General features: G+C 59.7%; 47 protein-coding genes (1 of these 47 running past the window's edge). 24 read left to right on the top strand and 23 right to left on the bottom strand.

Annotated elements, in window-relative coordinates:
- The 3 genes in view from J2T60_RS07560 to J2T60_RS07550 are tightly spaced (at most 4 nt apart) and all read left to right on the top strand, a layout consistent with a single transcriptional unit that may run on beyond the window.
- Positions 1–876, top strand: the 3' portion of a protein-coding gene (locus J2T60_RS07560; RefSeq protein WP_253447851.1) for an aminopeptidase P N-terminal domain-containing protein. It extends 441 nt beyond the left edge of the window; the window shows 876 of its 1,317 coding nt (coding positions 442–1,317); its start codon lies off the left edge, out of view; it ends in the stop codon at positions 874–876.
- Positions 873–2,114, top strand: a complete 1,242-nt coding sequence (locus tag J2T60_RS07555) for an FAD-dependent monooxygenase (RefSeq protein WP_253447847.1) — start codon at positions 873–875, stop codon at positions 2,112–2,114. The genes J2T60_RS07560 and J2T60_RS07555 overlap by 4 nt, the downstream gene beginning before the upstream one ends.
- A 4-nt stretch (positions 2,115–2,118) precedes the next feature.
- Positions 2,119–3,834: a potassium/proton antiporter gene (locus J2T60_RS07550; RefSeq protein ID WP_253447844.1), complete on the top strand. Its 1,716-nt coding sequence runs from the start codon at positions 2,119–2,121 to the stop codon at positions 3,832–3,834.
- 86 nt (positions 3,835–3,920) lie between these two features.
- Here J2T60_RS07550 and J2T60_RS07545 read toward each other — a convergent pair whose 3' ends face one another.
- The 4 genes from J2T60_RS07545 to pdhA form a co-directional block, all read right to left on the bottom strand.
- A complete protein-coding gene (locus tag J2T60_RS07545; RefSeq protein ID WP_253447841.1) occupies positions 3,921–8,756 on the bottom strand; it encodes an NAD-glutamate dehydrogenase in 4,836 nt (1,611 codons plus the stop codon).
- Positions 8,757–9,090: 334 nt separating this feature from the next.
- The gene (locus J2T60_RS07540) at positions 9,091–10,674 is read right to left on the bottom strand and encodes a dihydrolipoyl dehydrogenase family protein (protein ID WP_253447838.1); all 1,584 of its coding nucleotides are present in this window, start codon (positions 10,672–10,674) and stop codon (positions 9,091–9,093) included.
- A gap of 3 nt (positions 10,675–10,677) precedes the next feature.
- Positions 10,678–11,655 (bottom strand): alpha-ketoacid dehydrogenase subunit beta, encoded by a 978-nt coding sequence (locus tag J2T60_RS07535; RefSeq protein ID WP_253447835.1) that lies wholly within the window; start codon positions 11,653–11,655, stop codon positions 10,678–10,680.
- Positions 11,648–12,721, bottom strand: a complete 1,074-nt coding sequence (gene pdhA / locus J2T60_RS07530) for a pyruvate dehydrogenase (acetyl-transferring) E1 component subunit alpha (protein ID WP_253447833.1) — start codon at positions 12,719–12,721, stop codon at positions 11,648–11,650. The genes J2T60_RS07535 and pdhA overlap by 8 nt, the downstream gene beginning before the upstream one ends.
- Before the next feature lie 461 nt (positions 12,722–13,182).
- Between pdhA and kynA the strand changes: the two genes are divergently transcribed.
- The 7 genes from kynA (at position 13,183) to J2T60_RS07495 (ending at position 21,385) form a co-directional block, all read left to right on the top strand.
- Positions 13,183–14,022, top strand: coding sequence for a tryptophan 2,3-dioxygenase (gene kynA / locus J2T60_RS07525; RefSeq protein ID WP_253447830.1), 840 nt, complete (start codon positions 13,183–13,185; stop codon positions 14,020–14,022).
- Positions 14,023–14,233: 211 nt separating this feature from the next.
- On the top strand, positions 14,234–15,292 hold the full coding sequence (gene hppD, locus J2T60_RS07520; protein ID WP_253447827.1) for a 4-hydroxyphenylpyruvate dioxygenase: 1,059 nt from the start codon (positions 14,234–14,236) through the stop codon (positions 15,290–15,292).
- Between the two features lie 142 nt (positions 15,293–15,434).
- Positions 15,435–16,745 (top strand): homogentisate 1,2-dioxygenase, encoded by a 1,311-nt coding sequence (gene hmgA, locus J2T60_RS07515; protein WP_253447824.1) that lies wholly within the window; start codon positions 15,435–15,437, stop codon positions 16,743–16,745.
- 174 nt (positions 16,746–16,919) lie between these two features.
- Entirely contained in the window at positions 16,920–17,900 is a 981-nt protein-coding gene (locus tag J2T60_RS07510; protein ID WP_253447821.1) for a fumarylacetoacetate hydrolase family protein, read from the top strand.
- Complete coding sequence (gene maiA / locus J2T60_RS07505; protein ID WP_253447818.1) at positions 17,897–18,544, top strand: maleylacetoacetate isomerase; 648 nt, start codon at positions 17,897–17,899, stop codon at positions 18,542–18,544. The genes J2T60_RS07510 and maiA overlap by 4 nt, the downstream gene beginning before the upstream one ends.
- A 1-nt stretch (position 18,545) precedes the next feature.
- Positions 18,546–18,830, top strand: a complete 285-nt coding sequence (locus tag J2T60_RS07500; protein ID WP_253447815.1) for a hypothetical protein — start codon at positions 18,546–18,548, stop codon at positions 18,828–18,830.
- Between the two features lie 65 nt (positions 18,831–18,895).
- Positions 18,896–21,385: an acyl-CoA dehydrogenase gene (locus tag J2T60_RS07495; RefSeq protein WP_253447812.1), complete on the top strand. Its 2,490-nt coding sequence runs from the start codon at positions 18,896–18,898 to the stop codon at positions 21,383–21,385.
- Between the two features lie 46 nt (positions 21,386–21,431).
- Here J2T60_RS07495 and J2T60_RS07490 read toward each other — a convergent pair whose 3' ends face one another.
- From J2T60_RS07490 to J2T60_RS07465, 6 genes are all read right to left on the bottom strand, one after another.
- Positions 21,432–21,908: a DUF4826 family protein gene (locus J2T60_RS07490; protein ID WP_253447809.1), complete on the bottom strand. Its 477-nt coding sequence runs from the start codon at positions 21,906–21,908 to the stop codon at positions 21,432–21,434.
- Between the two features lie 18 nt (positions 21,909–21,926).
- On the bottom strand, positions 21,927–23,063 hold the full coding sequence (zapE, locus tag J2T60_RS07485) for a cell division protein ZapE (protein WP_366518294.1): 1,137 nt from the start codon (positions 23,061–23,063) through the stop codon (positions 21,927–21,929).
- Positions 23,056–25,014: an acetoacetate--CoA ligase gene (locus J2T60_RS07480; protein ID WP_253447806.1), complete on the bottom strand. Its 1,959-nt coding sequence runs from the start codon at positions 25,012–25,014 to the stop codon at positions 23,056–23,058. The genes zapE and J2T60_RS07480 overlap by 8 nt, the downstream gene beginning before the upstream one ends.
- Before the next feature lie 111 nt (positions 25,015–25,125).
- Positions 25,126–26,064, bottom strand: a complete 939-nt coding sequence (locus J2T60_RS07475) for an electron transfer flavoprotein subunit alpha/FixB family protein (protein ID WP_253447803.1) — start codon at positions 26,062–26,064, stop codon at positions 25,126–25,128.
- A complete protein-coding gene (locus J2T60_RS07470) occupies positions 26,064–26,810 on the bottom strand; it encodes an electron transfer flavoprotein subunit beta/FixA family protein (RefSeq protein ID WP_253447800.1) in 747 nt (248 codons plus the stop codon). The genes J2T60_RS07475 and J2T60_RS07470 overlap by 1 nt, the downstream gene beginning before the upstream one ends.
- A gap of 233 nt (positions 26,811–27,043) precedes the next feature.
- Entirely contained in the window at positions 27,044–28,645 is a 1,602-nt protein-coding gene (locus J2T60_RS07465; RefSeq protein ID WP_253447797.1) for an electron transfer flavoprotein-ubiquinone oxidoreductase, read from the bottom strand.
- A 185-nt stretch (positions 28,646–28,830) separates the two neighbouring features.
- Between J2T60_RS07465 and J2T60_RS07460 the strand changes: the two genes are divergently transcribed.
- Genes J2T60_RS07460 through J2T60_RS07440 form a run of 5 tightly spaced genes read left to right on the top strand, consistent with a single transcriptional unit; the run spans position 28,831 to position 33,960 of the window.
- A complete protein-coding gene (locus J2T60_RS07460; protein WP_253447794.1) occupies positions 28,831–29,844 on the top strand; it encodes an agmatine deiminase family protein in 1,014 nt (337 codons plus the stop codon).
- A gap of 36 nt (positions 29,845–29,880) precedes the next feature.
- Positions 29,881–30,819 carry a hypothetical protein gene (locus J2T60_RS07455; protein WP_253447791.1) on the top strand — a complete coding sequence of 313 codons (939 nt, stop codon included), beginning with the start codon at positions 29,881–29,883 and terminating at the stop codon, positions 30,817–30,819.
- A complete protein-coding gene (locus tag J2T60_RS07450; protein ID WP_253447788.1) occupies positions 30,816–32,027 on the top strand; it encodes a glutathionylspermidine synthase family protein in 1,212 nt (403 codons plus the stop codon). Before J2T60_RS07455 ends, J2T60_RS07450 begins: the two co-directional genes overlap by 4 nt.
- Positions 31,999–32,988: a hypothetical protein gene (locus J2T60_RS07445; RefSeq protein ID WP_253447785.1), complete on the top strand. Its 990-nt coding sequence runs from the start codon at positions 31,999–32,001 to the stop codon at positions 32,986–32,988. Before J2T60_RS07450 ends, J2T60_RS07445 begins: the two co-directional genes overlap by 29 nt.
- Positions 32,989–32,991: 3 nt before the next feature.
- Positions 32,992–33,960, top strand: coding sequence for a deoxyhypusine synthase family protein (locus J2T60_RS07440; protein WP_253447782.1), 969 nt, complete (start codon positions 32,992–32,994; stop codon positions 33,958–33,960).
- Here J2T60_RS07440 and J2T60_RS07435 read toward each other — a convergent pair.
- The 12 genes from J2T60_RS07435 to J2T60_RS07380 all read right to left on the bottom strand — a co-directional run bounded on the left by J2T60_RS07435 (position 33,907) and on the right by J2T60_RS07380 (position 45,071).
- The gene (locus tag J2T60_RS07435) at positions 33,907–34,668 is read right to left on the bottom strand and encodes a sulfite exporter TauE/SafE family protein (RefSeq protein ID WP_253447779.1); all 762 of its coding nucleotides are present in this window, start codon (positions 34,666–34,668) and stop codon (positions 33,907–33,909) included. The two genes, J2T60_RS07440 and J2T60_RS07435, sit on opposite strands and share 54 nt — an antisense overlap.
- Positions 34,668–34,910, bottom strand: coding sequence for a cbb3-type cytochrome oxidase assembly protein CcoS (gene ccoS / locus J2T60_RS07430; RefSeq protein ID WP_253447776.1), 243 nt, complete (start codon positions 34,908–34,910; stop codon positions 34,668–34,670). The genes J2T60_RS07435 and ccoS overlap by 1 nt, the downstream gene beginning before the upstream one ends.
- Before the next feature lie 112 nt (positions 34,911–35,022).
- Positions 35,023–37,509 carry a heavy metal translocating P-type ATPase gene (locus J2T60_RS07425; protein WP_253447773.1) on the bottom strand — a complete coding sequence of 829 codons (2,487 nt, stop codon included), beginning with the start codon at positions 37,507–37,509 and terminating at the stop codon, positions 35,023–35,025.
- 8 nt (positions 37,510–37,517) lie between these two features.
- Positions 37,518–38,036: a FixH family protein gene (locus J2T60_RS07420; RefSeq protein ID WP_253447770.1), complete on the bottom strand. Its 519-nt coding sequence runs from the start codon at positions 38,034–38,036 to the stop codon at positions 37,518–37,520.
- Between the two features lie 15 nt (positions 38,037–38,051).
- Positions 38,052–39,440 carry a cytochrome c oxidase accessory protein CcoG gene (ccoG, locus tag J2T60_RS07415; RefSeq protein ID WP_253447768.1) on the bottom strand — a complete coding sequence of 463 codons (1,389 nt, stop codon included), beginning with the start codon at positions 39,438–39,440 and terminating at the stop codon, positions 38,052–38,054.
- A gap of 12 nt (positions 39,441–39,452) precedes the next feature.
- Positions 39,453–39,728: a hypothetical protein gene (locus J2T60_RS07410; protein WP_253447765.1), complete on the bottom strand. Its 276-nt coding sequence runs from the start codon at positions 39,726–39,728 to the stop codon at positions 39,453–39,455.
- Positions 39,703–40,638 (bottom strand): cytochrome-c oxidase, cbb3-type subunit III, encoded by a 936-nt coding sequence (gene ccoP, locus J2T60_RS07405; protein WP_253447762.1) that lies wholly within the window; start codon positions 40,636–40,638, stop codon positions 39,703–39,705. Before ccoP ends, J2T60_RS07410 begins: the two co-directional genes overlap by 26 nt.
- Positions 40,631–40,810 (bottom strand): cbb3-type cytochrome oxidase subunit 3, encoded by a 180-nt coding sequence (locus tag J2T60_RS07400; RefSeq protein WP_253447759.1) that lies wholly within the window; start codon positions 40,808–40,810, stop codon positions 40,631–40,633. The genes ccoP and J2T60_RS07400 overlap by 8 nt, the downstream gene beginning before the upstream one ends.
- 1 nt (position 40,811) lies before the next feature.
- Complete coding sequence (gene ccoO, locus J2T60_RS07395; protein ID WP_253447756.1) at positions 40,812–41,423, bottom strand: cytochrome-c oxidase, cbb3-type subunit II; 612 nt, start codon at positions 41,421–41,423, stop codon at positions 40,812–40,814.
- 3 nt (positions 41,424–41,426) lie between these two features.
- Complete coding sequence (ccoN, locus tag J2T60_RS07390) at positions 41,427–42,857, bottom strand: cytochrome-c oxidase, cbb3-type subunit I (protein ID WP_253447753.1); 1,431 nt, start codon at positions 42,855–42,857, stop codon at positions 41,427–41,429.
- 238 nt (positions 42,858–43,095) lie between these two features.
- Positions 43,096–43,377 (bottom strand): peptidylprolyl isomerase, encoded by a 282-nt coding sequence (locus tag J2T60_RS07385; protein WP_253447750.1) that lies wholly within the window; start codon positions 43,375–43,377, stop codon positions 43,096–43,098.
- A 74-nt stretch (positions 43,378–43,451) separates the two neighbouring features.
- Entirely contained in the window at positions 43,452–45,071 is a 1,620-nt protein-coding gene (locus J2T60_RS07380) for a two-component system sensor histidine kinase NtrB (RefSeq protein WP_253447747.1), read from the bottom strand.
- Positions 45,072–45,280: 209 nt separating this feature from the next.
- Here J2T60_RS07380 and sucC point away from each other — a divergent pair, with 209 nt between their 5' ends.
- The 3 genes from sucC (at position 45,281) to J2T60_RS07365 (ending at position 49,123) form a co-directional block, all read left to right on the top strand.
- Positions 45,281–46,444 (top strand): ADP-forming succinate--CoA ligase subunit beta, encoded by a 1,164-nt coding sequence (gene sucC / locus J2T60_RS07375; protein ID WP_253447744.1) that lies wholly within the window; start codon positions 45,281–45,283, stop codon positions 46,442–46,444.
- A gap of 72 nt (positions 46,445–46,516) precedes the next feature.
- Complete coding sequence (gene sucD, locus J2T60_RS07370; protein WP_253447741.1) at positions 46,517–47,386, top strand: succinate--CoA ligase subunit alpha; 870 nt, start codon at positions 46,517–46,519, stop codon at positions 47,384–47,386.
- Positions 47,387–47,503: 117 nt separating this feature from the next.
- Positions 47,504–49,123 (top strand): NAD+ synthase, encoded by a 1,620-nt coding sequence (locus J2T60_RS07365; RefSeq protein ID WP_253447738.1) that lies wholly within the window; start codon positions 47,504–47,506, stop codon positions 49,121–49,123.
- A 34-nt stretch (positions 49,124–49,157) separates the two neighbouring features.
- On the opposite strand, the gene J2T60_RS07360 is transcribed toward J2T60_RS07365, so the two are convergent.
- Positions 49,158–49,973, bottom strand: a complete 816-nt coding sequence (locus J2T60_RS07360; RefSeq protein ID WP_253447735.1) for an outer membrane protein assembly factor BamD — start codon at positions 49,971–49,973, stop codon at positions 49,158–49,160.
- 164 nt (positions 49,974–50,137) lie between these two features.
- Here J2T60_RS07360 and rluD point away from each other — a divergent pair, with 164 nt between their 5' ends.
- From rluD to J2T60_RS07330, 6 genes are all read left to right on the top strand, one after another.
- Positions 50,138–51,106, top strand: coding sequence for a 23S rRNA pseudouridine(1911/1915/1917) synthase RluD (rluD, locus tag J2T60_RS07355; RefSeq protein ID WP_253447732.1), 969 nt, complete (start codon positions 50,138–50,140; stop codon positions 51,104–51,106).
- Entirely contained in the window at positions 51,106–51,861 is a 756-nt protein-coding gene (gene pgeF / locus J2T60_RS07350; RefSeq protein WP_253447729.1) for a peptidoglycan editing factor PgeF, read from the top strand. Before rluD ends, pgeF begins: the two co-directional genes overlap by 1 nt.
- 101 nt (positions 51,862–51,962) lie before the next feature.
- Complete coding sequence (locus tag J2T60_RS07345; RefSeq protein WP_253447726.1) at positions 51,963–52,715, top strand: ZIP family metal transporter; 753 nt, start codon at positions 51,963–51,965, stop codon at positions 52,713–52,715.
- Between the two features lie 90 nt (positions 52,716–52,805).
- The gene (gene clpB / locus J2T60_RS07340) at positions 52,806–55,409 is read left to right on the top strand and encodes an ATP-dependent chaperone ClpB (RefSeq protein ID WP_253447723.1); all 2,604 of its coding nucleotides are present in this window, start codon (positions 52,806–52,808) and stop codon (positions 55,407–55,409) included.
- A gap of 50 nt (positions 55,410–55,459) precedes the next feature.
- Positions 55,460–55,906, top strand: a complete 447-nt coding sequence (mrtJ, locus tag J2T60_RS07335; protein WP_253447720.1) for a JDVT-CTERM system glutamic-type intramembrane protease MrtJ — start codon at positions 55,460–55,462, stop codon at positions 55,904–55,906.
- Between the two features lie 536 nt (positions 55,907–56,442).
- Positions 56,443–57,456: a hypothetical protein gene (locus J2T60_RS07330; RefSeq protein ID WP_253447715.1), complete on the top strand. Its 1,014-nt coding sequence runs from the start codon at positions 56,443–56,445 to the stop codon at positions 57,454–57,456.
- Positions 57,457–57,671: the final 215 nt, after the last annotated feature.

Raw genomic sequence — 57,671 nt, 5'->3', positions numbered from 1 at the left:
GATCATGGCGAGGGCGGCCATGATGCCCATGAAGTGGTGGCGCTGGATCACGTGCTCCAGGATCTGCGTTGCTACAAGTCGGCGGCGGAGCTGCGTTGCCTGAGGCGGGCGGCGGAGATTTCCGTCCAGGCCCATTTGCGGGCCATGCATTTTGCCCGACCCGGACGGATGGAATACGAAGTGGCGGCGGAGTTGTTGCATGAATTCCATCGCCACGGGCTGGAAGCGGCCTATCCCAGTATTGTCGGTGGGGGTGGCAATGCTTGCACATTGCACTATATCGACAATCAGAGCCGACTCCAGGATGGCACCCTGCTGCTGATTGATGCCGGCTGCGAATACAATCATTATGCGGCCGATATCAGCCGTACTTTCCCGGTGAATGGCCGTTTCAGCCGCGAGCAGCAGGCGCTGTACGAATGCGTGCTTGCCGCTCAGGAGGCGGCCATTGACACATTGCGCCCCGGCGCAGGCTGGAATGATGCCCATGCCATGGTGGTGCACACCCTGACCCAGGGTCTGTCGGATCTGGGTATTCTTAACGGCCCGGTGGATGAACTGGTGGCGAATCAGGCTTATCGGCCCTTTTTCCGCCATCGCACGGGACATTGGCTGGGAATGGATGTCCATGATGTGGGGGAATATCGAGTGGATGGACACTGGCGGGAGCTGGAAGCGGGCATGGTGCTGACCGTGGAGCCCGGTGTATATATTCCCGCCGGTCTGGCGGGGGTGGATGAACGCTGGTGGAATATCGGCATTCGGATCGAGGATGACCTCGCTATTACCGCTGACGGATATGACTGGTTGTCCCGGGGACTTCCGCGTACCCCGCGGGAAATCGAGAATGAGATGGCACGGAGCCGGGTGGCATGAGCAGTCAAGATCCCGCATACGATGTGGTGATTGCCGGGGGTGGCATGGTGGGGGCCAGCCTGGCTCTGGCCCTGGCGCCCACGGGCTGGCGGATTGCCCTGGTGGAGCCAGCCGGTCTGGCGGTAGAAGATAGTCCGAGTTTTGATGAGCGGGCCACTGCTCTGTCCTGGTCCTCCCGGCAGTTCTTCCAGGTCCTGGGGCTATGGCCGGATATCCTGCAGGCGGCCGGTGTCATTCGCCACATCCATGTCTCGGAGCAGGGACGGTTTGGGCGAGTTCGCCTGCATGCCGAGGATATGGGGCTGGATGCACTGGGCCATGTGGTGCCCAATCGGGTGATTGGCAACACCTTGGCCGTTCATTTGCAGGATTGTGCCAATGTGCAGGTCCACCAAACACGCAGTACGGGGAAACTGTATCAGGGTGTGGACAGGATAAGCCTGGAGACCGAACAGGGTTCCTTGCAGGGGCGATTGCTGGTAGTGGCGGACGGGGCTCGATCCCGACTGCGGGATGCCTTGGGTCTATCGGCCTCCACCCTGAGTTTTCCCCATCAAGCATTGGTGGCCAATGTCGCGGTGGAGCGGCCGCACCAGGATTGGGCTTATGAACGCTTCACCCGTAGCGGGCCGATGGCGTTTTTACCGCTGCCCCGGGGAGAGGGGGGCGAGCATCGCATGAATCTGGTGATGAGCTTGCCGACAGATCAGGCCGCCAAATACAGGAATATGGAGGAATTCACCCTGCGAACCCTGCTGCGAGAACGCTTTGGCGCACACCTCGGGGCTATCGAGCGCATCGGGCATTGCGGAGTGTACCCCCTGGTCCAGGTCCAGGCCCGGGGTTTGTTAAGTGATCGAGCGGTGTTGGCTGGAAATGCGGCCATGGCCCTGCATCCGGTCGCCGGCCAAGGCTTTAACCTGGCGCTGCGCGGCGTGGGGGACCTGGCCGAACGGTTGCTGGCGGTTGCCCGTGAGGGCGGTGATCCCGGTGCCCTGGGCCATCTGGAAGCCCATGCGGTGCGTCAACAGAAAGATATCGTCTGGACCGGCCGCTGGACCCGTTCACTGGTGGATGGTTTCGTGCTTGATTGGCCTCTGGCGGGGGCCTTGCGCAGCAAGGCCTTGTGGGCCATGGATCGCTTATCCCCTTTGCGCCGCTGGTTTGCACGCCAAGCCCTGGGGCGCTTGCCCGGGCTATCGGGCTTCTCCCGCGGTTACTGGCCTGGGAGCGGCTAAAGCAATGGACTTTACCAATCAGGTCATCCTTTTCATCGGCCTTATCTTTCTGGTCAGCATTCTGGCCAGTGTGGTTTCCGCCCGCCTGGGTGCACCCCTGCTGTTGGTCTTTCTTGTCCTTGGCATGCTGCTGGGGGAAGAGGGCCTGGGTATACGCTTTGACGATGTCCAGACAGCCCATCTCATCGGCAGCCTCGCGCTGGCGGTGATTCTTTTCGACGGGGGCTTGCGCACCTCTACCTCCAGTTTTCGAGTGGGCCTGAAACCGGCGGTGTCACTGGCCAGTGTGGGGGTGTTGATAACGGCGACCATTACCGGTCTGTTTGCCGCTTGGCTATTGGACCTGCACTGGATATACGGTCTTCTGATGGGGGCCATTGTCGGCTCCACCGATGCCGCCGCGGTATTTTCCCTGCTGCATACCTCCAAGCTGGAGCTGAAGCAACGGGTGGGCGCCACACTGGAGATCGAATCCGGCAGCAACGATCCCATGGCCATCTTCCTGACCTTGGTGATGGTGGAGTTGATCGTATCCGGGGAAAAACAGCTGACCTGGCTAGTCTCGGTGGAATTTGTTCAGCAGATGGGGCTGGGGGCGCTTATTGGCCTGGGCGGGGCCTGGCTGGCCTCACGAACCATCAATGCCCTGACATTGACGGTCGGCTTATATCCTTTGATGGCACTGGCCGCCGGCTTATTGATCTTTGGCCTGGCCGCCATGGTCGGGGGCAGTGGTTTTCTGGCGGTCTATCTGGCCGGTGTGCTGCTCGGTAACAGCCGGGTCCAGTCGGTGCAGAATATTCGTCGTTTTCATGATGGCATGGCCTGGATCAGCCAGATCGTGATGTTTCTGATGTTGGGCATCCTGGTTACTCCCAGTGAGTTGCTTCCGGTCGGGCCCGAGGCGCTGGTAGTTGCCCTGGTGCTGATGTTCATCGCCCGACCGGTGGCGGTTCTGGTGAGTCTGATCCCCTTCCGTTTTGATTTTCGCGAACAGCTATTCATCAGTTGGGTTGGCTTGCGAGGTGCGGTGCCGATCATCCTGGCCATTTTTCCCCTGTTGGCTGGTATTCCCGAGGCCCAGACCTTCTTTAATGTGGCCTTCTTTGTGGTGCTGATTTCACTGGTTGTGCAGGGCTGGAGCCTGGTTCCAGCAGCCCGTTTGATGGGGGTGCAGATCCCGGCCAATACCCATATGGTTCAAAGAATGGAACTGGACTTGCCGGGGCAGCCTGATTACGAAATGGTGGGTTATCAGGTGGATGCCGACAGTTCCGTTGAAGGTCGAAGCCCCGAACGGCTTGTCCTGCCCAATGGTGTGAAAACGATTCTGATTATCCGCGAGGGGGAGTTGCTCACGCCGCGGGAAGTGTCGAAATTGCAGACTGACGATGCAGTCTATCTGGTGGCACCTTTCAAGCATCTTGAAGTACTGGATCGACTCTTCGTGTCCCGGCGGGCACCACAGGTGCAGGCCGACAAGCGCTTCTTCGGGGAATTCACCCTCAATGGCAGTGCGCACATGGCTGACCTTGGCACCATGTACGGGTTTGAGTTGCCAGATGATTCAGCGGAGACCACGGCCGCTGAATTTCTCCAGGCCCGTTTCGGCAAGCCGGTGGTGGGCGACCGGGTTCGAATTGGTCCGGTGGAGCTGGTCATCCGGAAGATGGACGGGGATACTCCCGACAAGATTGGCCTCAAGCTGATTCAGGAATAGAAGGCGCCGGGGCAATTTGAACGAAGAACCAAAAAAAAGCCCCCGGCAAGGCGGGGGCTTTTGAGGAGGGATATTGGCCTTGTGGTCTAGTTTTCTTCCACCTGGGCCAGCTTCTTGATCTCCTGCAAGGCCACCGAGACCGTGGCGAAGTCCAGCCCACCCACATTCTGCATGTCGGCGATGATGCGCATGGCATGGCTGACTCTTTCATCATTCTCGGCACACCAGGCATCAGCCCGCTCATTGGGTGGCAGTTCCTCGCCATCCGTGGCATCGAGCACAATGGCCGCCAGGTCACGTCGGTAGCTGAACAGGTTTTCTCGTAGCGTCCCTCGTGCCACCGATTGCCAATGGCCTTCCACCGGCAGTGCCTCGATCTCTTCCCGAATCCAGTCCAGGTGCAGATGGGTGCCGATATCGAAGTAGACCTTGGCCACCGTGAGCATATCCAGATTGCGCTGACGGGCCACATCCACCAGGTCCAGCCCCGAGTAGAGATACTCGGTGGCCATGACATAGGCGGCCAGTTTTTCCGGTACCCCCATGTCGGTGAACTGCTGGATGCTTTGCCCCAGACGCCGGATTTCGCCTTCCGGCAGCAGCTTCATCAGGCTGTCCCGCAGTTCGGCAATGCCGGGGGCGAAGTAATCCACCCGTTCGGCAATATCCAGACGGCGTTCCGGCCGGTTCAGCAGCCAACGAGTGGCGTTACGCAGCAGCCGGCCGATCTGGACCATCATGGAGATTTGGACACTGGCCGGTATCTGATTGTCCAGGGCTTCGATGCCGGCCCAGAGATCGCGAACCCCGTAGGCCTCCCGGGCGATGGTATAGGCCCGGGCCACCGATGGGTGGTCGGCGCCGGTATCGTCCCGCATCCGCTGGGAGAAGCTTGGCCCCATGCGGTTGATCATGCTGTTGGTGATGCTGGTGGCGATGATCTCCCGGCGCAGGCGGTGCTGCTTCATGTAGTCCTGGTACTTGTCCCGCAGCGGGGTGGGAAAGTAGTCGATCAGCTCTCTGGCCAAATGGGCGTCTTCCGGCACGTCAGAGGCCAGCAGCGCGGAGTACACATCATTCTTGGCGTAGGCCAGGATGATGGACAGTTCCGGCCGTGTGAGGCCCTTGCCGGCCTTGCGACGCTCCTTGATGACTTCCTCGTCCGGCAGGTATTCCAGATCCCGGTTGAGGTCGCCTCGCCGTTCAAGCACACGGACTAGATGGGCGTGCTCATTCAGTCGGGCTGCGGATTGGGCCTCAGTGAATGACAAGGCCTGGGTTTGCAGGTAGTTGTCCCGCAGTACCTGGGTGGAGACTTCATCGGTCATGTCCATGAACAGCTTGTCCCGCTTCTTGGAGGTCAGGCCTTTTTCGGCCATGACCATGCTCAGCAGGATTTTGATGTTCACTTCCCGGTCGGAGCAGTCCACCCCACCGGAGTTGTCGATGAAGTCGGTATTGATCCGGCCACCCTTGCCGGCGTACTCGATTCGACCCAGCTGGGTGAGGCCCAGATTGCCACCCTCGCCGACGACCCGGCAGCGCAGTGCTGAGCCGTTGATTCGCACGCCGTCATTGGCCCGGTCACCCACATCGGCGTGGTTTTCATCCACGGATTTCACATAGGTGCCGATACCCCCGTTCCAGAGCAGATCCACCGGTGCTTTGAGAATGGCGCGAATCAGCTCCTGGGGGGAGAGGCGAGTGTCATCCACATCCAGCATGGTCCGGACTTCCGGCGACAGGGGGATGCTCTTGGCGCTGCGCGAGAAAATACCGCCCCCCTTGGAAATCAGCTTCTTGTCGTAGTCCTCCCAGGTGGATCGGGGCAGGCGGAACAGCCGTTCCCGTTCCTGGAAGCTCTTCTCGGCATCGGGTTCCGGGTCCAGGAAGATATGCATATGGTTGAAGGCGGCCTTGAGCTTGATGTGACGGGAAAGCAGCATGCCGTTGCCAAACACATCGCCGCCCATGTCACCGACGCCCACCACCGAAAATTCCTGGTTCTGGCAGTCGATGCCCATTTCCCGGAAATGGCGCTTAACCGATTCCCAGGCGCCCTTGGCGGTAATGCCCATCTTCTTGTGGTCATAGCCCACCGAGCCACCGGAGGCGAAAGCATCCCCCAACCAGAAGTCATACTCGGCGGCCACGGCATTGGCCAGGTCGGAGAAGGTGGCCGTGCCCTTGTCGGCTGCCACCACCAGATAGGGGTCATCATCATCATGGCGGACGCAGGATGTCGGCGGGACCACGCTGCCATCCTGCAGGTTGTCGGTGATGTCCAGCAGCCCGCGAATGAAGGATTTATAGCAGGCCTCCACTTCGGCCATCATGGCTTCCCGGCCGCCGCTGGCGGGCGGCTGCTTGACCACGAAACCGCCCTTGGCCCCCATGGGCACAATCAGGGTGTTTTTCACCTGCTGGGCTTTCATCAGGCCCAGAACCTCGGTGCGGAAGTCTTCCCGGCGGTCCGACCAGCGCAGCCCGCCCCGGGCCACCTTGCCGCCCCGAAGGTGAACCCCTTCCACCCGCGGTGAATAAAGGAAGATTTCATAGGCCGGCTTGGGCAGGGGCAATTCCGGTACCTTGGCCGGATCGAACTTGAAGGAGATGTAGTCCTTCCACTCCTGGTCTGCGCCCGGCTGGTAGTAATTGGTTCTCAGGGTGGCGCGAATGACACCCAGATAAGCGCGAAGGATACGATCGGCGTCCAGGCTGGCTACATTGTCCAGAGCCTGGGTAATGGCTTCTGACTGTTCCCGGCAACTGCCGCTACGATCTCCCCCACGGGTGGGATCAAAGGCCGTCTGGAAGAGCTGCACCAGCTGGCGGCTGATGCCGCTGTTCTCCACCAGGGTGTCTTCCATGTAGCTCTGGCTGAATGGCAGGCCGGTCTGGCTCAGATACTTGCAGTAGGCCCGCAGAATCGCCACTTCCCGCCATTGCAACTGGGCCGCCAGAACCAGACGGTTGAAACCATCGTTCTCGGTGGCCCCGGTCCAGACGCTTTCGAAGGCTTGCTGGAAAATATCCCGGACATCTTCCAACTCGAATTCGCTGCCCCCAGCATGGATCATTTCCACATCCTGGATCCAGACAATGGACAGATCCCCCATTTCCACCTCATAGGGGCGTTCGGCGATCACCTTCATGCCCATGTTTTCCAGCATGGGCAGAATATCGGAAATGGGAATGGGTTGCTCGCGACGGAAAATCTTGAAACGGAGCAGATTCTTGAGATGGCTGGCAGGCCGGTAAAGGCTCATCCGAATGCTCTGGTCATCGGTGAGCTTGTCCATCTTCACCACATCAAAAGCAGCGGCGGAGGGCTTCACATCCTCCCGGTAAGCCGCGGGGAAGCAATTGGCATAGCGGTGATGCAGCTTGATGCCATCTTCTTCTCCGGCCCGTTTGATCAATATGTCGCGTAGATGGTCCTGCCAGGACCGGACCACATCCTCGATTCGGCGCTCAATTTCATTAATGCTGAATTCCGGCGCCGTCCAGGGCTGGGTGCGAACGATGATGTGAGCCCGGGCCAGGATGGATTCATCGATCTCCACCGTGGATTCCGTGCTCAGGCCATTGAGCTCGTCTTTGAGAATCGCCTGGATGTTCTCCCGGACCTGGGTGTTGTAGCGTTCCCGGGGCACATAAACCAAGCAGGAATAGAAACGACCAAATGCGTCCCGTCGGATGAAGAGCTTGACCCGTTGGCGCTCCTGAAGTTGGACGATCCCGGTGGAGATATCCAGCAATTCATCCACGGTGCTCTGGAACAGTTCATCCCGGGGATAGGTTTCCAGAATGTGTAATAGGGCCTTGCCGGCATGGCTGGAGGCCGGCAATTTGGCGCGCTTGATGACCGAGTCAACCTTCTTTCTCAGAATGGGGATGTCCCGGGGGCTACGGCTGTAGGCGGATGAGGTGAACAGGCCCAAAAAGCGTTTCTCACCGATGACATTGCCTTCTTTGTCGAAGGTCTTGATCCCCACATAATCCAGGTAACTGGGGCGATGGACTGTAGCGAAGGAATTGGCCTTGGTGATCACCAACAGTTCCGAGTCACGGGCCTTTTCACCCACAGCGTCCGGGAGCAGACGGGTGCGGTTTTCCCGGGAGGGTTCGCGCAGAATGCCCAGGCCGGTCTTGTCCTGGGAAACCAGTGCCGCCTGGCCGTTCTTGTCCGTGAGCTTGTATTCCCGGTACCCCAGGAAGGTGAAATGGTTGGATTCCATCCATTCCAGAAAGCTGATGATTTCGCGAATATCGCTGCTGGTCTGGGGGGGGCGGGTTTCCAGCTCAACCCGGATCTCGTTGGCCTTCTGCCGCATGTGAGACCAGTCTTCCACGGACAGGCGAACATCCCGCAAGACACTGAGCAGCTCGTCCTTCAGGTCCTCCAGTCGACCTTCATCGGTCTCCCGGTCGATCTCGATCTGCTGCCAGGATTCGATGGAGGTCTTGTCCCCCACCTCGGTTGAGGGTTCATCTGCCTGTCGCAAGCGGCCCTTGGGCGTGCGGTCCACCTGCAGCAGTGGATGCATGGTCAGGTGAATAGTGAAGCCCTTGCGGTTAAGCGCCATGGACAGGGAGTCCACCAGAAAGGGCATATCATCGGTAATCAGTTCCACCACGGTATGCGAGGAATCCCAGCCGTCCCGTGAGGGGGTGGGATTGTAGACCCGTAGCTGGGGTTCACCGGGCTTGCGGTTGCGTCCGGCCCGCCAGTGGGCCAATGCCGCCCCCGCCAGATTGGCGGGTTTGCGATCGGCCAGATCTTCCCGGGCAACGGCGCTGAAATAATGCCGGATAAAACGCTCGTGTTGCTCCGAGTAACGCTCACCCAGCTGTTTCTCGGCTTCGGTGAGAATCTGATTGATGCGAGTGCGTTTGGTCGTAGTCTTCTTTGCCGCCATGGACGGTTCCTTGCAAGGACAATTTGGTGAGCTTGAGGGGCGAACTATCGGCCTGTGCAGCAAGCCATCGGGCGAGCTGCCGACGCTGAAATGGGGGTAAGCCGATAATTCCCGATTCTAACGGGTTTGGCGCGCTTAATGTATGGGCAGAAACGGGTTTTTTGCGGAATTTAAACAAATATCAATCCGCAGGTCTGAGGGGCGGCTGCTTATCGGAGCTGGGCGTGGTCAGGGACCTATATAATCTGTCTTGAATGCCGCTGCGGAAAAGAAAACGGCGGTCCCGGAATACCGGGACCGCCGCTGTTTTCACCATCGGAACCAGGCTGGATCGTCAGAAGGGTTTCTGAAGATCGTCAATTACCGCCTTGAGGAAGCGGCAGGCCTCGCCGCCGGTCAGGCAACGGTGGTCGAAGGTGACCGACAGGGGAATGCGCTTGTGGCATTCCATGCCGCCCATGACCGCCACCACATCGTGACGGATGCCGCCGGTGCCGAGAATGGCCACCTGGGGCGGTACCACCACCGGCGTGGCGTAGCGGCCGGCCATCATCCCGAAGTTGGACAGGGTAATGGTCGGATCCTTCATGTCTTCCGGGGCCACGCTGCGGTCCCGGGTGGCCTGCTTGACGGCATTGAGCTTGTCGCGCAGCCCGGCCGCATCGGCCTGATCCACCTGGCGCAGTACCGGCACGATCAGTCCGTCCGGGGTGTCCACCGCCATGGCCACATCCACGTGTTCATGCAGGATGCGCTCACGCTTTTCACCGTCATACCAGGCATTCATGCCGGGTTCGGCACGCACGCCGGCCACCAGGGCCCGGATGATACGGCCGGTGATGTCCTGCCCGGGCTGCCAGTAGTGGATGTCGGCATCGTCAAACAGGGTGCAGGCTGCCACCTGGTCCCGGGAGGCGGACATGCTTTGATGCATGGCGCGACGCGGCCCGCGCAGGGGTTGGGGTACGCCATAGTCCACATCGTCCCGGGGCGGGGCCATGGGAGTTTCCATGCCGCCGGCGAAACCCATGCCGGCGGAACCGGCCGAGGCGGCCTGGGGCCGGCTGGGGCCGGAGGCCGCCGCCTTTTCCACATCGCTGGCGGTGACCTGGCCCTTGTTGCCGGTGGGGGTGACCCGGGCCAAGTCCACATCCAGCTCCTTGGCCAGTCGGCGCACTGCCGGCAGGGCCTTTACCTTGCCGGTGCCGCCCCCTTTCTTGCGCTTCTTGCGCACGATGGCGGTTTCGGTGAGCTCTTCGTCGGAGGTGGTCATCTTGCCTACCACGCTGCCGGCATCTTCCCGCTCTGCTTCCGGCTCATCCGCCGGCTCTTCTTTGGCGCCGCCGCCTTCCGCGCTGCCGAAGGTGACCAGCGGCTTGCCCACTTCCACCACATCGCCATTGTTGGCGTGCAGCTTGCCGATGGTGCCGTTCTCGGGGGAGGGGACATCCACCACGGCTTTGGCGGTTTCCACCGCCACCAAGGGATCATCCACCTTCACTTCATCGCCTTCGGCCACCTTCCATTCGACGATCTCGGCGTCCTGCAGGCCTTCACCCAGATCGGGCAGATTGAAGACCACGCCGCTACCGGCCGGGGCGGCCTTGGCTTTCTTTTCACTCTTTTCAGCCGGCTTGTCGGCTTGATCAGCGCTATCGTCCGGCTGCTCCTTGTCACCGGCCGGCTCACCATCGAAGTCCACCAGCGGCTTGCCGACTTCCACCACATCGCCGTTTTTGGCGTGCAGGCGGGTAATGGTGCCGCTCTCGGGGGAGGGCACATCCACCACCGCCTTGGCGGTTTCCACCGCCACAAGCGGATCATCCACGGCAACCGTATCGCCTTCGGCGACCTTCCATTCGACGATCTCGGCGTCCTGCAGGCCTTCGCCCAGGTCGGGGAGATTGAAAGTCTTCATGCCTTATTCCTCCAGAGTCCGCTGAACGGCGTCCTTGATACGGGCGACCGACGGCAGGTACTGCTTTTCCAGCTTGAACAGCGGCATGGTCACGTCGTAACCCGTTACCCGCTCAACCGGGGCCTTGAGATCGTAGATGCCTTTCTCGGCCAGATTGGCCGCGATCTCGGCACCCACGCCCACATTGCGCGCTGCCTCATGGACGATCACCGCGCGGCCGGTCTTTTCCACCGACTCCAGGATGGTTTCCATATCCAGTGGGCTGATGGTGGCCACATCGATCACTTCGCAGCTGATGCCTTCTTCTTCCAGCTGCTTGGCGGCTTGCAGGGTCTCGTGCATGGCCGGTGCCCAGGAGATCAGAGTCACGTCCGTGCCTTCCTTGAGCACAAAGCAAACGTCCAAGGGCAGTGCTTCGCCGTTGTCTTCCACTTCCTGCTTGACCATCCGGTACAGACGGTTGGGCTCGAAGAACATCACCGGGTCCGGACAGCGGATGGCCGCCAGCAACAGACCATAGGCCCGCTGGGGCGAGGAGGGGATGACCGTGCGCAGGCCGGGAATATGCGCAAACAGGGCTTCGGTGCTCTCCGAGTGGTGCTCGGGGGCATGGATGCCGCCACCGAAGGGCGCGCGGATCACCAGTGGGCAGGTCAGACGGCCCCGGGTCCGGTTACGCAGGCGGGCAGCGTGGGAGATGATCTGGTCAAAGGCCGGGTAGATGAAACCGGAGAACTGGATCTCGCCCACCGGTTTCAGGCCTTGGGCCGCCATGCCCACGCCCATGCCTGCGATCATGGATTCGGCCAGGGGCGTGTCCATGACCCTGTTCTCGCCGAATTTCTCCTGAAGCCCGGCCGTGGCCCTAAAGACCCCGCCGTTGACGCCCACGTCCTCGCCATAGACCAGCACGCTGTCGTCATGCTCCAGCTCGTGGGCCATGGCCATGTTCACGGCATCGATGAGTGTGACCTTAGGCATTGCGACGGGCCTCCTTGATGGCGACTTCCCGCTGTTCGGCCAGCGGGTCGGTAATCTCTTCGTAGTGATAATCGAACATGTCTTCCACGCCGGGCGGCTCGATGGACTGATATTCCTCCACCGCGGCATCCACCTCGGCCTTGAGTTCTTCCACCAGGGCCTTCTCCTGGTCTTCGTCCCACCAGCCCTGATCGTTGATGTACTGGCGCAGGCGGATCAGCGGTTCTTTCTCCCGCTCGGCTTCCACTTCTTCATCCGGGCGGTAGCGACGGGCATCGTCCGCGGTGGTGTGGTCGTGCAGGCGATAGGTCAGCATTTCCACAAAGGTGGGGCCTTCACCGTTACGGGCCTTTTTCAGGGCCTGTTCCATTACTTCGCGCACGGCGATGATGTCATTGCCGTCCACCTGAACCACGTCCATGCCGCCGGCGATCCCTTTCTGGGCCAGGGTTTCGCAGGCGGTCTGCTTGGACAGGGGCACGGATATGGCCCACTTGTTGTTCACGGTCACGCCCACGAAGGGCAGTTTCCAGGCGCCGGCGGCGTTGAGGGCTTCGTAGAAGTCGCCCTCGGAGGTCCCGCCATCACCGATCACGGTAACCGCAGCTCGCTTCTCGCCCCGATACTTGAATGCCATGGCCGAGCCGGCCGCATGCAGGTACTGGGTGGCAATGGGCACACACCAGGGGAAATCATGCTTGGGGCCGGAGAAGTTGGAACCGCGCTCGTCACCGCCCCAGTAGAGCAGGACTTCGGACATTTTCACGCCCCGCACGAACTGGGCCCCGTACTCCCGGTACATGGGGCAGAAGGCGTCTTCCTCGATCATGGCGGTGCCAATCCCCACGTGAGCGGCTTCATGGCCCAGGCTGGAGGCGTAGGTGCCCAGCTTGCCGGTCCGCTGCAGGGCAATGGCCTTGGTGTCGAAGATCCGGACCTTGCTCATCATCTTGTAGAGCTTGAGCAACTCATCCTTGCTCGCGCTCTTGGGCAGGTCCTGGGTCGGTTTGCCTTTCGGATCCAGGTATTGAACAAATGGAATCTCGAACTTGGCTGCGGTTTTCACAGGCTTCTCCTCCCGTGTTGAGAGATGGGTCCCCGCGAGGGCGCCCGTCTCGTAACGGTTTTGTCCGCGGCTTTCGGCTATCCGTGAAAAGAACACGGAGCGGGCCGTCTGCCACGGAATCCCGCCCGTTTCTGCCATTCGCAGGGAACTGGTCTGGGAAACGGGAACGATGGTCGCACCGGGGTCGAGCTTTCCGGCTCCGGTACACATATTAATATGTCCACGCTCACGGCGTCCCGGCGGGCCGCAATTCCAGTCCCGCCGGGGCCCACCTCAGGTCGCGGCCGCGCGAAGTTTAGCAAAACCCGGCCGCTACCGCATTCGAACGGGTGTTTGAGTTTCGGTTTTCCCGGTTTGGGCGGCATGGTGTGGGCCTTTTTCGCGCTCGCAGGCTGAGTGGCCGGCGGAGTCCGTGTATAGTCTCGGAGCAGGAATTCGGGCCTGTCTGCTGGAGGAATGTCATGTCGAACCGTCGGGAATTGGAAGCCGGGATCTCCACCGATCTCAAGGATCGCCTGACATATTCAGGCTATCTTGTCCTGGATCGCCTGCTCGACGCCCAGCACCCCCTGTCCGATCCACCTCACCACGACGAGATGCTGTTCATTATTCAGCACCAGACCTCTGAGCTCTGGATCAAGCTGATGCTGCATGAACTGAGTGCGGCCCTTCATCATGTGGCCCAGGACAATCTGGCGCCCTGTTTCAAGATTCTCGCCCGGGTCAAACAGATTCAGCGCCAATTATTTGAGCAATGGGGGGTGCTGGAAACCCTCACCCCCTCAGAATATGCCGAATTCCGCGGTGTGCTGGGCGGGGCCTCCGGTTTTCAGTCGCCCCAGTATCGGGCTCTGGAATTCCTGCTAGGCAACAAGAATGCCGACATGCTCAAGGTTTTCGAGCATGAACCCGAGACCCATGCCTGGCTGGAGATGTTGCTGAGACAGCCAAGTCTCTATGACGAGTTCCTCCGCTATCTGGCCCGTCGAGGCCATCCCGTCCCGGCCGAGAAGGTAGAGCGGGACTGGGCCGAGCCTTATGAGGCCCATGACGGCGTAACCGAGGTGTTCCGAGGTATTTATGCCGACACCGAGACCAACTGGGACGCCTATGAAATGTGCGAGAAACTGCTGGATATCGAGGAAAGCTTCCAGCTCTGGCGCTTCCGCCACATGAAGACCGTGGAGCGCATTATCGGCCACAAGACCGGCACCGGGGGCTCCTCCGGGGTGAGCTTTCTCAAGCGAGCTCTGGACCTGCAGTTCTTCCCGGAGCTGATCGACGTGCGTACTGAACTGTAAGCAAAACCTGCATATTGCCACCGAATGGCAAGGTCGGCAGAAAATCGGAGGTGAAAAGCGCCTTTATATCAGTGGGTTGCCATTCTATGACGGCTGCCTTCGGCTTCGGTATAATCATCGTTAGCATTTCCACTGATTCACCCGTTCGGGCCCCAGCGTCGCTGAGGGCCCGTGTGGCCGTTCGACAAAGAACAGTTTTAAGGAGATTGACATGGCTGAACAGTATGACAACCCCATGGGGACCGATGGTTTCGATTTCGTGGAATATGCAGCGCCGGATCCCAAGCTGCTGCATGATCTGTTCAAGGCCATGGGCTTTACCGCCGTGGCCAAGCACAAAAAGCGCAATGTCACTTTGTATCGCCAGAATGACAGCAACTTCCTGGTGAACGAGGAGCCCGGTAGCTTCGCCGAAGACTTCGCCAAGGCGCACGGTCCCTGCGCCACCGGCTTCGCCATCCGCGTCAAGGATGCCGATCACGCCATGAAACTGGCGCTTGAAAAGGGAGCCACGAAATTCGACACGAAGCCCGAAACGCTGGCAGTGGACGCCCCGGCCATCCAAGGCATTGGTGGCAGCGCCCTGTACATGGTGGACAAATACGGTGATCAGGGCGACCTCTACGAAGATGAATTCGACTTCTTCGAAGGCGTGGACAAGCGGCCCAAGGGCTTCGGTCTGGATTATGTGGATCACCTGACCCACAACGTTCATTTTGGAAACATGGACGAGTGGTGCAGGTTCTACGAGGATCTTTTCAACTTCCGCCAGATCCGCTATTTCGACATCAAGGGCAAGAAGACCGGCCTGAACTCCCGGGCCATGACCAGCCCCGACGGGATGGTGCGGATTCCCATTAACGAGTCTTCCGATGAAAAGTCCCAGATTGTCGAGTACCTGAACGAGTACAACGGCGAGGGCATCCAGCATATCGCTCTGTTCACCGATAACATCTACGACACGGTGGAAAATCTGCGCAGCAAGGGCATTGATTTTCTGGATACCCCGGATGCCTATTACGAGCTCATCGACGAGCGCATTCCCAACCACGGCCAGCCCGTGGACAAGATGAAGGAACTGCGCCTGCTGATCGATGCCGACCAGGAAGACAAGGATCGCTTGTTGCTCCAGATCTTTACCAAGAATGTGATCGGCCCGATCTTTTTCGAGATCATCCAGCGCAAGGGCAATGAAGGCTTTGGCGAAGGTAATTTCACAGCCTTGTTTGAAGCCATTGAGCGCGATCAGGAAGAGCGGGGCGTTCTTTAAAGGAAGCTGCAAGCCACAAGCGGCAAGCTGCAAGCAGACCGTGTCGAAACAATTCCAGAGCCGTTTTCGCAATCTGCTTGTGGCTTGAAGCTTGGAGCGTGGAGCTGGTGAATCGAAGCCGCCTTGAATTGGGAGATCTGCAATGGCTTTGAAAGGCTCAAAGGGCTACATGACTGGTTTCGGCAGTGAATTCGCCACCGAAGCGGTGGCGGAGGCCTTGCCGGTGGGGCAGAACTCGCCGCAGCGCCCGCCCCATGGATTGTATGCCGAACAACTGTCTGGAACGGCCTTTACGGCACCCCGGCACCGCAATCAGCGGAGCTGGCTGTATCGTATCCGGCCGGCGGTGATTCACGGTGAATTCCGCCCGATCAAGGAAGGCAGTTTTCATAACCGTTTTGACGAGATGCCGCCAACGCCCAATCAGCTGCGCTGGGGGCCACTGCCCGAACCCAAGGGTACACGGGATTTCGTCGATGGCCTGTTCACCATGGCAGGTAACGGCTCGGCCGCCGCCCAGGCCGGTATTGCGGTCTACCAGTACTTGGCCAATCGCTCCATGGAAGGCCGGTTCTTCTACAGTGCCGACGGCGAATTCCTGATCGTGCCCCAGCAGGGGCGGCTACGTTTGGACACCGAGCTGGGTGTGGTGGAAATCGAGCCCCAGGAAATTGCCGTGGTCCCGCGCGGGGTTCGTTTCCGCGTGATGTTGCTGGATGACACGGCCCGGGGCTATGTGGCCGAGAACTTCGGTTCGGCGCTACAGCTGCCGGATCTGGGGCCCATTGGTGCCAATGGGCTGGCCAATCCGCGGGATTTTCTCTACCCGGAAGCCGCCTGGGAAGACGAAGAGGGTGACTTCGAGTTGGTGGGTAAATTCCAGGGGCATCTCTGGTCCGCCGCCATTGATCATTCTCCTCTGGACGTGGTGGCCTGGCATGGCAATTACGCGCCCTACAAATATGATCTGCGTCGCTTTAACGCCATCGGCTCCATCAGCTATGACCATCCGGACCCGTCGATTTTCACGGTGTTGACCTCGCCTTCCGGCAAGCCGGGCGTGGCCAATATGGATTTCGTTATCTTTGGTCCGCGCTGGCTGGTTATGGAGGAGAGCTTCCGTCCGCCTTGGTATCACCGCAACGTGATGAGCGAATTCATGGGGCTGATACATGGCGAGTACGACGCCAAAGCGGCGGACGAGGAGGGTGGTTTTGTGCCGGGCGGCGCCAGCCTGCATAACTGCATGTCCGGCCACGGGCCGGATGCGGATTCCTTCGAAAAGGCTACTGCCGCCGATACCTCAAAGCCCCAGAAGATCGAAGACACCATGGCCTTCATGTTCGAGACCTGTCTCACGTACAGGCCCACGAAACAGGCCATGGAAACAAGCGCCCTGCACCAGAACTATCAGGACTGCTGGCAAGGGTTAAAGAAGCACTTCAAGGCCTGAGGCCTTGAAGTGCAGCTGCAAGCCACAAGCTACAAGCTGCAAGCCGGGGAGTGCCAGCTTACGGCAAGTCGTCCAGACCCGGGCCATGCAAGTCGCGAGCTATCGCAAAGATGCCCGCGGCTGTAGGAGCCAGCTTGTAGCTTGAAGCTATGAACGACTGAAAGGAGTTATTTGATGAAACTGGGATCTCTGAAGAAAGGTCGTGATGGTGAGTTGATCATCGTCAGCCGTGATCTCAAGCAGGCTGTTCGGGCCGGGGATATCGCCCCCACATTGCAGCTTGCCCTGGAGAATTGGGCCAGCGTTGAACCCAAGCTGCGCGCCCTGTCTGAAAAGCTGGAAGCCGGCGAGGCAGAAGGCAGTTTTGCCTTCAAGCAGGATGAGGTGGATGCGGTTCTGCCGCGCAACTTCCAGTTCCTGGATGGCAGTGCCTATCTGCCCCACGTGGAACGGGTCCGCAAGGCCCGTGGTGCTGAATTGCCGCCGCAACTTCTGGATGACCCCCTGATGTATCAGGCGGTCTGTGACGGCTATGACAGCCCCCGGGATCCCATTCGGATGGCCAGTGAAGAGTACGGCATCGATTTTGAATCCGAAGTGGGCGTGATCACCGATGATGTGCCCATGGGTGTGAGCGAAGAGGAAGCGGGCAAACACATCAAACTGTTGCTGATTCTTAATGATGTGTCCCTGCGCAAGCTTATTCCCTCCGAACTGGGCAAAGGTTTTGGCTTTATTCACGGCAAGCCCCGTTCGGCCCTCTCCCCGGTGGCGGTGACCCCGGACGAGCTGGGTTCGGCTTGGCAGGATTACAAGATCCAATTGCCGTTGGTCACGCATTACAAGGGTGAGTTGTTCGGCCGCCCCAATTGCGGTGTGGACATGCAGTTCAGCTTTGCCCGCCTGGTTTCCCATGCGGCCAAAACCCGCCCCCTGTCCGCTGGCACTCTGGTGGGCTCCGGCACCATCGCCAATCGGGACGAGTCCCTGGGCTCTTCCTGCCTGGCCGAGAAGAATGTGCTGGAAGTCATCAACGGAGGGGAAGCGAAGACCGGCTTCATGAAGTTCGGCGACACCGTCAAGATTGAGATGCTGGATGATCAGGACAACAGTATTTTCGGGTCCATCGAACAGACGGTTGAGCAGTACAAATGAAGTTGTATACCTACTGGCGGAGCACGGCGGCCTATCGGGTACGGATTGCCCTGCACCTAAAGGGGATTCCTTACGAGCAGGCGCCGGTACATCTGGTCAAGGACGGTGGGGAACAGCACCAGGATAGTTATCGTGGCCTCAATCCCCAGGGGCTTGTGCCCACCTTGATGGATGGTGGGGTGGTGATTACCCAGTCTCTGGCCATACTGGAATACTTGGAGGAGCGTCACCCGGAGCCTGCACTGCTGCCCTCGGGGGCGGCGGACAAGGCCCGGGTGCGCGGTCTGGCGCAGCTGATTGCCTGCGAGGTGCACCCCCTCAACAATCTTCGCGTCTTGCAGTATCTGAGTAATGAGTTGAGGGTATCCGATCGCCAGAAGACCGCCTGGTATCACCACTGGTTGGCAGAAGGTCTGGGTGCCCTGGAAACCCGGCTGGCTAATGAAAAGGATACCGGGGATTTCTGTCATGGGGATCAACCCGGACTGGTGGATCTCTGTCTGGTGCCCCAGCTGTATAACGCCCGCCGTTTTGAGTTTCCGCTGGAAGACTATCCCACCCTGGTGGCCATTGATGCGCGTTGCCGGGCCCTGAATGCCTTCCGGGCCGCTGCTCCGGAAGCCCAACCGGATGCGGTGAACTGATATGGATAAGCTTGGTCTGGTGGTGACTGCTGTGGGTGCTTTGATGGCGGCTTTTGCGGCCATCCTGCTCCTGTATACGGCTACCCTGGTTTTCAGTGATTCCCTTTATCCTGCGCTTCAGGCAGAGCAGGTATCACTGGCACAGGCTTCAGTGCTGGGTTTTGATTTCTCCGGCTGGGGCGTGTTGGTGCCCATGCTGGCCTATCTTCTGATGGGCTTTGTTGCCTTGGCGCTGACCCGGCGACAGAGTCAACGCTTTCTTGCCATTTGGCGCGAGCGCCAGTAAGGCGCTCTGTCACTTTCTGACCGTTGTCCCGGCCGCCTGCCGGGGGCACGTCGCGGAGGATTATCATGCTCGAGTGGTTGGATACCCAGGCCTTTTGGTGGGTGGCGATTGCTGCTTTCTTGCTCGCTGCTGCTTTCTTTTCCCTCTCCCGCTGGATCTGGGCTCCGCTGGTGGCAGTTGCTGTGGCCGGGTTGGTGGTCCTGTCACCGGCCGGCCCCGTGAGCCTGTCCCTGGCGGCTGTGCTGGCCGGTCTGCCGGTCTTGTTGGCGGTGGTGGGTCCTTTGCGGCGTCTGGTGCTTACCCGCCCCATGATGGCTTTCTATCGTCGCGCCATGCCCGAGATTTCCGAGACCGAGCGTGCCGCCCTGGAAGCCGGTTCCACCTGGTGGGATGCGGAGCTCTTTACCGGCCGGCCCGACTGGGCACGGCTGCTTTCCTTTCCGGCTGCCACCTTGAGTGAGGAAGAACAGGCCTTTCTGGAGGGGCCCACCGAACGCCTCTGCGCCATGCTGGATGATTACCGTATCGACAATATCGAGCGGGATCTGCCCCAGGCAGCCTGGGATCTGATCAAGAACGAGCGTTTCTTCGGCATGGTTATCCCCAAGGAATACGGGGGGCTGGGCTTCTCCCAGTATGGCCATGCGGCGGTGGTGATGAAGATTGCCAGTCGCAGTATCAGTGCGGCCCTGACGGTGATGATCCCCAATTCCGTGGGCCCGGCCAAGCTGCTGCTCAAATACGGCAGCAAGGCCCAGAAGCAATATTATATACCCCGCCTGGCCCGCGCCGAGGAGATTCCCTGCTTTGCCTTGACCAGCGCCGATGCCGGCAGTGATGCCGGTTCCCTGCAGGATACCGGTGTCATCTGTCGTGGCAGCGTGGATGGAAAGGAAGACGTACTGGGTATACGCCTTAACTTTGACAAGCGCTATATCACCCTGGGCCCCGTGGCCACCTTGCTGGGCGTGGCTTTTCGCCTTCAGGATCCAGACGGCTTGTTGGGAGACAAGGCTGAACTGGGTATTACCCTGGCGCTGGTCCCTGCTTCAAGCCCGGGCGTGGAGACCGGCCGTCGTCATGATCCCAACCAGATGTCCTTTCTCAACGGCCCCGTTCGCGGCAAGGATGTCTTTGTGCCCCTGGATAACGTGATTGGCGGCCATGATTTTGTGGGTCATGGCTGGCGCATGCTGATGGAGAGTCTCACCGACGGCCGCGCCATTTCCCTGCCAGCTCTGAGTACCGCCACTGCCAAGACCAGCCTGCGCCTGGCCAGTGCCTATGCCCGGGTCCGCGAACAGTTCGGTGTGGCCATCGCCGATTTCGAGGGTATTCAGGAAAAGCTGGGGCGCCTGGCCGGCAATAATTACGCCATGGACGCGGCCCGTCTGGTCACACTGGCGGCCCTGGATGAAGGCCATAAACCGTCCGTGATCTCGGCCATCATGAAGTACAACATGACCGAGCGAGCGCGGGAAGCAGTGAATGATGCGGTGGAGATTCATGGCGGCGCCGGTGTCTGCCTGGGCCCGAAGAATCCCTTGGGCCAACTCCAGCGTTTCCCCAATATCGGAATCACCGTGGAAGGTCACAATATCCTCACCCGGACCCTGATTACCTTTGGGCAAGGGGCCATCCGTTGCCATCCCCATTTGCTGGATGAGCTGAACGCCGTGCAGGGACAGGTGGAAGGTGCCCCTGTGAAGGCCTTTGATAAGGCACTTATGGGGCATCTTGGTCATGCTCTAGGGAATGGCGTTAGATCCCTGGTGTTTGGTGTGAGCAATGGCCGGTTTAGTCGGCTTCCGTCCGGCGTGCCCCGTTCGTTGAAGCCTTACTACCGTCGTTTGAACCGGGCCTCTGCCAGCTTCGCCATCATCTCGGATTTGCTGCTGTTGAGCTATCGGGGCGGACTCAAGCGGAAGGAGCAATTGGCCGGGCGCATGGCGGATGCCGTCAGCCAGTTGTATCTGGCTTCCACTGCCCTCAAGCATGCCCATGATCGTGGCTATCCCGAGGAGACCAGCGAGGCACTGCGCTGGACTCTGGAAGATAGTCTATATCGTATCCATGACTCTTTTCTCAGCCTGTCCCATAACGTAGGTGGCATGACGGGGTGGTTGATCCGCCGTCTGGCTTTCCCCGTGGGTCGTCGCTGGCGTGCCGTACCCGATGCCCGGGTTCGGCGTCTTGCCTCGGCGGTGAGTATTCCTGGTGCCAGTCGGGACAGCCTGACCGAAGGCATGTATCGTCCCGAGGAAGGCAACGGTGAACGCATCGATGAGCTGGACCGCGCCATGGTCGCCATGGTGGAAAGCAGTCCGCTACGGCGCAAGCTCAGGAAGGCATTGCGCAAGGGGCAGATCAGTGCAGATCCCGGGAATTACAGTGGCCTTTTGAAGGCGGCTGTCGAGGCGGAAGTCTTGCAGGAGACCGATGCCCAGAGACTGGAGTCGGTGGAGGCCTTGAGGGCCCAGGCCATTGCGGTGGATGAGTTTGATCAGCTCGGCTATTTCGTGGAAGAAGGGGGCCGGACTTCCGGCATGGGATAATGCAGGCGGCGCGGGTGGATGGTGCGCCATTCACCCGCGCCCAGCATTATTTGGCCTTTTTCCCGGCCCCGGGTTCATCTCTGATGTCATCCCAGGCTTGATCATCCTCCGCGAGAAGGTGGAGTGCCTCCGCCTGTTTTTCCAGCCGTTTTTCTACAGCCTGCCAGTCAATCATGCCCTGTGCACCTTCTTCTTTCTCAGCGGTGGTGGCCATCCGCGCCCCGGAAAGCTGCCAGCGCATGCAGAAATGACGGGCTACATCCCGTGGATTGCGGGCCACAGAGATGTCGACGGCATCGGGCAAGACCGCATCACCACCAATGATCCACATTCGTTTACGGTCTGCTTGACGTTCTTCTGCCACACCGATAATAACCTTTCCTGGTAATACCCACCGGCTTTCCACCCGAACGGGCTGCTCCATGATGCCTCGACTCACCAGGCGCTTGGCCAGCTCCTCGCAGACCGTTTCTACCCAAGCCCGCAGTTGCTCCATGTCTTTCGGTTTGCCTTCTTCACTCATGCGATCTCTCCGCTCCACTCAGGGAAGATGGGGTAGGGCCAGGTATTCCCTTGTTTGTATTTCTTCCAGGCGACTGAGAGTGCGCTGGAATTCGAATTCAAGCTTGCGGCCCTGATACAGGGACTCCGCCGGTACTTGGGCGGAGATAATCAGTTTCACATTACGATCATAAAATTCATCCACCAAGGCGATAAATCGTCGGGCGGCATTTTCGCTCTCTCGCTTCAGTACCGGTATGCGGGACAGCAGTATTGTATGGTATTCGTGGGCCAGCTCAATGTAATCATTCTGGCTGCGTGGTCCTTCACAGAGTGTTTCGAAGTCAAACCAGGCCACCCCATCCCCTTCTCCCCGGGCGGGAATTTCACGCCCTTCCACGGTGATGCTGAGATTTCCCTGGTAACCATCCGGGGCCAGCCGCTGGAAGGTATCCGCCATGATGGTGTCTGCGGCCTCGTCCAGGGGGGCGTGATAGATCTCGGCCTTCTCCAGTACTCGGAGCCGATAGTCCACGCCGCCATCCACATTCATGACCCGCGTATGCCGTTCCAGTGCCTCGATGGCCGGCAGGAAGCGTTGTCGTTGCAAACCGCCACGATACAGGTCCTGGGGTGGGATATTGGAGGTAGCCACCAGGCAGACTCCGCGACGGAAAAGGGCGTCCAGTAGCGTGGCCAGTATCATGGCATCCGCAACGTCCGAGACGAAAAACTCATCGAAACAGAGTACCCGGGTTTCCCTGGCTACATCGTCTGCTACGGCCTCCAGGGGGTCCTGTCGGTCGCCGTGCCGTTTCAGGCCTCGATGGGCTTCCCGCATGAAGCGATGGAAGTGCTGGCGTCGTTTGTCGCGGAAGGGCAGGCTCTCGTAGAACAGATCCATTAGATGGGTTTTGCCGCGTCCGACCCCGCCCCAAAGGTAGAGGCCTTCCACCGGTTCACGCTGCCTGGGGGGCAAGCCCATACGGGCCCGGAATCGTTCCCACAAAGGGAGTTGATGATTCACCAGGGCCTGATACACCGCCTCCAGGGCATGAATGGCCTTTTCCTGAGCCTCGTCCCGGACAAAGCCGGCCGCAAGATCCGACTCCCAGCGGGCCAGGGGCCCGCCGGGAAGCTTTTGCTGATTGCTTTTAGCTTCGGCCGTTTCAGTCACGCTCGAGCTCGGGTCGATTCTGGAAATGCACCAGTGCATCCGGGTTGGCCAGGGCGGACTTGTTCTTCACCGTATCCCCGTGGATGACTTGCTGCACGGCCAGCTCAACGATCTTGCCGCTCACCGTTCGTGGGATTTCCGGTACCTGGAGTATCTTGGCCGGTACATGCCGCGGGGTCGCATTGGCCCGAATGGTCTTGCGAATGCGTTTTGCCAGCTCATCGTTGAGCTCAACTCGCTCCTTCAGGACCACGAAGAGAATAACCCGCTGGTCTTCCTTCCAGTTCTGGCCCACGGCGATGGATTCCACCACTTCATCCAGTTTCTCCACCTGGCGGTAGATCTCCGCCGTGCCGATGCGAACCCCGCCCGGGTTGAGAACGGCATCCGAGCGACCGTAGATCACCATGGTATCCCGGGCGGTCAGCTCGGCGTAGTCGCCGTGGCACCAGACATTGTCGAAGCGATCGAAATAGGCGTTGAAGTAGCGTCGGCCATCCTCGTCATTCCAGAAGTAGACCGGCATGGCAGGGAAGCTCTGGGTGCAGACCAGCTCGCCCTTCTGATTGCGCACCGGCTTGCCATCGTCATCGAAAACGGCGACCGCCATACCCAGGCCACGGCACTGAATCTCGCCCCGATAGACCGGCAAGGTGGGATTGCCCAACACAAAGCAGGATACGATATCCGTCCCCCCGGAGATGGAAGCCAGGCAAATATCACTGTTCATGCGCTGGTAGATATAGTCGTAGTTCTCCGGGAGCAGGGGGGAGCCGGTGGAAAGAATGGCCTTCAGACTGCTCATGTCGTGGTCGCGGGCTGGCTCCTTTCCGGCCTTTTCCAGGGCCGAGAAGTACTTGGCGGAGGCGCCGAAGACGGTAATGCCTTCCTCCTCGGTGAGTCTGAGCAAAGATGCCGGTCCGGGATGGAAGGGGGAGCCGTCATAAAGCACCACGGTACTGCCCACGGCCAGACCGCTGACCAGCCAGTTCCACATCATCCAGCCACAGGTGGTGAAATAGAAGAAGCGATCTTCCCGCTTGAGATCCGTATGCAGGACCAGCTCCTTGAGGTGCTGGATCAGCGTCCCCCCCGCACCGTGCACAATACATTTGGGCTTGCCGGTGGTCCCGGAAGAGAAAAGGATATAGATCGGGTGATTGAAGGGCAGTTGTTCAAACTCGATTTCACCTCCTGACTCGGCGGCAAAATCGCTCAGCAGGCTGGCATTTGTCAGACTCGAGATGTCGGGTTTGTCAGACAGATTCGGTACCACCACCACCTGTTCCACCGATGGCAGGGAAGCCATGGCTTCTTCGACTCGGGGCAGGGCATGGATTTCCTTGCCGTTGTACCAGTAGCCATCGGCAGTAATCAGTACCTTGGGCTCGATCTGGCCGAAGCGATCCAGCAGGCCACTGACTCCGAAGTCCTGAGAGCAGGAGGACCAGATGGCCCCAATGCTGGTGGCTGCCAACATACCGACGATGGTTTCCGGCAGATGGGGCATATAGCCGGCCACTCGATCCCCGACACCGACACCGGCGGCCTTCAGTCCCTTGGCCAGTCTAGAGACTTCCTCATGCAATTCCCGATAGCTCAGTGTCCGCTGATGACCCTGTTCATCCCGGAAGATGATGGCAGTGTGATCATCACGAAAACGCAGCAGATTCTCTGCAAAGTTCAAGCGGCTGCCTTTGAACCAGCGGGATTCCATCATGTGCTCGCCGGGCAGAAACACCTCATCCCAAGGCTGGGAGGCCTTGATGCCACAGAAGGCCCAGACCGCCGGCCAAAACTGTTCTGAATTCTCCACCGACCAACGATAAAGTCCAGCATAGTTTTCCACATCCGCATCATATTCCAACCGTACATGGTCCATGAAACGGGCCATATTGGTCTCGGCAATGCGGTCTTCGCTGGGTTGCCAGACGGGTTTCGGGTCTGTCATGGTCAAAATCCTTGATCTAATGAGCAATCAGCACGGCTCAAACAACGGAACGCGAAGGTCAGGGCCAAGTCCGTCACCTTGCAAAAAATTAAAGACCTGACCCACTGGACCTTAGTCCAGTGCTTTTTCCAGCTCCGGAATAATCTCAAACAGGTCGCCCACCAGGCCAATATCCGCAATCTCGAAGATCGGCGCATCCGGGTCCTTGTTTACCGCCACGATGGTGCCCGCATCCTTGATGCCGGTGACATGCTGGATCGCGCCGGAGATACCGAAGCACATATACAGTTCCGGGGCCACGATCTTACCGGTCTGACCCACCTGCATGTCATTGGGCACAAAGCCGGCATCCACTGCCGCCCTTGAGGCGCCCACACCGGCGCCCAGCTTATCGGCGATGCGGTAGATGATCTCGAAGTTCTCCTGGTTGCCCACGCCCCGGCCACCGGAGACTACCCGCTGAGCCGATTGCAGGTCCGGTCGATCGCTCTTGTGTACTTCCAGGTCCAAAAAGCGGGTGTGTTCCGGCAGGCTCACATCCAGGGTCTTGTCACTGACCTCGGCCTTGCCCTCCGCCTTGGCATCCTTGAAGGAGGCCGTGCGGATGGTGCCGGTCACCGTGGCCTGTTCAGGCGCGGTGACGGTGACAATCACATTGTTGGCGTAGATGGGCCGCTTGAACTGGTGGCTACCCAGCACTTCCATGATGTCACTCACCTGGGGCGAATTCAGCAGGGCCGCCGCCCGGGGCATCACATCCTTGCCGAAGGTGGTGGAGGGCATGAAAACATGACTATAGCCTTCTGCCAGGGCCTGGATTTGCGGGGCCAGCGTGGCGGCCAGCAGATGCTTGTTCTCCGGCCGCTCCACCTTGATGACGGTTTCCACGCCGGACAGCTTGGCGGCTTGTTCGGCAATGGCCGCCGCATCGTCGGCAAAGACGGCAATGTCCACCGGATGACCCACGGCCAGGGCACCGGTCACTGCCTTGGCGGTGGAGGGATTCAGGTTCTTGCCATCATGTTCGGCTATCAGCAGTGTGCGACTCATTACAACACCCCCCGTTCTTTCAGTTCACTCACCAGCTCATCCACGGATTCCACCTTGTGACCGCCCTTGCGCTCGGGGGGCGGCTCGTGGGTCTGAACCTCCAGCACCGGGGGCATGTCCAGGCCCATTTCATCCAGTGTCTTGCTGTCCAGCGGCTTGCGCTTGGCCTTCATGATGTCCGGCATCTTCACAAAACGCGGCTCATTCAGCCGCAGGTCGGTGGTGACCACGGCCGGCAGTTCCACCTCGATGGTCTCCAGCCCGGCATCCACTTCCCGGGTGGCCTTGAGCCAGCCATCCTTGAATTCCAGTTTGGAGGTGAAAGTGGCCTGGGGGCGCTCCCAGAGGGCGGCTAGCATCTGACCGGTCTGGTTGGCGTCGTCATCAATGGCCTGCTTGCCCATGATCACCAGATCCGTGCCTTCCTCTTCTCGGATCTTGAGCAGAATGCGGGCGGCCTGGGGTGGCTGAATCAGTTCATCGGTCTCCACATGCACCGCTCGGTCGGCGCCCATGGCCAGCGCAGTGCGCAGCTGCTGCTGGGCCCCGCTGACACCGATGGTCACGGCAATGACTTCTTCGGCCTCGCCCCGCTCCTTGATGCGGAGCGCTTCCTCCAGGGCAATTTCATCGAAGGGGTTGATACTCATCTTCACCCCATCGGTGACAACCCCCGAGCCATCGCGATTGACCTTGGCCTTGATGTTGTAGTCGATGGTTCGTTTTATGGGAACCAGGATTTTCATTAAGTCGGTCCTCGTTATGGTTCAGTTTTACGGTTTTTTTTCGAACGAGCTGCAAGCCACAAGCTTCAAGCTACAAGCAGTCTTTCCCGACGGAAAGTGCTTGGCTGTCGCTAGGTAAATCGCAAGTGCCATTTGTTTGGAACTTGGTCATTGTTGTGGCCCAACTGCTTGTAGCTTGTAGCTTGTAGCTTGTAGCTTGTAGCTTGTAGCTTGTAGCTTGTAGCTTGTAGCTTCTATAAATTCTGATAATTCGGCCCCGAGCCGCCTTCCGGCGTCACCCAGTCGATGATCTGATAGGGGTCCTTGATGTCACAGGCCTTGCAGTGCACGCAGTTGGCGGCGTTGATCTGCAAGCGCTTGTTGCCGTCTTCTTCGACCATTTCATAAACATTGGCCGGACAGAACTCGGTACAGGGGTTACCGAACTCCTCCGCGCAACGGGTCACGCAGATATCCGGGTCACGAACCTTGAGATGCACCGGTTGGCTTTCATCGTGGGCGGTGGCGGCATGGAAGACGGAAGCCAGGCGATCCCGGGGTGGCAGATCCCGTTCCACCCAGTGACGCTCCACCGTTTCCTGTTCGTCCAGGCGCTTGAGGACGGCGTGGTCGGCATGGTTGGGCAGGGTGCGGGGCAGCTTGCCCAGGGTGGCGGTCTCCACGGCGGCGGTGAACAGCCCCCGCCACAGCCCCTTGTTGAAGCCCGGACGGATATTGCGGACCTTCTTCAACTCCTGGCCACCGGACGAGGCACGGAAACGGGCGTCGAAGCCGCTGGTCTCGCCCTTCTCATGCCAATGCTCGGCCGCTTCCATGCCGGAACGGATGGCCTGGTGGATGCCCTTGATCTTGGGCACATTGAGGGTCCCGGCGGTATCCCCTACCAGCAGTGCGCCCGGCATTTCCATGGTGGGCAGGGACTGCCAGCCACCTTCCACCAGGGAGCGGGCACCGCCGGAAATGATCTCGCCGCCCTCCAACAGCTTGTGCATCTTCGGGTGATGCTTGAATTGTTGGAATGCCTCGAAGGGGGAGAAGTGGGGATCTTGGTAATCCAGCCCCACCACAAAACCGATATAGACCTGATCATTCTCCAGGTGATAGACGAAGGCACCGCCGTAGGTGTTGTTGTCCAGTGGCCAGCCCTGGGTGTGCTGAATCTTGCCGGGCTCCCCCCGGCCTTCCGGCAACTGCCAGAGTTCCTTCAGCCCCAGGCCATAGGTTTGCGGGGAGGCGTTCTTGTCCAGTTCGAACTTCTGAATTAGTGTCTTGGAAACACTGCCCCGGCAGCCTTCGGCCAGTACTGTCAGCTTGGCATGGATGTCCACGCCCGGGGCGTAATTGGGACCGGGACTGCCATCGGACTGGAGCCCCATGTCGCCACAGCGCACTCCCTTGACTCCGCCATTCTCGTGGAACAGTGCCTCGGCGGCGGGAAAGCCGGGGAAGACGTCGATTTCATTGGCTTCGGCCTGCTCGGCCAGACGGCGATTGAGTGCGCCCAGGGAGATGATGAAATTGCCGTGGTTCTTCATCTGGGGCGGGGTGGGCAGGCGGCGGGCCTTGTCCCGGCTGAGAAAGAGGAATTCATCCTTGCCGGCGGGGACACAAACCTCCGGTTTGTTGTCCCGCCAATCCGGCCAGAGGGCATCCAGGGGGCCGGGCTCCATCACGGCGCCCGAGAGGCTGTGGGTGCCGATTTCGCCGCCTTTCTCCAGGATGCAGATGCTGGCATCCGCATCGAGCTGGCGCAATCGAAGGGCGAAAGCCAGTCCCGAGGGCCCCGCGCCCACCACCACCACATCATATTCCATCACATCGCGTTCTTCGGACATGCGAACCCCTTGCTGGACTGGAAATCGAGCGTCCCGGACGGACCGGAGCCGGAGACAAGGCCCTGATTTTAACGGAGACCCGGACTTATTTCAGGTCCTGGGCATTTATAATCCTCGGCTTGGTGCCAATTACGAGTGTGAATGGGGTGTTGGGAGGTTTGCTGACAATGGGCAGAGGGACGCGGATGCCGGAGGTTGAGGGGGAATTCGAGTACCGGGTGCCGGCGGAATGGGAACCGCGAGCGGGGACCTTGTTGGCTTGGCCGCAGGTGGATCAGGCCTGGTCCGGGCTGTATCCGGCGGTGCAGGATACTTTTGTTCACCTGCAGCGTTTACTGCGGGAGGTGGAGCCGGTGACCATTTTGGTATCACCGGATGAACAGTCGACTATTGCTCGCCTCCTGGGAGGAGAGGACAGGGAAAGCCTGACATTATTGCCGTTGCCGACCAATGACATCTGGATGCGGGATGCCGGGCCCATCGGGGCTTGGCGGACAAGCGGTGATGCCCCCGAAGCCGTGCTGCTGGATGGCCACTTCAATGCCTGGGGCGAGAAGTATCCCCACGGCCTGGACAGCCTGATCCCTCTGATGCTGGCTAGGCGCTGGCATCGACGGCGGTTGCCTCTGCCGTTCCGCGTAGAGGGTGGGGCGGTGGATTGTGATGGCTGCGGGCATTTGCTGACCACCGAATCGGTACTGCTTGATCCTAATCGAGAGAATCCGGGGCGGTCTGAACTGGAGGCCGGCCTGGGGCACTACTTCGGAGCCCGCCACATTCACTGGCTGGGCTCGGGGCTCACAGGGGATGACACGGATGGTCATGTGGACAATCTGGCTCGTTTCGTGGCGCCCGGGCAGGTGGTGTGCCCGGGCCCGGACGTGCCGTCTGGTCACCCGGATGCGGATACTTTGGCTGAAGCCCATCGACGCCTGTCGGCGGCTGGCCTGGAGGTGATTGCTTTGCCGGTACCCGAGCCGGTACGGATCCAGGGGCGTCACCAACCAGCCAGCTATGCCAATTTTTATCTTGCCGCTGATCGGGTATTGCTGCCCGCATTTGGCCAGGCGAGTGATCAGCAGGCCATCGGCGTAATGCAGGACTTGTTCCCGGATCGGCAAGTGGTCGGGTTGGATGCTCGTGCCGTGTTGGCCCAGGGCGGGGCCATTCACTGCCTTGCTCAGCCTCTGCTATGGTAGCGGGAAAGCATTGCGATGGGAGTCTTTGGGGGAACCTTGATCACTACCAATTCTGCTGGTCTGCGGGCCGCTCGGATTATTTTCGCTTCGGCTGTGGTGGGTTTTTTTACCGCATTGTTTTTTTATGAAGCGGATGTTTTTTGGCAGGACACGGGGTTTGTTTTTGGTGTGGCGTTGGTGACCAGTTTCTACGGCCTGTCATGGAGCCGGGTCGGACGCTTGCATCACCTCTATTGGCACAAAAATTCTGCTATTGGTCTTGCTCGCTTGGGGGTCATCGCCAGCGTTCTTTGGTGCGCTTACGTACTCTCTCTGCACGCAGACCCCACCATTACCGGCATCTGGACGGTGCTTTATGCCCTGATGGCTTTTGCCGCCATCAAATTCTTTGGCCAGTTATGGGCCGAATTTTTCGGTCCCCGCCTGCGTATTGATGTCTACGAGCGCAAGAACCTGGCCGCCGCCATTTTTATTGCGGCCTTCACTCTAGCCACGGGGATGATTTTTGGTGGGGCCATGTGGGGATCCATGACGGCGGAATCCCTGGAGTACGGCAGTATCTTCGAGGTGCTACCGGGGTATGAAGATGGCTGGTGGATTACCCCCTGGTTCTTCCTCATGGGCTGGACCATCCTGGCCCTGACTCAGTGGTTGTGGATTCGCCGGGAAAAGGCCAACTTCGCTGATCGCATTGTCCGCGACCACAGAATCAATGATGCCAAGGCCGCAGCTGGATTCTGTCTGTCCAACGCAGTGATTATCACCTATGCGGTTCATGGGGATTATCATGGTTTTGGCGACAGCCTTTTCGGATTTTCCCTGATTGCTCTGCCGGTGCTGGCACATGAACTCATGCGTCCGCGTACCCCCGATGAAGTGTCCCGGGATGGTGAATGGTGGGTCTATATTGTGGTCGCCTTGGGGAGCGTGCTCTTGATGCCTTGGCTGTCCACTTGGCTTGGGCTGCGATTATGAGAACCGAACCCTGGCCGCTGGAACCTGCCGATGCTACTCGACTGTTACAACGCTTTCGAGCCGAGCATTACAAGTGGGACATCTATCATGATGGTGAGCCGACACTACTTCCAGATGCCATTATATTGAGTCGGGAAGAACACGAATTCCTGGTCGAGGCCGCCGAATCGGCCTGGTCGGCACTGAGAGAACTGGAATCGCGAGTCTGCGCAGATGAGCGCTACCTGGAGGCAGTGGGTGTGCCATCGGCTCTTTGGCCTGCTATTCAACAGCAGCCCGTCGATCAGCCCAGGGTCAGCCGCTGTGATTTCCATTACAGCAGTGATGAACGTTGGTATATCACCGAGTTCAACGAGGATTGCCCGGGAGAGATGGGGGAGTGTGCCGGATACCAGGCGCTGATGTCTGAATATGTCCTGCCCTGGATGTCTGGTTTGTCGTGCCCGGGGGATCTTCGCCAGTCCCTGATCAAGGCCCTTTCCCCCTGGCAGCGTATTGGTCTGGTTCACGCTAGTGCCTGGTCGGGGGACTTGCAACAGGTCTCACTGATTGCTGATTGGCTGCGACAGTCCGGCCGAGAAGCAGTGGTTGGATCACCAGCCAATTTGCAGGTGGATGCCGATGGTCAAGCCTGGCTGTTCGATCAGGCGGTTGATGTGCTATTTCGCTATTACCCGGGAGAATGGATCAGTGAACTGCCCAATGCAGCCGATTGGGAACGCTTGGCTTGTCAGCATCCGCTTATGAGCCCTCTATCCGCCTTGGCTTCTCAGAGTAAGCGCTTTTATGCCTTGGCAGAGGTGGAATCCCTGGGGTTGTCGGAACGTGCACGTGATTGCCTCTCCACGTGGTTCCCCGATAGTGTGTTACCTGAACCGGCACATCAGGATGATTATCTGCGCGATCAATCCTCCTGGGTGCTCAAAGGAAGTTTCGGTCGCATGGGGAATGCGGTTCGTATTGGCGCCTTGCTGTCACCAAACGACTGGCGCCTGGCTATTAACCAGGCACTGACCAAGCCCGCAGCCTATGCCCTTCAGGCAGCTTTCGAGCCCGCTCCCTTGTGGTTTTCCTCGGGTGCGCGCTATGCCAGTCTTGGAATGTTTCTGGTGAATGGTCGGTTTGCTGGTTATAGCAGCCGCGTTCATGTCCATCCCATTATCAACTATGAAGCCTGTCATGTCGCAACGCTGGTTGAAACTACTTGAACGCCTGGGCACACCACTGCGTGCTCGCCCCACTCTGGCCGATCCCTTTGAGAAAACAGGGGCCTCCGGGGATGCCTGGTATGACTTTCGGGACTATTACAGTCTTTTTCGACTGTATGGGCCGCCGCCGGAAAGTGTTTGGCACCCCTATCATTGCCCGACCCTTTTTGCCGGGATTGACCGTCTCAAGCTCTTGCCCCGACCGCTTGAGAACAGCCCGGCTGTAAACCAATCTCGACCTGAAGGGGCCTGGGACTGGTTGCGACCGGGAACCATGACCCTGATTGACCTGCCGGGGGCGGAATCCTTGCAACTGGGGGCCGCTCTGTTTCTGGAACGGGAGTGTCAGCTCATTGCCAGCTATGACCATTGGCCCAGAGCCAACCCCATGAAACATCCTGAGCGATCCGACCTGGATGGCGTTGTTGAATCTTCCTGGCCACCAAAAGTGAATAGCACTGTGGCGGTGGACTCCCAAGACATAATCGATGCCATGGTGACCTTGGCACCCAAGATTTATCAACGCCATCGCCTGGGGGTGGCGGCGGATGCGCCCCCGGTGTGGCTTTGTGATAGCCGTCGTCTGACAGCCCCTAAACCGGGCCCTGGGAGCTTTGATAATCGTTATTTTATCGACCAGTCCATCCTCCCTAGTCTGGAGCGGCTGAAAAACCAAGGTATCCGTGGTCTCATTTATGTCGCCAAAGATGGTGCGCAACGACCTTCGGATGATCTGGTGGGCATCTTGCGAGAGGTGGGGTCGGCCGGTTTGCTGTTGCGCCGGGTCCATCTGAGTGAACCCGATTCCTGGGCCAACCCCTTGCCTTTGCAAGTGCCGGCACCGGTGCGGCTGGTCGGGAAAAAGTTTCCCAAGTCGGACATGGGGGGCTTTGGCAAGGAAATTCCAATACCGGAAGACAGTGGCGGTGGTGGTCTGGTCGGTTCCGGCGCGGGAGGCTGATGGATGGGGGGAATACGGGAATTCATCGACAGTCATTATCACCATTTCAATGCCCGTGAACTCAAAGCGGCCTCTCAGGCATTGCTTGCCCATCTTGATTCAGGCGGGCGTCTGTTCATCTCCTTGGCAGGTGCCATGAGTACCGCTCAACTCGGCAAGAGTCTGGCGCCAGCCATCCGGCAAGGGATGGTCCACGGAATCTGCTGTACTGGTGCGAATCTGGAAGAGGATGTGTTTCGCCTGATGGGGGGTAACCGCTATGTATCATTGCCCAATTGGCGAGATCTGACACCGGCTGATGAGCAGGCATTGAATGATCGTCAGCTCAACCGGGTGACCGACACGGCCATTCCGGATGAAGTGATGCAGCAGGTGGAGGAACAGTTGATCACCCGGTGGCGAGCGGCCGCCGACAGTGGGCGCAGTGCCATGCCGTCTGAATTCATGCAGGACCTGCTGCGAGACCCGGGATTGCGCAAGCAGTTCCAGGATCCGGAATCCAGCTGGTTATTGGCGGCCACCGAGCGTCAGGTGCCGGTCTGGACCCCAGGCTGGGAGGATTCAAGCAGTGGCAATGCCTTCAGTGCTGCCGTCATGCGTGGTGAGGTATCCAGCCATTCCTGTGTCATGGCAGGTACTGAACAGATGAATCGATTGGTGCGCTGGTACCTTGAGAACTGTGATCCCGAACCGGGCATAGCCTATCTACAAGTGGGCGGTGGTATTGCCGGTGATTTTGCTATCTGCGTGACACCGTTGATCAGCCGGGAACTACAGATGCCCGACACCCCGCGCTGGGGGTATTTCTGCCAGATCAGTGATGCTGACTCGAGCTATGGAGGTTATTCCGGCGCTCCGGAAAACGAAAAAATCACCTGGAGCAAGCTGGGCCCCGAGACCCCCCGATTCAACATTCATTCAGATGCCACTATCGTGATGCCCTTGATGCTGGCCTACCTCCTGGACATGTGAGTGGGAATGGTCTCCGTGGCCTGGCATGAGGGAGGAGAGGGGGAAGAAGGCAGTCCAGAGGCCAAAGAAAATGAGCAGGGCGCCGGCGAGCTGGCGGAAGGCGGGGTGCTGTCGTAGACGCTGGGCTTGCTGGCCCATTAGGCTGGTGCCGGTCATGGCCGGCAGGGTGCCCAGGCCGAACGCGATCATGATGGCAGCGCCGTTTATGGGGTTTCCGGAGACCGAGGCGGCCAGCACCATGGTGTAGACCAGACCGCAGGGCAGCCAGCCCCAGAGTCCGCCCAGGGCCAGAGCATGCAGGGGTGTTTTTGGGGGCATGAAACGCCGGGCCAGGGGGGCCAGATGCTGCCAGACCCGCCCGCCCAGGGCCTCGATGCGCCGCAGACCCGCCCAGTTGAAGGCCAGTTGAACGCCAATGGCGATCAGGATGAAGGCGGTGACCAGGCGCAGCAGTCCGCCCCAATCCGGTCGACCCACCGCAATACCCAAGGCCATCACCAGCCCAGCCGCCGCCGCGCCAATCACGGCATAGCTGGTAATACGCCCCACGTTATAGAGCAGGGCATTGAGCCAGCCACGCCGCGCGTTGGTGCCCACGCTACCCGCCATGCCCAGGGAGGCGGCAATACCGCCGCACATCCCCAAACAATGCAGGCTGCCGGCCAGGCCGGCGATAAAGGCGGCCAGGAAAGTCAGTTCCGATCCCATCAGTAGCGAGACTCCCCGTCGTCCTTATCTTGGGCGGGGCTCTCATCGTCTTGCGCTTTTTGTGCCTTTGTTTTTTGTTGGGCCCGCCGTTGGCGTTCCTCCCGGTCCTCGTCCATCAGGATGGAATAGGCCGGCGAGTCCAGATCATCGTACTGCCCGCTGCGAACCGCCCAGAAAAAGGCGGCAATGGCCAGCGCGACCAGGATGATGCCGATGGGAATGGAGACGAAGATGATGTTCATGATTTTTTAAGCTACAAGCCTCAAGCTACAAGTTGCAAGCAGCGTTTCCCGAGTCAAGGGGCGCTGGTCGTCGTTGCCAGCGCGGTCAAGGCTGGTTAAATGCAGTGCGTGGTCAGCCATGCGCGGACAGCTTGTGGCTTGGGGCTTGTCGCTTGGAGCTGCTTTTCCTGGCCAAGCGCCGCGCGTTCAACACCACCACCACCGAGCTCAGTGTCATGCCGGCAGCTGCCACGTAGGGGGCAATCAGGCCCATGGCCGCCAGTGGCAGCATGGAGGCGTTGTAGCAGGCCGAAATCGTCAGGTTCTGCCGAATGACTTTGAGCGTATCACGGGCCCCCTTGAGGCCATCCACCAGACTGCCCAGGCGGTCACCAAGACTGATCATCCCGGCGCTGGTCTGGGCCAGGGCCGTCCCCTGGTTCAGGGCCACGGAGATATTCGCGCCCGCCAGCACCGGGGCATCGTTGATGCCGTCCCCCACCATCAGCACCACCGCACCCTGGGATTGCAGTTCACGTAGACGGGCCAGCTTGTCATCCGGGTGCATGCGGGCCTGCCAGTGGTCCACGCCGATCTCCCGGGCCACCCGTGAAACCGGGCCGGGGGCATCGCCACTGGCAATCTCCACGGCGAGGCCTTGTGCCTTCAAGGTGGCGATGGTGGTCACGGCATCCTCCCTCAGGGGATCTTCCAGGCGGTAGAGGGCCAGCAGGCCGCCCTCATCACCCAGGGCAACCCAGGCTTCCTCATCATCAATCGGCAGGGTGGCCTGATTATTAGTCAGTGCCGCCACCCAATCCGGTCGGCCAATGCGCAGGTGCTGACCGTCAATCCATCCCGAGACTCCCAGACCGCGATAGGTTTCTGCCTCTTCCATTGACAAGGGGGTATCGGTTTGGGGAAAGGCCCGGGCCAGAGGGTGTTCGGAATGACTTTCCAGGGCTGCCGCCAGCTCCCTGCATTCCGCTTGAGAGCGCGGGCCCACGGTTTTCGATTCCACGATGGACAGCTCACCCCGGGTAAGGGTGCCGGTCTTGTCCAGCATCACATGGCTGACCCGGGCCAGGGTTTCCAGGGCATCCGGTCGGGTCACCAGCAGGCCCTGTCCCGCCATGTGTCCCGTTCCGGCGGCCAGGGCCGTGGGCGTAGCCAGGGAGAGGGCGCAGGGACAGGTGGCAATCAGCATGGCCAGGGTAATGGGGAAGGCCTGCGCCGGGTCCAGATGCCACCAGAAGGCGAAGACGGCGGCCGAGGCCAGCAACACCAGGCTGACAAAGACCCGGGCCACCCGGTCGGTCAGTCGGGTCAGGCCGGGGCGTTCGGCCTGGGCCCGGCGCAGCAGGCGGGCGATATGGGCCACGGTGCTGTCCTGGCCCAGACGGTTCACGCTCACTTCAATGGCATTGGATACATTCAGGCTGCCGCCCACCACGGCTTCGCCGATCCCCCGTGACTGGGGGCGGGATTCGCCGGTGAGCATGGACTCATCCACCTGGGTCTCCCCCTTTTCGATCACGGCATCCGCCGGGATGGTTTCGCCCGGCAGTACTCGCAGAAGATCGCCAAGGGCCAGATCCCCGATGGGCACCTGTTCGCTGCTGCCATCCGGATTCAGGCGGGTGGCGCTGTCGGGTACCAGGGTCGCCAGGGCATCGGTGGTGGCGTTGGCCTTGTGGCGGGCGGCCATTTCCACATAGCGGGCCGTCAGCAGGAAAAAGGTGAACATGGAGACCGAGTCAAAGTAGATCTCCGGCCCGCCAAAGAAGGTGACCCAGACACTGGCGAGATAACCGGAGCCGATGGCCAGACCCACGGGCACATCCATGCCCGGTGCCAGATTGCGTAGATCCCGGATGGCGCCCCGGAAAATGGGCAGGCCGGCATAAAGAATGACGGGCGTGGCCACCAGCATGCTGACAATACGCAGGAACTGGGCATGGTCGGGGTCCATGCCATGGAAGTCACCGGCATACAGGGCCACGGCAAACATCATGGCCTGCATCATGCCCAGCCCGGCCACAATCAGGCGGCGTAGGGCACTGCGTCGTTCCCGCTGGGCCTGTTCATTGGCCGCGTCCGGCAGGACCGGATGGGGGCGGTAGCCGAGACGGTCCATATGGGCCATCAACTGGCTCAGACGAACCTTGTCGCCTTGCCAGCGGAGCAGGGCCCGGCCGGTGGCCGGATTGACACGGACCTCTTTCACGCCGGGTGCTTCAGCCAGGCCCCGCTCAATCAGCCAGCCACAGGCGGCGCAATACATGCCATCAATCAACAGCGAGGCTTCCTTGCTGCCGTCCTCATGACGATGGATGAAATCCGCCTGCACCCGGTCTTCGTCAAAGCGCTCAAAGGCGCTGGCATCCCGTGGTATTTCCTCAGGCTGACCATTGGCTTGGGGGCGGAAGCGGTAGAAGGCATCCAGGCCGGATCCCAGGATCATGCGGGAGACGGCCTGACAACCATGACAGCAGACCTTCTCTTCCCGGCCCTCAAAGGTGACCGACAGATCAATACCATCCGGTATGACTTCACCGCAGTGAAAGCAGTGGAAACTTGTATCCACCGTGTGCCCGGCTTGATCGGCCATGCTGCTCATCACAGCGCCTATTGATCCCGTTCACTGGTGAGGATATCCAGCTGACTATCACCAATGTCCAGCGTGGCGTTGATTCGCCACTCCTGATCCAAGGGTTCCAGGCGGATATAGTGGCGGCCATAAACCGGCTGGCCGGTTTCCCCGCGATACAGGCCACTGGCGTCCGCTTCCAGCGTCAGGGCAAGGTCGCGCCCGGCATGGGTGGCGTGGGAAAGATGGAGGGTCAGCTGTTCCGGAGGTTCATCGGCACCGGCGAGGCGTAGGGTAATGCGACCATCCTCCCGGTCAACGGCCAGGTAAGCATCAAGCCCCAGCTCGGCGGCTCGGCGCTCCCGGTCGAATTCCCGGTGGATGGCCCGTCCCGCGTCATAATAATCATCCACGACCTTGTCATCCCCCTGGGTCACGGCGGTATAGACCAGGCTCAGACCCACAACGATGGAGGCCATGGGCGGGGCCAGGACAAACCAGAACCAGAATTGCCGCCAGGCCGGCTGATGATCATCGTCTTTCTTCAGTCCTTTCATGATGCGTGTTACCTGTTAGCGGCCATCCGGATTCGGGGCGTGGAAACGGGAACGACTCCGGGTACTGACGTCGGGATCATCCACTGCAGTGAGGGTCAGCTCCACTGGATTGCCGGGGCCGGCGACTTGATCTCTAGGTACCTGAATTCGAGCAGTTATGTTGTCTGTATCACCGGGGCCGATCTCAATGACCTCGGGTCGTGTGATGATGCGTGCCCCCTCAATGCCGCTCACTTCCAGTTGGAATCGGCGTGTCTGATCGTGCTTGTTGAGTACCCGGAGGCTGTAGACATTTTCGATGGTGTCAAAATCCACATCCCGGTATAGCACATTGCGATCAGCCAACACTTCCATGTTGACTTCGCTGAGATTGGCAATGCCATAGCCGGTTCCGGCCATTAGTACCATCAGCAGAAAGCCGTACACGAACACCCGGGGACGGAAGACTCTTGACGGTTTGCCTTCAAGGGCGTTTTCCGTGGTGTAGCGGATCAGGCCACGGGGGTACTCCATCTTGTCCATGACCTGATTACAGGCATCAATACAGGCTGCACAGGCGATACATTCATATTGCAGTCCCTTGCGGATGTCGATGCCGGTGGGGCAGGCTTGAACACAGAGATTGCAGTCAATGCAATCACCCAGGCCCAGTTGTTCCTTGTTAGCGTTTCTGGAGCGGCCACCCCGGGGCTCACCCCGTTGCTCGTCATAGGAAATAATCAGGGTGTTTTGATCGAACATGGCACTTTGAAAGCGGGCATAGGGGCACATGTAAATGCACACCTGTTCACGCAGAAAGCCCGCATTGCCCCAGGTGGCAAAGCCATAAAATAGAGACCAGAAGGTTTCCCAGGGACCAAGCTGGAACTGGCTGGCGCGGTCCAGTAACTCATCAATGGGGGTGAAATAGCCTACAAACGTCAGGCCGGTCCACAGACCCAGTAATAGCCAGAGTATGTGCTTGCTGCCACGGCGGAGGATCTTCTGGCGATTCCAGGGGGATTTGTCCAACTTGATGCGCTTCTGACGGGGGCCTTCCGTCCAGCGCTCAATCCACATGAATAATTCTGTCCAGACTGTCTGGGGGCAGGCATAGCCGCACCAGAGCCGGCCGGCGATGGCCGTGAAAAAGAACAGGGTCAGAGCGGCAATAATCAAAAGCAGCGCCAGGAAAACGAAATCCTGGGGCCAGAAGGTCAGGCCGAATATATGAAACTGTCGGGCGGGTAGATCGAACAGGACTGCCTGGCGTTCATCCCAGCGCAACCAGGGTAGCCCATAATAAATGCCAAGCAGAGCCACCACGGCCAGTGCCCGCAGGTTCTGGAATATGCCTTTTACTTCACGGGGATGAATCTTTTCCCGCGCGGCATACATCTCCTGGTTTTGGTCCTGATTGCTCAATGGTTAGACCTTCTAGTGCCATGGCCCCCGTTCAGGGGTCGGGTTGAGCAGCAAGAGGGTGAGTAGACTGGAAGCCAGGCCCACCATCCAGAACATGAAAAAGCCAATGGCGTAACCACTCATTCGGCTGATTTCAATCCCCGGCAGACTGTCCAGCCGCAGGGTTTCCGGATCGATGTTGGCGAAGAAGACGATGCTGGCCCCTGCGGCCACCAGGAAGGATGGCCACAGGGTAGCGCCCAGTGCTCTTAGCCAGCGCTTTTCACTCATTGTTGGCTGTGTTGCCATCGTCGTTCTCCCCGACATCCAGGCTCAGGCTGTAGATATAGGCCGCCAGAAGATGGACACGATCCTCGCCCAGGATGTGACCCTGGGCTGGCATGCGTCCGGAACGACCCTCGCGGATGCTGTATTCGATGGCCTCCCGGTGACCGCCGTAGATCCATAAATCGTTGGTCAGGTTGGGGGCACCCATGGACCGCATGCCTTTCCCATCTTCCCCATGGCAGGCCCGGCATTGCTGCTGATACAGCTCACCACCCCGTTCCACCTGCTCGGCGGGGGCATCCCGGCCGTTGAGATGAAAGACATAGGCAGTGACCGCTTCCATGCCGTCTTCGCCCAGGGCGGAACCCAGCCCGGGCATGACACCCTGGCGGCCTTCATCAATACTCTGATAAAGGTCCTCCGGGGACCCGCCCCAGGTCCAGTCTTCCTCCGCCAGCTCTGCCAGCCTCGGGAAACCGGGGCGGCCACGAGCATCGGTGCCATGGCAGACCGCGCAGTTGTTGGCGAATAGTCGGCGTCCCGTCTGCATGGCCTCGTCATTGCGGGCCAGTTCCGGGATATCGATCTCGGCGTAGCGGGAAAATAGTGGCGCTACCTCAGCCTCGATCTGTGCCACTTCCTCGTCGTACTGGCTGTACTGGGACCAGTTCAGCAGGCCGGAATAGGCCCCCAGTCCCGGGTAGAGCGCCAGATAGATCAGGCCCCAGACAATCGTGGCGTAGAACAGCCACAGCCACCAGCGGGGCATGGGCTGGTTGAGTTCAGACAGGCCATCCCAGGTATGGCCCGTGGTTTCGTGAGCCGCCCCTTCGCCCGGGCGTTTCTTGGCCGTCCAGCGGATGAGCCAGATGCAGGCCAGGATGTTGGCGATGACAATAATGCTGATGTACCAGCTCCAGCCACTACTCATGATCCTTGCCTCCTCCGCTGCGTTTTTCCGCCGGCTTGTCGTCCTCCAGCGGCAGATTGGCCGCTTCTTCGAAGTCCTGTTTCCGGTTCTTGCTATAGGCCCAGATCACGATGCCAATGAAGATCAGCAGCAGGAGCACGGTGATCAGACCGAAAAAGGTTCCTTGGGTCATCTCAGCGCCTCCGCTCAAGGTTGGTGCCCAGGTTCTGGAGGTAGGCGATGATGGCGTCCATCTCTGTCTTGCCTTCCAGTTCCTCGGTCTGGCGTTCGATATCCAGGTAGGTGTAGGGCACGTTCAGCCATTCCTTCTGGGCCACCATGCGGCGGGCCACTTGGTCCGGTTTCAACTCCCTCTCCGCCAGCCAGGGGTAGGCGGGCATGTTGGAACCGGGGACCACGTCCTGGGGATTGAGCAGATGAACCTCGTGCCAGTAGTCGGAGTACAGGCCACCGACCCGAGCCAGATCCGGGCCCGTGCGCTTGGAGCCCCAAAGGAAGGGGCGGTCATAGACGAACTCACCGGCCACGGAGTAATGGCCATAGCGTTCCGTCTCGGCCCGGAAGGGGCGAATCATCTGGGAGTGGCAGACGTGGCAGCCTTCCCGGACGTAAATGTCCCGCCCGGCGAACTCCAGAGCTTCCAGAGGTTCAATGCCCTCGGCAGGTTCGGTGGTCTCCGAAAGGAAGAACAGCGGCACGATCTGAACCAGGCCGGCAACACTGATCACCGCAGCGATCAGGACGGCCATCAGCGTAATGTTTTTCTCGACAATGGCATGACTCATGGATCAGGCCTCCCGGGCTGTGTTGACAGTATCAGGGGTCAGGGCTTGGCCCTTGTCAGGGCGGGTGGTCATCCAGACGTTCCAGGCCATGAGCAGCATGCCGCCCAAAAAGACCAGACCACCCAGCAGGCGCACCATGTAATAGGGGTAGGTGGCCGTCAGGGTCTCCATGAAGGTGTAAGTGAGGGTGCCGTCATCGTTCACGGCCCGCCACATCAGGCCCTGCATGACCCCGGCGATCCACATGGCGGAGATGTAGAGCACCACCCCGATGGTGGATATCCAGAAATGCCATTCGATGGCCCGCACGCTGTACATCTGCTCCTTTCCAAACAGACGGGGGATCAGGAAATAAACAGCACCATAGGTAATAAAGGCCACCCAGCCCATGGCACCTGCGTGAACATGCCCGATGGTCCAATCGGTGTAGTGGGACAGGGCATTCACCGTCTTGATGGACATCATGGGCCCTTCAAATGTGGCCATGCCGTAGAAGGACAGGGACACGATGAGGAACTTGAGGATCGGGTCTGTACGAAGCTTATGCCAGGCCCCGGACAGGGTCATGATGCCGTTGATCATCCCGCCCCAGCTGGGGGCCAGCAGGATGATGGAGAACACCATGCCCAGTGACTGGGCCCATTCGGGCAGGGCCGTATAGTGCAGATGGTGGGGGCCGGCCCACATGTAAATGGAAATCAGGGCCCAGAAGTGCACGATGGACAGGCGATAGGAATAGATGGGCCTATTGGCCTGCTTGGGCACGAAGTAATACATCATGCCCAGAAAGCCCGCAGTCAGGAAAAAGCCCACTGCGTTATGGCCATACCACCACTGAACCATGGCATCCACGGCCCCGGAATAAATGGGGTAGGACTTGGTCAGGCTTACGGGGATGGCCAGATTGTTAACGATATGCAGCACGGCCACGGTGAGGATGAAAGCCCCGTAGAACCAGTTGGCTACATAAATATGCTTGACCTTGCGAATGGCGATGGTGCCGAAAAAGACATAGGCGTAGGCAATCCAGACTGCCGCGATCAGAATGGCTATGGGCCATTCCAGTTCAGCGTATTCCTTGGCCTGGGTCAGGCCCAAAGGCAGAGTGATGGCGGCAGAGACGATCACGGCCTGCCACCCCCAGAAAGTAAAGGCGGCGGCCTTGTCGGAGATCAGGCGCACCCCGCAGGTTCGCTGGACCACCCAGAAAGAAGTGGCGAAAAGGGCCGAGCCCCCGAAGGCAAAGATCACCGCATTGGTGTGCAGGGGCCGAAGACGGCCGTAGCTCAGCCAGGCGGTATCGAAATTCAAGGCGGGCCAAATCAGCTGGGCGGCGATGATCACGCCCACCAGCATACCCACCACGCCCCAGACGACCGTCATTATCGTGAACTGACGGACGACTTTTTCGTTGTAATTGGGTGTTGATTCCATGGTGTTGGATCCCGTTTATCCAGGGCCCATATGGGCCGGAGGCTTGTGCAGGAGAAGGGCCGTAGCCCGCCGGGATTATGCGGGAATCGATTCTGTTCAGAGTTGATCTGGATCAAGCCTGGAGGAAAGGGGGCGTTGGCAGCGTAAGGGAAGGTGTAAATGGTTTGGATCAGATCAAGGAGGCGGCATTGTAGGCATCCCGGCCCGGAAGGGGGCCGGGCCGGGAAAAGGGGGTGGGTTAGTCTTCTCGGTGGGTGACTTCCAGCAGGTGGTAGCCGAACTGGGTCTTGACCGGCCCCTGGACGGTGTTGATGGGGGCGCTGAAGACCACTTCATCGAATTCCTTGACCATCATGCCCGGGCTGAATTCGCCCAGATCGCCGCCGCGGCCACCCGAGGGACAGCTGGAATGTTCCCGGGCCAGTTCGCCAAAGTCGGCACCGGCCTCGATTTCGGATTTGAGTTTCTGGCAGGTGACCTCGTCATCCACCAGAATGTGTCGTGCACTGGCCTTGCTCATGGTTTTTTCCTTTCTGCAATGATGGTCCTGAGAGTAGCAGCTTTGGGGGCTTTTTCCTGATCCGACCCGGTGATTTAGCTCAACCAGCGGTCCGGGTCGGAGAAAACGATTCGGAAGACATTATTCCCGTTTTGGTAGCGATACTCCAGCCGGGCCCGGTTACAGTCGCAGAGTTCCCGGGCCACGAAAAGGCCCAGGCCGGTGCCCCGCGGGCTGGCAGTATAGAAGGGTTCAAAGATGTTGACCGCGTCTTCATCCGGAATGCCGGGCCCCCGGTTGATCACTTCCAGGCAAGGACGGTTGCCCCGTCCCACATGAGCGATTCGTAAAGTGACCTTCTCGCGGCCATCGGGCTCACCGTAGCGCAGGGCATTGTTGACCAGATTATCCACCACCTGAACCAGGTGATCATCATCCATTCGAACCCGGGTCGACCCCTCTGGGTGCTGGCAGTTGATTTCTTCCGGCTTCAGGGTGCCGGCATCTTCCAGATGCTGACTGTAGTCTGCCAGCCATTCACTTAGATTCAGTTGTTTCGGCTCGGTGGCTTCACGACGGGATAACTTCAGGACGGTTTCAATGATCCGGTTCACCCGCTGGGCATGACGGTCAATGATGCCGTTTAGGTGTTGCTCCTCTGCCCCCAGGCGCTCGGATTCGGCCAACAGTTGATTGGCGTGGTTGATAGCGCTTAAGGGGTTTCGCAGTTCATGGGCAATACTGGCCGTGAATCGGCCAAGGGCAGCCAGCTTCATTTCCTGGGCGCGCTGGCCCTGAAGGTTGCTGTCCTCGAGAAAAATCAGCGTGCCGGGGTTCTCCGGTGCGCCCAGTTCCGTGAAACGGGGCACCACGACCGTTTCACCATCGGCGGCGGTGAAGGAGGCCGGTCGTTCGAAGGGCTTGCTGCGCCGAGCCCGGACCAGTCGGTCCAGTTGTTGGGAAACCTGTTGAACCGGCCGGCCCCGCTGCTCCGGGTCGATGCCCAGAAACTGGGCGGCAGCACCGTTGATCAACTGCAGTCGATCCTGATGATCCACCACCACGATGCCGGTTCTCAGATGGTGGATGATGTAATCATTAAGTTCGGAAAGATTGCGCAGGTCCAGGCCCCGACGCAGGGCCAGGGCTTCGCTTTCCCGTAGGCGCCGGGCCAGATGGGCCCCGCCCAGGGAAATGAACATGAACAGGGCGCTGAGAATGCCGGCATGGGTAAAGCGGGCGGGTATCTGGGGCAGCGACCAGGCAATCAGTACCTGCTGGAAAAGCAGGGCCAGAGTCACCACCGCAGCCAGGCTGATGGCCAGGCGCTGGCCCAGCAAGAGACTGGCGGCAGCCACCGGTATGAACAGCAGATTCCCTAGCCCGGTCTCCAGTCCGCCACTGGATTGCAGAACCAGCAGAAACAGGGCACTGTCCGCGCTGAGCAGGGTCAGGGCCTGGATGCGTGCCGAGGGCCAGCGCCGGGCAAGACTGAGGGCGGCCAGCCCGGCCACCACCAATACCGTAATGGTGGTGAACAGGAACAGTCGCGGCTGGACGCTGCCCAGCATGCCGCCTTCCGGTTGAAACAGCAGGCCAGCCAGAAACACCAGGCCAATTCCTACCCGGAACAGGTTCAGCAGTCGTAGCACCCTCCAGCGGAGATTGATATTGGCGTGTTGCCGCAGCGCGCTGTCGTCCTGGTCGTGGAGCATGCCTTTTGTGCCTTGTTCCCGGGTGGCGGGGGGCGTTTTTTTGCGAAATCAGCCAATTTACGCCAGAATACGCACCTTTGCAGCGGATCGCAGCGGTCTGGATCGACCCGCCTACCGGCGCCCCGGTTTCTACGGTGGCATGCCCCGGCGGCTTGTTCCGGGCGTTCTGACGTTCCGTATCATCCATCCCCGACCCCTGAGCTTACACGATGAATCTTCACGAATACCAAGCAAAACAGATATTTGCGGAATTCGGCGTTCCCGTCTCCGATGGTCGCGTGGTCAAGTCCGCTGAAGAAGCGGTGGCTGCCGCCAAAGAACTGGGTGGTGAACTCTGGGTGGTTAAGGCCCAGGTCCACGCCGGTGGGCGCGGCAAGGCCGGCGGCGTCAAGCTGACCAAGAGCCCGGAAGAAGCCGGTGAAAAGACCAAGGAGATGCTGGGTTCCACCATCGTCACCCACCAGACCGGCCCAGAAGGCTTGCCGGTTCACGAGGTCTACATCGAGAAGGGCTCGGATATTGAGCGTGAGCTGTATCTCTCGGTGGTCGTGGATCGTGCCTCCGAGCGAGTGGTATTCATGGCCTCGCCGGAAGGTGGTGTGGACATTGAAGAAGTGGCGGAAAAGACCCCTGAGAAGATCTTCAAGGTCACCGTGCATCCGGCCGCCGGCCTGCAGCCTTATCAGGCCCGTCAGCTGGCCTTCGGCCTGGAGCTGACCAAGGCCCAGCTGGGCGCCTTCACCAAGATTGCCGGCGGTCTCTACAAGATGTTCGAGGCCTGCGATTGCAGCCTGGTGGAGATCAACCCGCTGATCGTCACCCCGGAGGGCGAAATCAAGGCCCTGGACGGCAAGGTGAACCTGGACGACAACGCCCTGTATCGGCAGAAGAAGCTGGCCGAAATGCGTGATCTGACCCAGGAAGACGAGGCGGAAGTGGAAGCCAGCAAGTACGACCTCAACTACGTCTCCCTGGAAGGCAACATCGGCTGCATGGTCAATGGTGCCGGTCTGGCCATGGCCACCATGGACGTGATCAAGCTGTCCGGCGGCCAGCCCGCCAACTTCCTGGACGTGGGCGGTGGCGCTACCAAGGAGCGGGTCACCGAGGCCTTCAAGCTGATTGTTTCCAATGAAGGTGTGGAAGCCATCCTGGTGAACATCTTTGGCGGTATCGTTCGCTGTGACCTGATCGCCGAGGGCATCATCGCCGCCGTGGAAGAGGTAGGCGTCAAGGTGCCGGTGGTGGTGCGTCTGGAAGGCACCAATGTGGATGAAGGCAAGGCCATGCTCGAAAAGAGCGGCCTGGACATCATCCCCGCCGATGATCTCAGCGACGGCGCTGCCAAGGCCGTGGAAGCCGCGGGCAAGTAAGTTCGCCGCACACATTCACAGGGCGTGGTCCGCAGTGCGGGCCACCATGCAGAATCTCAAACGGGAAGCGACATGAGTATTCTTGTCAACAAAGACACCAAGGTGATCTGCCAGGGTTTTACCGGCAAGCAGGGCACCTTTCATTCTGAACAGTGCATTGCCTACGGCACCAACCTGGTGGGCGGCGTGACCCCCGGTCGTGGCGGTGAGACTCATCTGGGCAAGCCGGTGTTCAACACCGTGCATGATGCCGTGGCCGAGACCGGTGCTGAAGCCAGCATGATCTATGTGCCGGCACCTTTCGCCGCCGATGCCATCCTGGAAGCGGCCGATGCCGGCATCAAGACCATCGTCTGCATCACCGAGCACATTCCGGCGCTGGACATGGTCAAGGTCAAGGAGGCCATGAAAGAGCACGATTGCCGCCTGATCGGTCCCAACTGCCCGGGCATCATCACTCCCGGCGAATGCAAGATCGGCATCATGCCGGGCCAGATCCACAAGCCGGGCAATGTGGGTGTGGTGTCCCGCTCCGGGACTCTCACTTATGAAGCGGTCCATCAGACCACCCGCACCGGCCACGGCCAGTCCACCTGCGTGGGCATCGGTGGTGATCCGGTTCACGGCATGAGCTTCATCGATTGTCTGGAACTGTTCGAGAAGGATCCCAAGACCGAAGCCATCATCATGGTGGGTGAGATTGGTGGCACCGATGAAGAGGAAGCGGCTGACTTCATCAAGAACCATGTCAGCAAGCCGGTGGTGGCTTATATTGCCGGTGTGACCGCGCCGCCCGGAAAGCGCATGGGCCATGCCGGCGCCATCATTTCCGGTGGCAAGGGGACTGCGGACGACAAGTTCGCCGCCCTGGAATCGGCGGGTGCCACGACGGTGAAGTCGCCGGCCGAACTGGGTGAAGCCATCCAGAAGGTGCTCGCTTGATCCGCTGAGTACCGCTCAGCGTGAATGGTGGTCCCATGGTGATGCCAGGGGCCGCTTGATCTCGGGTCCCTGTCCGGTTAACGGACGGGGACTCTTTGTTTCGGCAGGAAGGAAATCATGTCAGCACAGCTTGTGATTGTGACCGTGCAGATCAATCCCGTGGTGGGGGACATCCAGGGTAATCTGGACCGGATGCTGGAAGCGGTATCCACCGCTCGGCAGGAACATGGGGCGGATCTGGTGATTTTCCCCGAGTTCTGTCTCACCGGCTATCCACCGGAGGATCTCCTGTTGCATGAAGATTTTTCCCAGCAGGTGCAGGCGGCCGAGGCGACATTGCGAGCGAAACTGCCGGGGGATGTGGGGGTGTTGTATGGCACCCCCGATTATTCCCATGAAGGATTGCGCAATGCAGCAGTATTGCTCTCAGAGGGCCGGGAGCTGGCTCGCTATCACAAGCGCTGTCTGCCCAATTACAGCGTCTTTGATGAAAAGCGCTGGTTCACTGCCGGCGATCAGGCCTGTGTGGTGGACTTCAAGGGCGTCAAGCTGGGGCTCACCATCTGCGAAGACCTCTGGGTGGCCGGCCCGGCCGAAGACACGGGCCAGGCCGGGGCGGAGCTGATCCTGAGTCTGAGCGCTTCTCCCTATGCCTTGAATAAGGCCGAGGAGCGCCAGGCAGAATTCGCTCAGCGGGCTCGGGAAGGCGGTGTTCCGGTGCTTGTCTGCAATCTGCTGGGGGGGCAGGACGAACTGGTCTTCGATGGGGCCAGTGTCGGTGTTAACCCGGACGGGGCGGTGGCGCTCCAGGCTCCTGAATGGCAAGCCGGCTTCTATCCCGTGCAATATGCCCAGGGCCGTCTGTTCGATGGGCCGGTCCATACACCCTTGTCGGCGGAAGCCAGCCAGTATCAAGGCGCGGTGCTTGCGACCCGCGATTATCTCAACAAGAATGGCGCTCCGGGTGCCCTGATCGGGTTGTCCGGCGGGATTGATTCAGCGATTACCCTGGCCATTGCTGTGGACGCCATTGGTGCGGACCGGGTCACGGCGGTGATGATGGGCTCTGCCTATACCCGAGATATCAGTTATGAACTGGCCCGGGAGCAGGCGGCGTTGCTGGATGTTGAGTACCTGAACCTGGATATTGGCGATTCCGTCGCGGCGCTTGAAGAGAGTCTGTCCAGGGGGCTGGCCGAGCCGGTATCCGGTGTGGCGGCCGAGAATCTGCAGAGTCGGATTCGGGGTGTGAAGCTGATGGCCCTGTCCAATCAGCGGGGCGAGATGGTGCTGGCCACTGGAAACAAGAGTGAGTTGGCAATGGGCTATGCCACCCTCTACGGTGACATGGTAGGGGCCTTCGCCCCCATTCGGGATCTCAGCAAGAGTCGGGTCTATGCCCTGGCAGACTGGCGGAATCGACAGGGGCGGGTTATTCCCCAGGCGGTGATTGATCGCCCCCCTTCCGCGGAACTTCGCCCTGACCAATACGATACCGACAGCCTGCCCGAGTATGCCGTGCTGGATGCCATTATCGAGGCCTTTGTGGAGGCCGACCGGGGGCTGAATAGCCTGGTGGCCGAGGGATTCGATGAGGCGCTTTGCCAGCGAGTACTGCGTATGGTGCAGCTGAATGAATACAAGCGCCGTCAGGGCGCCCCCGGCCCGCGACTCAGTCGTCGGGCCTTTGGGCGGGACCGCCGTTACCCCATCACCTCGGGGTTCCGGCGGGGGTGATAAGCGATCGCAGCTCTATCCGGGGGCAGGGTGCTTAGAAGAAGTGCGGGCGTTCGCCCCGTTCATGATCTGGATAGGAGCGGGCCAGTACGCCTCGGACATCCTCGGCCAGATCGCTTTCGCCCACGTTTTCATAGGCTTCGGCCATCAGTTCCAGCATATAGGGCGTCACGCTGTTGGGTTGCATATCTTCGATGACCGTAGTGGCGCGAGCCACAGCGGCCATGTAAGCGCCCCGGTCCAAGTAGTGATTGGCCACATGCCAGTGGTGTCGGGCGATCAGATTGCGCAGGAAAACCATGCGCATGCGGGCATCATCGCTGTATTCACTGTCGGGAAAGCGCTCCACTAAATCTCGGAAGGCATCGAAAGAGCGCTGGGCATTGCTGATGTCCAGACGGGCCGGATCCAGGTTGATGGCTCGTCTTGTCAGCGAGGCCCGTTGATCGAACCAGGCCATGCCCTGCATGTAATAGGCGTAGGCGAGATGTTCGCTTCGCGGATTTTCGCGAATGTAGCGACGCGCGGCTTCATTGGTGCCCTGACGGTCGCGCATGCGGTAATAGGCGTATATTTGGTCCAGTTGAGCTTGCTGACCCTGCGGTGTGAAGGGATAGCGGGCTTCAAGCTGCCGCAGCATCTGCAGGGCCCCTTGATAGTTGCCCCCCTGCAAACGGCCATAGGCGCGGTCATAGAGCTCTTCTGCATCCACCGCAGGATCCAGGTCCGGCCCCGTATCCCGCCCGGCGCAAGCGGACAGTAGGACCAGTGCCAAGGCCAGTAACAGCCCCTTGGTCATCAGGAGCATGGGGTTAAAGGGTTGAATTGATAGCGTGCTATTGCCGTGCATGGATCGGCGGCTCCGTGATGACACATGTTTGCAAAACAGAAGGGTGTTCCCGACCCGGCCTGCGAGTCGGGTTGGTATCCTTCTTTCCAAACCCAGTATTATAACGTCCTAAAGCGCGCCACCCTAACCCGGGTGGTGCATCGTCCGCAATTTCCCGTCCGGAGATGCCCATTTTGCGTGAGCAAGCCACGATTCCTCCATCCCTGGCCGGACAGCGTTTCGACCGCGCATTGGCCCAGCTGTTCCAAGATTATTCCCGTAGCCAGCTGAAGGGGTGGATTGAGGCGGGGCAGGCTCGCCTTGACGGCGCTGTTTGCCGGCCCCGGGATTCCGTCAGGGCCGGGCAGGAGGTGGTTCTGGAACGACCGGCGGCGGAGAATGTCATTCAGCCCCAGGCACTGCCACTGGACGTGCTGCACGAGGATGCTGACCTGCTGATCGTCAACAAGCCCGCCGGCCTGGTGGTTCATCCGGGAGCCGGCAATCCGGATCAGACACTGGAAAATGCCCTTTTACATTATTTCCCCGAAGTGGCGTCCGTGCCGCGGCATGGCCTGGTGCATCGCCTGGACAAGGACACCAGCGGCCTGCTTGTGGTGGCACGCAGTGATCGGGCCCATGCCCGTTTGACCGAGGCCATGCAGGCGCGGGAGATCAGTCGGGAGTATCGGGCCCTGGTAGTGGGTGCGATGCCGGCTGGGGGGACCGTGGAGGCGGCCATTGCCCGCCATCCCGTGGATCGCAAGCGGATGGCGGTCAAGGAGGGAGGTCGGGAGGCGGTGACCCATTACCGGGTGCTGGAACGCTTTCCGTATCACAGTCTGTTGCGGGTAATGCTGGAGACCGGTCGCACCCATCAGATTCGAGTGCATCTGGCCCATATTCGCTATCCCATCGTGGGGGATCCTGTCTATGGGCGCCGGCTCTCTGTGCCCCGGGGGGCCAGCGAAGTACTGGCACAAGCCCTGCGCGCTTTCCGTCGCCAGGCCCTGCATGCCGCCGAATTGCGGTTGATACATCCGGTCAGCGGCGAAGAAATGCATTTTCAGGCGGAATTGCCGGATGACTTTCGGTCATTGCTGGGGCATTTGCGGGATGATGCTGCGGCCCGCGCCGCCGGAGGGAGGATTTGATGGATCCGGCCTTTCTGCAAGCCGAATGGCCGGTCTCGCCTCGGGTTCGGGCGTTGACCACTGGGCGCCACCCCGAGAACGATACCGGGGCCAGTCGGGGGCCTTGGCAGGGACTGAACCTGGGCGGACATGTGGGCGATGAGCCGGCCGCCGTGCAGGCCAATCGACGCAAGCTTCAGGCGCTGGCGGGGCTGCCCGCTTCTCCCCAATGGTTGAAACAGGTGCATGGATGCCGGGCCGTGCGGCTCCCGCAACAAGCGCCAGCCCCCGAGGCCGATGCTGCCTGGACGGATCAGCCGGATGTGATTTGTGCCGTGCTGACGGCGGATTGCCTGCCGGTCTTTCTGGCCAGTCGCGATGGTGCCTGTGTCGGCATTGCTCATGCTGGTTGGCGTGGCCTGGCAGCCGGCGTGCTGGAAAACCTGCTTGCCGCCATGCCCGAATCACCACCGGGATTGTGTGCCTGGCTGGGTCCGGCCATTGGCCCTGGGGCTTTTCAGGTAGGTGAGGAGGTTCGTCAGGCCTTTCTCGACCAGGATGCCGATTGTGCGGCGGCGTTTGCCTCGGATGGTCCGGGTCATTGGCGGGCCGATCTGTATGCACTGGCGCAACGGCGTTTGCAGGCGGCTGGTGTGACCTGGGTGGGCGGTGGAGATGTGTGCACATTCAGTGACCCGGCGCGTTTCTATTCCCACCGGCGGCAAGCGCCCTGCGGACGCATGGCCAGTCTGATCTGGATGACCCATGGGGCTTGACGGTTAGGGTTATAATGTAACAGTCTGATTCGGCCGATGGGGGATAAGTACTGCGGCTGAGTCGGCTGCAGTTGAATCGGCAAAAATAAAAGGGACGCAACATGATCGAACTAATGCAGGCCCTCTTTCTGGCCCTGCTGGCCGGGCTGACGGGGACCTTGATGGCGTCCCTGTTCCTCTTGGCCCCCGGGCATTGGCGGGATCAGAGCCTGCCATTGCTGATTGGTTTCGCCGTTGGCGCTTTGCTGGGCGCGGCTTTCTTCGAATTGATCCCCCACGCTCTGGAAGAACTGGAACGCCCGGATCTGGAGCGCGTGGGCCAGGTCTTTTTTCTCACCTTGATCGTGGCTTTTTTGCTGGAAAAATTCCTGCGTTGGCGGCACCACCAGAAACAGGCGGATATGGCCCGCCCAGCCGGGACGGTGGTGCTGATCTCGGACGCGGTGCATAAATTCGTCGATGGCGTGGTGGTGGTGGCGGCCTTTCTCACCGATCCCGTACTGGGTGCGGCCACGGCCCTGGCGGTGATCGCCCACGAAGTGCCCCATGAGCTGAGCGCCCTGGCGATCTTGCTCAATAGCGGTTTCCGCCGCTTCAGGGCGTTCTTGTTGAAACTGCTCTCCAGTCTGGCGATTGTGCCGGGCGGGGCGCTGGCCTGGTTCTGGCTGGAACCCATGACCGCCGTGCGTCCCTTTATTCTGGTGGTGGCGGCTGCCCTGTTCAGCTATATCGCTCTGGTCACCCTCATCCCTGAGCTGCAGCGGGAACATCGCCCGCGTGTCAGTGCCTTGCAAAGCCTGGCCATTTTGGCCGGTGGGGGCGTGATTTTCCTCCTCCATCACCTGGCCCACTAACGCCCCTATCAGACGTTTCGCTTGAAAGCGCCCGGAATGTCTCCATTGTCTAGGCAGTGATGAAGTATTCCGGGAGAGTGTCCGATGCGAATGGATAAACTGACAAGCAAATTTCAACTGGCATTGGCCGATGCCAACTCCCTGGCCTTGGGCCGGGATCACCAGTTCATGGAACCGGTGCATGTGATGCAGGCCATGCTGGATCAGGATGGTGGTGGCCTGCGGCCGCTGCTGGACAAGGCCGGTGTGGAAGTCAATCGACTGCGCTCCAAATTGGGCCAGGCCATTGATCGCCTGCCCACGGTTTCGGGCGGTGAGAATGAGGTGCATCCTTCCCAAGATCTGATTCGCCTGCTCAATGGTTGCGACAAGCTGGCCCAGAAGCGGGGCGACAGCTACATCTCCAGCGAGCTGTTTCTGCTCGCGGCGGTAGATGCCAAGGGTGAACTGGGCCAGATTCTGAAGGATGCGGGTGCGGTCAAGGGCGCCATCGAAAAGGCCATCGACGAGGTGCGCGGTGGCGAGAGCGTGGACGATCCCAACGCCGAGGATCAGCGCCAGGCCCTTGAGAAATATACCATTGATCTCACCGAGCGGGCCGAGCAGGGCAAGCTGGACCCGGTGATCGGCCGTGACGAAGAGATTCGCCGCACCGTGCAGGTGCTCCAGCGCCGGACCAAGAACAACCCGGTCCTGATCGGTGAGCCCGGCGTGGGCAAGACCGCCATCGTGGAAGGCTTGGCCCAGCGCATCATCAACGGCGAAGTGCCCGAGGGCCTCAAGGACAAGCGGGTTCTGTCTCTGGACATGGGCGCCCTGTTGGCGGGTGCCAAGTATCGCGGCGATTTCGAGGAACGGCTCAAGGCCGTGCTCAAGGAACTGGGCCAGGAAGAAGGCCGGGTGATCCTGTTCATCGACGAGATCCACACCATGGTGGGTGCCGGCAAGGCGGAAGGCTCCATGGATGCCGGCAATATGCTCAAGCCTGCCCTGGCCCGGGGTGAGCTTCATTGCGTGGGTGCCACCACCCTGGATGAATACCGCAAGCATCTGGAAAAGGATGCGGCCCTGGAGCGGCGTTTCCAGAAAGTGCTGGTGGATGAGCCCAGTGAAGAAGACACCGTCGCCATCTTGCGCGGCTTGAAGGAGCGCTACGAGGTTCACCATGGGGTAGAGATCACCGATCCGGCCATCGTGGCCGCCGCCTCACTGTCCCATCGCTACATCACCGATCGCCAGCTGCCCGACAAGGCCATCGACCTGATCGACGAGGCCGCCAGCCGGATTCGCATGGAGATCGACTCCAAGCCTGAATCCATGGACCGCCTCGAGCGTCGCCTGATTCAGCTCAAGATCGAGCGTGAGGCCCTGAAAAAGGAAAAGGACGAGGCTTCTCTGCGACGGCTTGAAAACCTGGATGAGGAGATCGGTGAGCTGGAACGGGAATACGCCGACCTGGAAGAAATCTGGAAGAGCGAGAAAGCCTCGGTCCAGGGTGCGACCCATCTCAAGGAAGAGCTGGATCGGGCCCGTACTGAGCTGGAGATCGCCCGGCGTGAACCAAACCTGGAACGAATGGCTGAGCTTAAGCATTGGCGCATCCCGGAACTTGAAAGGCGTATTGCTGAAATTGGTGAGAGCAACACTCAATCTGAAACAAAACTCCTGCGCAATCGCGTGACCGACGAGGAAGTGGCCGAAGTGGTTTCCCGCTGGACCGGGATCCCGGTGGCCAAGATGCTGGAGTCGGAGAAGGAAAAACTGCTGCGCATGGAAGAGTCTTTGAGCCAGCGCGTGGTGGGCCAGGACGAGGCCCTCAAGGTGGTCTCCGACGCCATTCGCCGCTCCCGGGCCGGCATTGCCGACCCCCATCGGCCCAATGGCTCTTTCCTTTTCCTGGGCCCCACCGGCGTGGGCAAGACCGAGCTGTGCAAGGCCCTGGCCCATTTCCTCTTCGACACCGAGGAGGCCATGGTTCGCATCGACATGTCCGAGTTCATGGAAAAGCATTCTGTGGCACGGCTGGTGGGCGCACCCCCCGGCTATGTGGGCTATGACGAGGGCGGCTACCTCACCGAGAAGGTCCGTCGCCGGCCCTATTCGGTGATCCTCCTGGATGAGGTGGAAAAGGCCCATGCGGATGTCTTCAACATCCTGCTGCAGGTCCTGGATGATGGCCGTCTCACCGATGGACAGGGTCGCACGGTGGACTTCAGAAACACTGTCATCGTCATGACTTCCAACCTGGGCTCCCAGGAGATCCAGGGTTTCACGCATGACAGTGACTATGAACAGATGAAGCAAGCCGTGATGGGCGTGGTCGGTCAGCACTTCCGGCCGGAATTCATCAACCGCATCGATGATGTGGTGGTCTTCCATGCCCTGGACCGGGCCCAGATCCGCCAGATCGCCGATATTCAGCTGCGCAATCTCCGCCAGCGCCTGGTGGAGCGGGATATGCAGCTGGAGATCAGCGAAGACGCGCTGGACAAGCTGGGCGAGGCGGGCTTCGATCCGGTTTATGGGGCCCGGCCGCTCAAGCGGGCCATTCAGCAGCGGGTGGAGAACCCCCTGGCTGAACGGATCCTCGGCGGCGACTTCGGCCCGGGTGATACCATTTGGGTAAGCTTGGGTGAGGACGGCTTTGTCTTCACCACCGAAGAAACCTCACCGAGAACCGCTGCGGTGCATTAATGGAAAACGATTCGTTGAAAGACGCGACAGGCAAGCGAGGGGCCGCCGGCATGCGGCCCCTTCGCTTTGGTGGTATCCGCTGGAAGGATGATGTCTTCTGGCTGGTGATGACCCTGGGGCCCATCACCTGGTCGGCGATGCTGTTTGTGCTCACCCCCACGGACAACTGGGGCTGGCCTTTGCAAAATCGCTGGGTCTTTCTTCTGCCCGTGTTGATCTATCCCGTCATGGAGGAAATCGTCTTCCGGGGTCTGATCCAGGACTGGATTGCCAGCAAGACCCAGAAGGCCTTCGGCATCCTGACCCTGGCCAACCTCATCACCAGTGTCCTGTTCGCCGCCAGCCACCTGATCTATCAAACACCCCTCTGGGCCGCCCTGATCTTCTTCCCCTCCCTGATCTTCGGCTGGTTCCGTGAACGCCACAATACCCTGGGCAGCCCCATCCTGATCCACGTCTGGTACAACTTCGGCATGGTCTGGTTCTTTGGCGGTTAGCTTTTTAAAGGCGCACACGAAGGACACGAAGAAAGGCAGAAGGACACGAAGGGATTTAGGTATGGCAGGACCCCCCACCGTAGGAGCGAATTTATTCGCGATTCAGGCGGAGGAGGTTATAGCGGGTTCGGCTTTTTTGGAACACGGAGACCACGGAGAATCCACGGAGGACACGGAGGGGGTAAATGGGGAAGGCAATAACTGTGGGAGCGGCGTCCGCCGCGACTAGAGTCAGTCGAAGCCTTGATCGCGGCGGACGCCGCTCCCACAGCTGGAATCAAACAAAAGCATCCGCTGTCATTTCCTCTGTGTGTCTCTGCGGATTCTCTGAGACCTCTGCGTCATAAAGCCAAGCTAGGCCCCATCCGATCAGCATCTATACCCCTCGAGCTCTAAACCTTAATCACCCTTCGCGTCTTTCTGCCTTACTTCGTGTCCTTCGTGTTCTGTATTGAAAAATGTGTGGTAGCGACGAGGGGTCTGATCGTGACTGAATTGACTGCTATAGTTGGAGATAGTGTTTGATATAAATTGGGATGAACGTTGAAGAGAGAATGGAATCTATGAGTAAAATTAAACGGTTGATGGTGGGGGCTGCTCTGCTGGTATTTCAGGCTAATGCCGTTCATGCGGCAGAGTCGGAGGCACCTCGCCCGCTGGATGTTGCCGGGTCTTATGAGGCATTCATGGCCTTTCACGACGAGTACCACGGCAATTTGCCTGACCAGGAGGAGCTTGGAAGCAATCACCGGGATATCTTCCTTCCGATTCAAGAAGAATTCCACCGATTATTTAAAGGCGTGCTTGAAGCGGAGCCATTCCCGGTTTTAGCTTCGGGAGCATTGCAGGAGGTTTATCGGACTGCCTATACGGCGAGTTTCTATATGCCCGATGAGCTAAGTGCCCGCCTGATGAAGTCTGTTTCCAAGGAGTTGCAACAGCGACCATCGGCGCCTCAGTCGGATGGACAGCATCCGCCGATGGAGCAGCACGAAATCCTGAGTTATTACAGTCTGATCAATGCCCGCCTATTCGACGAGGCCAGGAATTTTGCTGATCACATGGGGATTGATGAAAGCCAGCGCCGTGAAAGTTTGTACGGTATTCGCCCCGGTGGGGGCGAAGCTTTGAATTTACTGCGGCCGGGAGGCAGTGACTCAAATGTCCAATTCGAGGTTGAATCCTTGAATCTGGAAAGAGGACCAATGGTAATTGCCGCGGTGGATTCCGGTTGCCATTTTTCCAAGGAGGCCATGGAATACCTGGATGAGAATCATCACAAGATTCATGACGCGGGGGTTCCCGTTCATTGGGTAACCCGTCAGTCCAATACCGGCCGCGCTTTGTCCCGGATCCATGATTGGAACCAGGATGCCGAACATATCAAGATGCGAATCGCTTGGCGTGAAAGCGATTGGCCGGAGACCATAGCCTTCCACACGACACCCCGTTTCTATTTTATTGAAGACGGGGAGCTGGAATCCGTCATGAACGGCTGGGTCGGGGAAGCGCCCCACGAAGAGTTCTTTAAATTGTTGAGAAGACTATAGACGTTCGTGGGGTTTGGCGGCGGGTCTTACAGGCGTGACACGAAGGTCACGAAGAAAGGCAGAAGGACACGAAGAGGGTCAGGGGGAAGGCAGGAACCCGCCCACCGTAGGCGCGAATTCATTCGCGATTCAGGCGGAGGAGGTTATAGCGGGTTCGGCTTTTTTGGAACACGGAGACCACGGAGAATCCACGGAGGACACGGAGGGGGTAAATG

Source organism: Natronospira proteinivora (assembly GCF_024170465.1).
Taxonomy (GTDB): Bacteria; Pseudomonadota; Gammaproteobacteria; order Natronospirales; family Natronospiraceae; genus Natronospira; species Natronospira proteinivora.
This window is presented reverse-complemented; position numbering and strand designations above follow the sequence as displayed.

Bases quoted from the DNA above. Each gene is read 5' to 3' on its own strand.
- J2T60_RS07550 (WP_253447844.1), top strand. From the start codon at position 2,119: ATGGACTTTACCAATCAGGTCATCCTTTTCATCGGCCTTATCTTTCTG.
- J2T60_RS07470 (WP_253447800.1), bottom strand. From the start codon at position 26,810: ATGAAAATCCTGGTTCCCATAAAACGAACCATCGACTACAACATCAAG.
- ccoS (WP_253447776.1), bottom strand. From the start codon at position 34,910: ATGAACATCATCTTCGTCTCCATTCCCATCGGCATCATCCTGGTCGCG.
- J2T60_RS07535 (WP_253447835.1), bottom strand. From the start codon at position 11,655: ATGCCTAAGGTCACACTCATCGATGCCGTGAACATGGCCATGGCCCAC.
- sucC (WP_253447744.1), top strand. From the start codon at position 45,281: ATGAATCTTCACGAATACCAAGCAAAACAGATATTTGCGGAATTCGGC.
- J2T60_RS07540 (WP_253447838.1), bottom strand. From the start codon at position 10,674: ATGAAGACTTTCAATCTCCCCGACCTGGGCGAAGGCCTGCAGGACGCC.
- J2T60_RS07555 (WP_253447847.1), top strand. From the start codon at position 873: ATGAGCAGTCAAGATCCCGCATACGATGTGGTGATTGCCGGGGGTGGC.
- ccoP (WP_253447762.1), bottom strand. From the start codon at position 40,638: ATGAGTAGTGGCTGGAGCTGGTACATCAGCATTATTGTCATCGCCAAC.
- ccoN (WP_253447753.1), bottom strand. From the start codon at position 42,857: ATGGAATCAACACCCAATTACAACGAAAAAGTCGTCCGTCAGTTCACG.
- rluD (WP_253447732.1), top strand. From the start codon at position 50,138: ATGCCCATTTTGCGTGAGCAAGCCACGATTCCTCCATCCCTGGCCGGA.
- sucD (WP_253447741.1), top strand. From the start codon at position 46,517: ATGAGTATTCTTGTCAACAAAGACACCAAGGTGATCTGCCAGGGTTTT.
- J2T60_RS07435 (WP_253447779.1), bottom strand. From the start codon at position 34,668: ATGGGATCGGAACTGACTTTCCTGGCCGCCTTTATCGCCGGCCTGGCC.
- J2T60_RS07365 (WP_253447738.1), top strand. From the start codon at position 47,504: ATGTCAGCACAGCTTGTGATTGTGACCGTGCAGATCAATCCCGTGGTG.
- pgeF (WP_253447729.1), top strand. From the start codon at position 51,106: ATGGATCCGGCCTTTCTGCAAGCCGAATGGCCGGTCTCGCCTCGGGTT.
- J2T60_RS07385 (WP_253447750.1), bottom strand. From the start codon at position 43,377: ATGAGCAAGGCCAGTGCACGACACATTCTGGTGGATGACGAGGTCACC.
- J2T60_RS07360 (WP_253447735.1), bottom strand. From the start codon at position 49,973: ATGCACGGCAATAGCACGCTATCAATTCAACCCTTTAACCCCATGCTC.
- ccoO (WP_253447756.1), bottom strand. From the start codon at position 41,423: ATGAGTCATGCCATTGTCGAGAAAAACATTACGCTGATGGCCGTCCTG.
- J2T60_RS07460 (WP_253447794.1), top strand. From the start codon at position 28,831: ATGCCGGAGGTTGAGGGGGAATTCGAGTACCGGGTGCCGGCGGAATGG.
- hppD (WP_253447827.1), top strand. From the start codon at position 14,234: ATGGCTGAACAGTATGACAACCCCATGGGGACCGATGGTTTCGATTTC.
- J2T60_RS07330 (WP_253447715.1), top strand. From the start codon at position 56,443: ATGAACGTTGAAGAGAGAATGGAATCTATGAGTAAAATTAAACGGTTG.
- J2T60_RS07410 (WP_253447765.1), bottom strand. From the start codon at position 39,728: ATGGCAACACAGCCAACAATGAGTGAAAAGCGCTGGCTAAGAGCACTG.
- maiA (WP_253447818.1), top strand. From the start codon at position 17,897: ATGAAGTTGTATACCTACTGGCGGAGCACGGCGGCCTATCGGGTACGG.
- mrtJ (WP_253447720.1), top strand. From the start codon at position 55,460: ATGCGGCCCCTTCGCTTTGGTGGTATCCGCTGGAAGGATGATGTCTTC.
- J2T60_RS07450 (WP_253447788.1), top strand. From the start codon at position 30,816: ATGAGAACCGAACCCTGGCCGCTGGAACCTGCCGATGCTACTCGACTG.
- J2T60_RS07400 (WP_253447759.1), bottom strand. From the start codon at position 40,810: ATGACCCAAGGAACCTTTTTCGGTCTGATCACCGTGCTCCTGCTGCTG.
- J2T60_RS07345 (WP_253447726.1), top strand. From the start codon at position 51,963: ATGATCGAACTAATGCAGGCCCTCTTTCTGGCCCTGCTGGCCGGGCTG.
- J2T60_RS07545 (WP_253447841.1), bottom strand. From the start codon at position 8,756: ATGGCGGCAAAGAAGACTACGACCAAACGCACTCGCATCAATCAGATT.
- J2T60_RS07440 (WP_253447782.1), top strand. From the start codon at position 32,992: ATGGGGGGAATACGGGAATTCATCGACAGTCATTATCACCATTTCAAT.
- J2T60_RS07480 (WP_253447806.1), bottom strand. From the start codon at position 25,014: ATGACAGACCCGAAACCCGTCTGGCAACCCAGCGAAGACCGCATTGCC.
- J2T60_RS07490 (WP_253447809.1), bottom strand. From the start codon at position 21,908: ATGAGTGAAGAAGGCAAACCGAAAGACATGGAGCAACTGCGGGCTTGG.
- hmgA (WP_253447824.1), top strand. From the start codon at position 15,435: ATGGCTTTGAAAGGCTCAAAGGGCTACATGACTGGTTTCGGCAGTGAA.
- clpB (WP_253447723.1), top strand. From the start codon at position 52,806: ATGGATAAACTGACAAGCAAATTTCAACTGGCATTGGCCGATGCCAAC.
- J2T60_RS07425 (WP_253447773.1), bottom strand. From the start codon at position 37,509: ATGAGCAGCATGGCCGATCAAGCCGGGCACACGGTGGATACAAGTTTC.
- J2T60_RS07380 (WP_253447747.1), bottom strand. From the start codon at position 45,071: ATGCTCCACGACCAGGACGACAGCGCGCTGCGGCAACACGCCAATATC.
- J2T60_RS07510 (WP_253447821.1), top strand. From the start codon at position 16,920: ATGAAACTGGGATCTCTGAAGAAAGGTCGTGATGGTGAGTTGATCATC.
- J2T60_RS07500 (WP_253447815.1), top strand. From the start codon at position 18,546: ATGGATAAGCTTGGTCTGGTGGTGACTGCTGTGGGTGCTTTGATGGCG.
- J2T60_RS07465 (WP_253447797.1), bottom strand. From the start codon at position 28,645: ATGTCCGAAGAACGCGATGTGATGGAATATGATGTGGTGGTGGTGGGC.
- J2T60_RS07445 (WP_253447785.1), top strand. From the start codon at position 31,999: ATGTCGCAACGCTGGTTGAAACTACTTGAACGCCTGGGCACACCACTG.
- J2T60_RS07420 (WP_253447770.1), bottom strand. From the start codon at position 38,036: ATGAAAGGACTGAAGAAAGACGATGATCATCAGCCGGCCTGGCGGCAA.
- J2T60_RS07495 (WP_253447812.1), top strand. From the start codon at position 18,896: ATGCTCGAGTGGTTGGATACCCAGGCCTTTTGGTGGGTGGCGATTGCT.
- J2T60_RS07475 (WP_253447803.1), bottom strand. From the start codon at position 26,064: ATGAGTCGCACACTGCTGATAGCCGAACATGATGGCAAGAACCTGAAT.
- kynA (WP_253447830.1), top strand. From the start codon at position 13,183: ATGTCGAACCGTCGGGAATTGGAAGCCGGGATCTCCACCGATCTCAAG.